This window comes from Bradyrhizobium sp. UNPF46 (genome assembly GCF_006658625.1).
In the GTDB taxonomy this organism is placed as follows: Bacteria; Pseudomonadota; Alphaproteobacteria; order Rhizobiales; family Xanthobacteraceae; genus Bradyrhizobium; species Bradyrhizobium nitroreducens.
Window position 1 is genome coordinate 55,669 of record NZ_LFJB01000020.1, and the last position, 51,716, is coordinate 107,384.

The following is a 51,716-nucleotide window of genomic DNA, read 5'->3' on the forward strand; positions in this document are numbered from 1 at the left end:
CGTCCTCGATGCGGGCCTGGTCGCCGGTGTGCAGCCAGCCGTCGGCGTCCTTGACGCGGCGCGTCTCGTCCGGCTTGTGCCAGTAGCCGATCATCACGCTGGGACCGCGCACCAGCAATTCGTCGTTGTCGCCCAGCCTGACCTCGACGCCGTCGAGGACGTGGCCGACCGAGTGCGGATCGTTGTCGTCGACGGTGTTGACCGAGACCACCGGCGAGGTCTCCGTCATCCCATAGCCCTGGAGGACGTCGAGCCCGAGCGCGAGGAACAGCCGGATGACCGGCTCGGCGATCGGCGCGCCGCCGGACACCGCAACACGCAGGCGGCCGCCGAGCTGCGCCAGCACCTTGTCCGCGACGAGGCGCTCGAGGATCGGCCAGACCAGCCGGTCGGGCAGCGACGGCGCGCCATGCCGCTGCCGCGCATCGAAACGGCGCCCGCCGACGGCGATCGTGAGGTCGAGCAGCGCGCGCTCGACAAATCCGGCCGATGCGCGGTGCTGCATGATCAGCGCGTAGATGCGCTCATAGATCCTGGGCACCGAGACCAGCACCGTCGGCCGCACATGCTTCAGGTCCTCCGAGAGCTGCGGCACCGAGCGGGCATAGGCGACGCAGGCCCCGGCCGCGATCGGATAGTAATAGCCGCCGGTGCGCTCGAAGGTGTGCGAGAGCGGCAGGAAGGACAGGAAGACGTCGTGCGGTGCGGCGGCGATGCGGTGCGCGATCGCCTTCACATTCGCGACGACGTTGCCGTGCGACAGCATCACGCCCTTCGGCCGTCCGGTGGTGCCCGAGGTGTAGACGATGGCGGCGAGATCGTCCGGCTCGATCGCGACATCAGGCAGCGGCGCGCTCGCGCCGGGGGCCTGCGCGAGCCAATGGTCGAGCCCGACGATGCGCGCATCCGGCGTGATGAGCCCGCCCGCATCCGCGCAGACGACACGCTTGAGATGGTCGAGCGGCTGGCCGGTCGCCACGATCGCCTGCCAGCGCTCCAGCGTGTCGACGAACAAGAGCAGCGCACCGGAATCGACGAGGACGTAGGCGATGCTGTCGGGGTTGTCGACGGCGTGCATCGGCACCGGGACGAGGCCGCGCGACAGCGCCGCCTGGTCCATCGCGATATGCGCGATGCCGTTCGGCATCAGGATTGCGACGCGCTCGCCGGGCGCGAAGTTCTCCGCGGCCAGCGCCCGCCGCCACAGCTCGAATTCGGCATCGATCTCCCGCCAGGACTGGCCGACCCAGCGCTCTGCACCCGCGTCGTAATGCCGGTAAGCCTCTGCCGCCGGCGTCGCGTTGACGCGCCAGCGCAGCAATTCCGGCAACGTCCTCACCTCGGCAAGCGGGTCCGGTTGACTGATCGGCTCCGGCATGGCGTCCTTTCGCAACTCGATCGATTCCCCACTCATGTGGGGCGTCGACACTAGGCCGGCCAGTTCCCGCCGCTTTGATCCTCAGCAAGGTGGCCATGCTTTGGAGCGACCCATGACGCGCGACCGCCTGTTTCTGCTGCGCCCGGGTTTCGAGGACCCGGCCTTTCCGGGGCGCCTGTTCTATTGCTGGCATTGCGCACTGATCGAGGGCGTGCTGGCCTCGTTTCCTCAGCTCGCCGCAAGGCTCGACGTCGAGCGCATCCCGTGGCCGCGCCCGCGGCAGCCGGTGATCCCGCTGGTCGGTGAACAGAACCAATCGCTGCCGCTGCTGGTGCTGGCGGAGGGAGCGACATCGCCGCACCAGACCGGCAGCCACGAGGGCCGCGCCTTCGTCGCCGACAAGGACGCGATCCTCGCCGCACTCTCCGAACGCCACGGCTTTCCCGATCCGCACCCGTGAGAGAGGCTCGGAGCCCGCATGAGCGCAGCGACATGCGGGGCAATCGTCCCGGATATCGCTCCGCTCATCCGGGCGACAGGTCGCAAAACGAGGGAAGATCGGCATTGCGCTTTGCCGACTGCTCCGCATAGTCGGCCCAACAGACCAAGCGAAAGCCCTCCATGACCACTCCTCTTCCCGCCCTCATCGTCATCGACGTCCAACGCGCGTTCGACGAATGGGAGGCGGCGGGAAAGCGGCGCAACAATCCCGATGCGGTGGCGCGGATCGCCGATCTGCTGCAGGCGTTCAGGACGCGCGGCGCGCCGATCTTTCATATTCGCCATGAAGGCACCAAGCCGAATTCATCGTTCCTGCCATCGCGTCCCGGCTATGCCGTCAAGGACGAGGCGCGTGAGCAGCCGGGCGAGACGGTGATCGTCAAGCGCGTCAACAGCGCCTTCATCGGCACCGACCTCGAGGAGCGCCTGCGCGCAGGCAACATCGGCACGGTCGTGATCTGCGGCGCCACCACCAATCATTGCGTGGAGACGACGACGCGGATGGCCGGCAATCTCGGCTTCGACGCGCGCCTCGTACGCGATGCGACATGGACGTTCGAGCGCATCGGCCCCGACGGCGACAAGCACTCGGCCGAGGAGATCCATGCGATGACGCTGTCGAATCTCAACGGCGAGTTCGCGCGCATCGTTACCGCCGGCGAGGTGATCGCGTCATTCGCGGCCAAGTGATGGCGGCAATGCAATCACACCGGTGATGCGACAATAGACCTCACGACGCGGCATCATTTGCCGCGAATCGTACGCCGCGCGCTGCGTCGTTTCGACGCCCGCACTGGCCGGAACGCTGCCGACGCCCATGTGTTGTCCCACGACATTCAACTGGAGTGATGACATGAAGTATCTCATTGTCGCGATGGCGGTCGGAGCCGCGGCGCTCGCCGGCGGATCGGCGGCAAACGCGGCCGGCAGTTCAAGCGCGAAGCAGAACGCGCCAGCGGGCCAATCGACCGACATCAGCGCGCAGCACCGGCACCATCATGGACACCGTCATCATCACTGGCGTCCTCGTCACCACCATCACGGCTACTACCGTCCGCACTACCGCAACTACGGCTATTACCCGCGGCATCACGGCTATTACGGCGGCGGCCCGTACGGATATTACGGCGGTGGCCCCGGCGTGACCTTCAGCTTCGGCGGCGGACGCTGGTGAGACATGAGGCCCGCAGAGATGCGGGCCTCTTTCATTCCCGGAGGGTCATCGCGGCCGTCTCCCGGCCGCTGGCCAATGCCGCTTCCACCGTGCCGATGTCGGGGCCGCGATAGAGCGCTTCGCCCGAGTACAGCACCATCCCATCGGCCCGCGCGAGAACCGCCTGCGCCGCACGCGTCCGCGGCGTCGCCCACGAATAGGCGCCGCGGGCAAAGGGATCGTGCGCCCAATTGATCGCCTCGGCCGCCACGAGCTGGCGCGCGACATCTCCATGCGACAGGCCGAAGACCGCGGCGAGCGAGCCGAGCCCGGCCTCGATCAATCCCTGCCGATCGAGGCTATTTAGCTCCACCGTACCAGGGCCACCGAACCAGCCTGTGAGCACGGCATGCTCGCGCGGATATTGCGTCCACCACACCGGGATCCTCTGATCGGACAGCAGGAAGGTCATGCCCGCGAGATCCTGTTGCCGCTCGCGCCACCATGGCTTCGCGAAGCGCAGCAGGATCTTGATGACATTGCCGAAGCCGATATCGTCGGCAGCGGCAAGCTTGGCGCGCGCGCTCGCCGGCAGAGCGATCTCGCGCAGCAGCGGCAGCGGCACGGTGAGGATCACGCGGTCGCAGCCATGCACGTCACCGCCGGTGCAGCGAACGGCCGGCATGTGGCCGTGCTCCTCGACCCCCGTCACCATGCAGCCGAGATGAATGGTCACGCCCCGCCGGCGGCAGTCGGCGGCCAGAAAATCGATCAGCGCGCCATAGCCGCCATCGATGCGCGCCTGCGGCGCGTGCCCGCCTTCCATCCATTCCTCGGCCAGCGCCAGCGTCGAGGCGCGCTCGGGGTCCGCCGCGTCATAGCCCTCGACCATGCGCTCGATCGAATGGCGCATCGGCGCATAGTCCTCACCGGCAAAATGCCGGCGCAGGAATTCGGCGACGGGGAGATCGTCCTTCAAATTCCGCAGCAAGGCTTGAAGCTTGGCCTCGTGGGGATCGTCGCGCTCTTCGCGCGAGAGCCCCGTCCCGTCGAAGCTCCACTGCTCGCCTTCGATCTCCTGAAGCGACAGTCCGGCCTCGCGCAGCAATCCGCGCGTGACCGGCGCCTCGCCATGGACGAATTCGGCGCCGCCCGCGGCGGGATAGCCGAACTCTTCAACCGGCAGCGGGTGGATACGGCCGCCACAGCGCGTGCGCGCCTCCAGGACCGTAACTCTCCGGCCAGCAAGTGCCAGCTCGCGCGCCGCCATCAGGCCGGCCGCGCCGGCACCGACGATGACGATATGCTCCGGGGAAACCGACATGCCGGCGCTTCACCGGCTCGCGGCTTGCGGATCGTTCCTGATGAGATAGCGCAGCAGCAGGACACCGCCGCCGAGCTCGCGCGTGCTCTCCAGCGTCATCGCCGCAATCGGCGCGCGCTTGTCGCTGTCCGCGTCGGTCGACGAGAACACGAAGGGCGCGCCCGTTGCGCCGTCGATCGCAGGGCTGAGAATCAGGTTGAACTCGTCGATGAGACCGGCGCGCAGGAACGCGCCATTGGCGACGCCGCCGCCCTCCACCAGGAGGCGCTTCACACCGAGCTCGCGGTTGAGGATGTCCACCGTCAGCGCGAGGTCGATCTCGGACTTGCCGGCAAAGATGTAGGACACGCCCTCGCCCCGGAGCCCTGCAAGATGCGCATCTGGCACGCTGTCAGTGAGCACGACGACGACGGGATCGCCGCCGATGTCCGAGCGGCCCCAGCCGATCTTGCCCTGCGCGTCGAGCACGACGCCATAGGTCTTCGCATCGCGCCGCGCGAACCAATTTTCACGCGGCAGCTTCACGTCCGTCGCGGGATAGGGCTGACCCTTGGCGAACTCCGAGCCGGTGACACGGCCGATCACCCAGGCATCGCCGCCGAGTTCGTCATGGATCTTCTCGAACCAGTCCGTCCCCGCCCCCTTGGGACGCCAGCGGCTGGGGTGGGTGCGGCCGTCGAGGCTGGAGTGCATCAGACAGATGACATGGGGCTTCATGCTAGTCTCCGAACGCCGCGCTTCACACTGCCGGCCCCTTGCTCATCTCGTCGCCCTTGGCGCGATCGGCGACGATCACCGCAAGCGGATTGGACGTCGGCGGCGCGACGAGCTGCAGCGTGTTGGTGTCGCGATGGTTGAACGGCGCGCCGCGCACGAACAACGCAGTCTGGATCAGATAGGTCCAGCTGCCGTCGTCGTTGAAGGTGATATCGCAGCGGTAGGAGTCGGTGCGGAAGGCCTGTTCCAGAAAATCGGTCGAGCAGATGCCGTAAGCGGTGTCGCCGCGCTTGGCGGTGACGGAGATCGTCTTGTCGTCGGATGCGGCCTTGCCCGAGGCCAGCAGCACCTGCCCGCGCGGTATCGCCAGCGTCTGCATGATCAGCCCGGTCGCAGGCTCCCATAGCCAATAGCCGACCTGATCGTGAAAGGTGATGTCTTCCTCGGGCGTGTTGATGTGGATGTGATAGCGCAGTCCGTAGAACAGCTGCGGCCCGTTGGCCTGCGGATCGATCGGGTCCATGCGGATGCGCTCGATGAAGGTCCGCCGTTCCGGCCCCTCCGCCTTCGGATTGATGTCGATGCCCTTGTCCGCCTGCCAACGGCCTGCGAGACGGCGCAGCGGACCGAGATTGGCAAGGCCATCGGGCGAGACGTCCTCGGGTTCGGTGAAGATGTCGGCGGGAATGGGCAGCATGGCGTCCTCGCAGCAAGTTGCGGGAACAGCCATAGCATGGAGCAGCGAATCTTGCGCGTGCTCAGGCCTCACAATTGCGAATGGACATCGGCGTCGTGCGCGGAGCGATTGTCGGGCTTTTAGGGAAGATCGTGCATTGCGTGTCGCGGTAACATCCGCAGGGGATAAGCGGGATCACCTGCCTCAGGCGAACCGGAGCCGAACCTGTTCGATTCGGCTCCGCCGCCGGCACGTTCAGTGGCGATGATCGCGCACCTCGGGTTGATTGCGGTGATCCCTGACGATGGTCTGGTTGCGATGGTCGCGCACGATGGGCGGATCGCGATGATCGCGCACGATTGTCAGCGCGCTCGCGGGCGCCACCGCGCTTGCCAGGGTGATCGCTGCGAGAGCCACGAGGATGGTATTGCGCATGAGTCTTGTCCTTTGCCTGGTGGATCACTGCGAACCACCGACGGCAAAGCTAGATCGACCAGCTGGAATGATATGTGTTGCCGATCACGCGCCGAAGCTCGCTGCGCCACGCCATCCTGCTTTGGTCAGGCTGGCGAAGTCGCTGACGCTTCCGGTGGTGCCGGAGACCGCTCTCAAGCCGCTTCCGACACCGATTTCGCGCGTTGCTCGAGCACGCCGATCGTGGAGACCAGATTGTCGCGTCGCGCGCGCAGGTTTTGCGCGAGCAGCGGATAGGTCGGCTGGTGCACGTCGAACACCCCCGACTTGGCTTCCTCTTCGAGAATGTCGGTATTCAAGAGCCGAACGCGCCACCACAAATCGGCGATCAGCGCATCGAGCCGATGTTCGCCGGCAGTACCAGAACGGGACACTTCTTGCATCGCTTGCCTCAACCTGAAACGGGCCTCTCCATCGAGGCCTGACTTTGGTCAAGACTGAGCAAGCAGGGTGCCAAGGCTAACCCGCGCCCGCGGCAGACGGTCGGGGAACACGGAACAAATGGACGTTCCGCAGTGATCCGGCGGCCGGCCTCGGTCGTTTTCACCCGGAGAGGTCGCTTGTCGAGGCGCTATGATCGCTGCTATCCGGGCTTTAGAGATGCCAATCCGGGCTGAGGCTGCTTTACCCCGGAGGGTGGCAGCGCGGCTGTCGATTGGTGCGAGCAAAGGGCCGAAGGCAAAGGTGGACTGGGCTGATTTGATCGGACGCGTCGCCTCCGACGGAGACCGGGAGGCTTTCAAGCGGCTATTTGAGCATTTCGCGCCCCGCATCAAGGGGCTGATGCTCAAGGCCGGGTGCAGCCCGGACGAGGCGGAAGAGATCGCCCAGAATACCATGATCGCCGTGTGGCGGAAGGCCCACCAGTTCGATCCTGGGACAGCGGGCGCGCCAGCCTGGATATTTACGATCGCGCGCAATCTGCGGATCGACTCGTTCCGCCGCAGGGCACGGGCAGACCGCCTGCAGGCCGGTTCCGAGCTGCCTGACGAGCCGGATCAAGCCGAGGCGGTCGACGTCCTGATCTCGCGCGGACAGGACGCGGCAAGGATCTCCTCGGCCATCAAGCAACTCTCGGCAGAGCAATCCATGGTGGTGAGGATGTCGTTCATCGAGGAAAGGGCGCATCCGGAGATCGCCAGCGCGCTCGGGATTCCGCTCGGCACGGTCAAGTCACGGATCAGGCTGGCGATGAACCGGTTGCGAGACATTTTGGACGAAGACGCATGACGATCAGCCATCATCCGCCGGAAGATCTTCTGGCCGATTTCGCGGCCGGCAAGCTGGAAGAGGCCCACCAACTGGTCGTAGGCGTGCACGTGGCCGGCTGCGCGCGGTGCGCCCGCTTCGTGCAGGCCGTCGAGCACCTCGCGGGAGCAGCGCTGGAGGATGTCGAGCCGGCGCCGATCGCACCCGATGCGTTCGACCGCGTGATGTCGGCAATCCACGAGTCTCCGCAAGAGACGGCGGCCCCTCCCCCTGCGTCCACCACGGACCCTGATCTTCCGCCTGCACTGCGAAGATATCGCATCGGCAAGCGCCGGCGTGTCGCGCCGGGTCTCAGCCTGCGACCGATCGAGCTTTCCGGTTCGGGCCAGGCGCGCGCTTTCCTGCTGCGGTCAGCACCGGGCTCGCGCATGCTCGAGCACACGCATACCGGCACCGAGCTGACGCTCGTGCTCGAGGGCAGCTTCAGCCATGAGGGCGGACGCTTCGGTCCAGGGGATTTCGATTACGGCGACGACGAGGTCGATCATCGCCCGATCGTTGGCGAGGAAGGCCCATGCGTCTGTCTGGTCGCCATGACCGGCGACCTGCGCATGAACGGTTTCCTCGGCCGACTGATCGGGCCGTTCGTCCGGCTCTGATTCTGCTTCGCCTTCCTCACGCCGGGTGATCCGCGCGCACGTCCGGAGCGTTTTCTGAGAAACGCAACGGAGACAGGACATGGCCTGTTCTAGCCCGCCAGGTCAGGCAGGAAGCGAGAGATTGCCGGAGCTTCTGGCACGCGTCTCCGCAGGCGAGACACGAGCCTTCGCCGAGCTCCATACGCTGACACGCGGCAGGCTGCGCCGGATCGCGCTGGCCGTCGGCGCCTCGCCGCACGATGTCGATGACATCCTCCAGGACAGCTTCTTGAAGATCTGGCGCAATGCGGCCCGGTTCGATTCCGCACGGGCCCCTGCGACGGCCTGGATGTCCGCGATCGTCCGGCGCACCGCGATCGATCATCTCAGGACCAGGCGCCGGCCCAGTGTCGAGCTCGACAAGGCGCTGCTGGTCCCGACGGCAGCAGGGCCGTCACCCGCCGAGGATTTCGATTACGCCAGCGCAGAACCCATTGCCCGCGGCGCGTTGGATCGCTTGCCGGAAGACCGCCGCAGGCTGGTCGCTCTGGCCTATCTCGAAGGCGAGAGCCGCGCGAGCCTGTCCCGGCGCTTCGGTGTGCCGGTCGGCACTATCAAGACCTGGCTGCACCGAACCATCGTGGCGATGCGCAAGGATTGCCTTGCCGCATCGGCCGCGGCCTGAAGCCGGCGAGAACGCGCGCATGGACGCAGAGATCATCGAATTTCCCGAGCGCGGGCGCGACCACCGGTTGGTCTCCTCGACCGCAAGGCTCGAAGCCATTGTGAGAGAGGTTGAACGCCTCGTCGCCGACGAGCCTCAAGCCGGCATCGACCGGCTGCTCTCCATCATGGAGCGCATGGGCGATCAACTGGTCGATCTCGCAAGCCTCATGCTCGACGAGGAGTCGAAGCTGCAGGCCCGGATTGCCTTCAAACGCTTGTCCGACCAGATCGCGGAGACGAGAGCAGCGTTCGATCGGCTCGGAGGCGGGACATCCACCTGACGTGATCGGCCCGCATGGTCGCGCCGGCTCAGTGCGCCAGCTTTTGGGCGACAAGAAATCCGATCCAGGCACTGATGCCGGCGAGGAACGATCCCCAGCAAACGTCCGCAAGGGTCAATCCGGTCGACCAGTTGCGCAGCGTCGCCTGATTGGTCAGATCATAGGTCGCATAGGTGAAGCAGCCCAGCATCAAGCCCGACGTGAACGCACGCATCGCGCCGCCGTCCTGCTGCGCAGGCAGCACGGCAAACCAGATCAAGCCGACGGGATACAACAGATAGAACGCCGCCGCGGCCGGCAAATTGGGCTGATCCCGCAACATATCGCCCAGCACCGGCCGATAGAGCTTGTCGACCATCATCGTCAGCCAGACCATGTCGACAGCGACGAAGGTCACGGCCACCGCGAGATAGATCAAGAAAAGGCTCATATTCGTGTTTCCCGTCGCGCTGTATCCGGCCGGCTTGTCGAAACGCCGCCAGATTAACGATCCGGAAGCCGTGGCGGATCACATCGGACACTCATCGCAGTGCCCGTCGCGGCGGCCATGGAAAGAATGCGCTGGTCCGGGCCTGATACTGGCGATACCGGTCACCACGCGACTGCAGCATCTGTTCCTCGAGCGGCGGTATTCCCGTCACGTGGACCAGGATCCAGTACATGATCGCCGGAGCCGCCAGGCTGGCCCAGCCCCACGCATAGCCCGACGACAACGCGATGACTGGGTAAGCCAGCCATCCCAGCCATTCGAAGAAATAGTTCGGATGACGCGACCAGCGCCAAAGGCCGGCATCGCAGACAAGGCCGGCGTTGGACGGATCGCGCTTGAAGTGCCGCAATTGCCGGTCCGCCAGCGCCTCGCCGGCGACGGCCGCCAAGACGATGACGATCCCGGCATAGTCCTGCAGTCGCAATCCGGGCTCCGGCGCGTGCGCGGCGAGGAAGACGGCGAACGGCAGCGGCACCGAGACCAGCGCCTGTGACTGCAGGAACAGGAACATCCGGCGCGCGGCGTCAGCTTCCCATTGGCGCGCATAGTTCGCATATCTGGGATCGTCGATCCCGGCCGCGGAGCGGCGCGCAATGTGCGACCCGAGCCGCACCGACCACAGCAGCACAAGCCCCGCGACGAGCACCCGGCGGGCCGGTGTCCCCTCGTCGAGCGGCCACAAGGCCGCCGCCGCGCCGACGAGGCCGGTCGCGTAGGACCAGATGGCATCGACCCAGCCGGAATTGCCCGTGCGCTGCTGAACGACCCAGGCCAGTGCCATCAGAAGGCAGAGGGTCAGTGCAATGCAGCCTATCGCCTGAAGGTACAGCAGGATCATGTCTCCACCCGAATTGACCTCTGTCGATACGTCACGGCCGGGCCATAGTTTCGCCCTCGGCAGCGGGTTTCCGACGACGACAGGTGATCCAGGCCATCTCGCCCGGCGTTTCCTCACGATTGCTTCAGGAACCGCCGCTGACGGTACCGCAATGGGGGCGAAAGAGGATGCGTTTGGCCGTGATCGGGACGGGAATTGCCGGCAATGCTGCCGCATGGCTCCTGTCGAAACGTTACGCCGTCACCGTTTACGAGCGTGAGCTGCAGCCGGGCGGTCATAGCCACACCGTTCGGATCGACTATGACGGCGACCCCATCGACGTCGATGTCGGCTTCATCGTGTTCAACGAGACGAACTATCCGCAACTGACGTCGTTGTTCACGCATCTGGGCGTGAAGACGGTCGAGACGTGCATGAGCTTCGCCTTGTCTGCCGATCACGGCCGGTTCGAATGGCGCGGTGGCGGCGAAACCGCCTTTCAGACCGCCTGCGGCCTGTTCGCGCAACCGCGCAATCTCGCATCGCCGTCCTACTTTCGCATGCTGGCGGAAGTCGCAAGGTTCAACAGGCAGGCCGTAGCCGATCTGCGTGCCGGCCGGCTGCGCGACCTGACGCTCGGCGAGTATCTGCGCCGAGAATCATTCGGGCCGCGGCTGTTCTCCGACTATCTCGGCCCGATGGGGGCAGCCATCTGGTCGTCCTCATCGGATGACATCCTGTCCTTTCCGGCGGAGAACTTCGTCGCTTTCTTCGACAACCACCGGCTCCTCCACCTCGATCGGCCGCGCTGGCGGACCGTGGAGGGTGGCAGCCGGCGCTATGTCGACAAGCTGACCGCTTCGTTCAAGCACAACATGCGGCTTGGCTGCGCGGTGACATCGATCGACCGCACCGGGCATGGCGTGACCGTCCGTGACAGTCAGGGCGGCGTGGAGACTTACGACGCCGTGGTGATGGCTTGTCACAGCGATCAGGCCCTGGCAGCGTTGTCGGATGCCGACGCGCAGGAGCGTTCCATTCTCGGGGCGATCAGATATGCCCCGAACACCATATATCTGCACCGCGATCGCAGTCTCATGCCCCGGCGGCGTCAGGCCTGGGCATCCTGGAACTTCCTGCGATGGCCGCGGCAAACGCCCGCCCAGAATGACGTCGCGGTGACCTATTGGATGAACCGGCTGCAAGGCATAGATGACCGCAAGCCGCTGTTCGTCAGCCTCAACCCTCCTTTCGAGCCGGCAGCCGACCTGACGTTTGGAAAATTCAGCTTCGCCCACCCGCAATACGACCTGGCGGCGTTCGCGGCGCAACGACGGCTCCCCGCAATCCAGGGACGTCGTCGAACCTGGTTCTGCGGCGCCTGGACCGGCTATGGCTTTCACGAGGATGGATTGCAGGCCGGCATTTCCGTTGCCGAGGCACTCGGCAGCGAGACTCCGTGGCGTCAGCCGGATCCGCTGCTGGCCGAGGCCGCCGAGTAGGGCGATGGTCCAAACCAAACCAGCCAGAGCGGAGGATGCGATGGCGCCCGCCGCGCTCTATTGGGGGAAGGTGATGCACGCGCGATGGCGGCCCGTGCAGCACAGGTTCACCTACCGCGTGATGAACCTGTTGATCGACCTCGACCGGCTCGATGAGGCGGATCGCCAATCCCGGTTGTTCGGCATCAATCGCGCCGCGCCCTTCAGCTTCCACGAGCGCGATCACGGTGACGGCAAGGGCGGCCTCAGCCAATACGCCCGACGCCTTGCCGCGGCACGCGGCATCGACCTCTCCGGAGGCCGCGTGCTCCTGCTCTGCTATCCCAGGATCCTCGGCTACGTGTTCAACCCGCTGTCGATCTATTTCTGCTACGGCGCGTCCGGCGATCCCGCCCTGTTGATCTACGAGGTCCGCAACACCTTCGGCGAGATGCATTCCTACGTCCTGCCGGTGCAGGGCGCCGCGGACGGCACCATCCGACAACGCCAGGCGAAGGCATTCTACGTCTCGCCCTTCATGGCGATGGAGACGCATTATCGCTTCAGCGTGTCTTCGCCCGAGCAGGATGTGAAAGTCAGAATTCTGCAGAGCGGCGCGCAAGGCCCGATGTTTGCGGCGGCCCTCTGCGGGCGACGCCGTGCCCTGACCGGCCGATCCCTGTCGGCTGCGCTCGTCGGCCTGCCCTTCCTGACATTCAAGGTGATCGCAGCCATTCACTGGCAAGCTATGCGGCTCTGGCTCAAAGGTGTTCCCTACGTGCCTCGTTTGAAACAACGTGAGATCTAGACCATGGACCTCGCAGCCACGCATCAAGCCGTTCGATTTGACGACGTCCCGTTCTTCGCCCGACTGGCGCTGCGCCTCGCATCGCAGCTTCGGCGCGGCACCGTTCACGTGCGCCTTCCCGACCAGCGAATGGTCACGTTGCGCGGCCAGCTCCCGGGTCCGTCCGCCACGATCGAGCTCAACAATTACAGGTTCGCGCGCAGCCTCGTCATCGGCGGCGATATCGGCATGGCCGAGGCCTACATTCGCGGCGACTGGACCACGCCCGATCTCGCCCAGCTTCTCTACGTCTTCTGTCTCAACGAAGATCTGGTCGACAGCGCCTTTGCCGGAAACATGCTGGTCCGCCTGTGCCGGCAGGCGCTGCATCGCCTGCGCCGCAACACCAGGCAGGGATCGCGGCATAACATCCACAAGCATTACGACCTAGGCAACGAGTTCTTCGCGGCGTGGCTCGATTCCAGCATGACCTACTCGTCGGCTCTGTTCTCGGCTGGCACGGCCGACCTTCCCGCCGCGCAACAGCACAAATACGAGCAGCTGGCCAAGGCCATCGAATTGCAGCCCGGCCAGAGCGTGCTCGAGATCGGCTGCGGCTGGGGCGGCTTCGCCGAATTCGCTGCCAAGACTCATGGCGCCAACGTCCTCGCGCTCACCATCAGCAAGGAGCAGCATGACTTCGCCCGGCGGCGGATCTTCGAGGCCGGGCTGGCCGAGAAGGTCGAGGTCCGCTTGCAGGATTATCGCGACCAGGATGGTCGCTTCGACCGCATCGCCTCCATCGAGATGATCGAGGCCGTCGGCGAGCAGTTCTGGCCAGCCTATTTCAACCAGCTGAATCAGCGGCTGAAGCCCGGCGGCCTCGCCGGCATCCAGGCCATCACGGTCCGCGACGAGCTCTTCGGCAGCTATCGGCAGCGTGTCGATTTCATCCAGAGATACATCTTTCCGGGCGGCATGCTGCCGTCAACGAACATCCTGCGCGCGCTCGGCGAGCGCTTCGAGATGCCCGTCATTCGCGAGCGCGTCTTCGGGCAGGACTACGCCAAGACGCTCTCACTCTGGCGCGACAATTTCAGCCGCGCCTGGACCGACCTGACCTCGCTCGGGTTCGACGAGGCCTTCCGCCGCCTGTGGGAATATTATCTGTGCTACTGCGAGGCCGGGTTCAGGGCCGGGAAGATCGACGTCGGGCAGTTGGTGTTTGCGCGGCGGGGGTAACCGGCCATGCAGCACCGCTGGCTGCAAGGCTGCGGGTCATCGTCATCTGCCGTGGGCTCAGGGAAATGGCGTCCCGGGCAATACCCGTCGTCATCGACGTGCTGGCCTCGGCAAATGGTGCGCGATCGATCTTTTCATATTCTGCAAAAGAGATGCTCGGACTGCGCCAATGGTTGCAAGAGACTCGAGTCTGTAGCCTTCGGTCAACATGGCCATGAACGGCCACGCTGCAACGAGGGGGGACTGCATCCATGGAATTCGGGCTCGTCGTCCCGTCGCGGCATCGCGGCCATCATCGATCCTCGCGGCAGGTGGTGGCCGGCGGTGCGCAAGGCCCGGCCGCGGGATTTGGCGCGCGCAACGACCTGAGCGGTCGCCCCCGATCGCCGTTGACGCCGACGCTCCTGTGTCTCGTCCTCGCGACGATGCTGACACTCCAGGCGGGCGCCGCGGGGGCCCAGACGGCCGCGGAATCCTGGCCGAACCGCGCGATCACCTGGGTGGTGCCGTTCGGGGCCGGCGGCGTCACCGACCTCGTCTCGCGCAAGATCGCGGAGCTGCTGCGGACGCGGCTTGGGCAGCCCGTGGTGGTGGAGAACCGACCCGGCGCCGGCGGGACCATCGGGACGGAGTTCGTGGCCCGGGCGCAAGCGGACGGCTACACCGTGCTCTACGCCTCCGGCGGACCGATGACGATCCAGCCGAATCTGGGAATGACGAAGCTCAACTACGACCCGCTCAAGAGCTACGTCCATATCCGCGGCGTGAGCTCGGCCAACCAGATCCTCGTCGCGACCGCAGCAGCGCCCTACAGCACGCTGGCCGAGTTCGTCGCCTACGCGAAGGCTCACCCGGGCAAGGTCAATTTCGGCTCTCCCGGCCCGGGCACCGCCCAGCACCTTGCCGGCGAGATGTTCCAGGCGGCCGCCGGCATCAAGCTGACCCACGTACCCTACAAGTCGGGCTCGAGCCAGATGACCGACATGATGTCGGGCATCCTGGACGTCTCCTTCGACTACCTCGCCGTGCTCAGGCCGCTGATCGACACCGGCAAGGTCAAGGTGCTCGGCACCACCGGCACGGCGCGGCTGGCCGCGCTGCCCGACGCGCCGACGGTGCTCGAGGCCGGTTATCCCGACGCCGTCAGCGTCGGCTCGACCTGGGTCTCGGTCCCCGCCGGGACCGACCCGAAAATCGTGGGCAGACTCTCGGAGGCGCTAGTGGCCGTGCTCGCCGACCCCGGCATCGTCGCGGACCTCGCCAGCAACGGCCAGGTGTCGATCGCCGACAAGGGGCCGGCCGAGATGGGCCCGTTCATCGTCGCGGAGACCGCACGCTACAAGCGGGTGATCGAGAGCGCCGGCATCGCCGCGCATTAGCGCCGGCGCGAGGTTGCAGACATCGCGCACGCGAAGGAGCCGTCGTCGGCGTGACGCCGGCCGATCGCGAAGCCGCGCAAGGTTTGTTCGCTATTTCGTATTGAAAGGCCAAAAATCTGGTGCCCAGGGAGGGAATCATACGCGATCACCGGTAAGACGAACCGCTGTTTATCCTTCGCATGGTGGCGTGAGCGATCCACGGAAAGGAGGCCTGCGCACGGGGCCTTCGTCATTGGCCTCTCTCGTGGCGCCTTGCCCGATCCGACGTCGAGGCACGGGGCGGTTCGACGACGATAATGAACTCGGCCGGCGTTTTGCCATCACGATTGTCAAAACCGTGCGGCAAGTCGGCATAGCACGAGCAGCTATCGCCTGCCTCGAGGTCTGCGACATCGTTGCCGAGGGTTATGCGAATCGCACCAGCCACCAGATAAACGTGCTCTATCGTGCCCGGCGCGTGAGCAGGAAATGGTCCCGCCAGAGTTTTTGGCGGCACCACATAACGCAAGAACTCGACTTCGCTGCCGGCGACAGTAGGCACAAAGCGGTCGCGCTTTGCGCCGGTGCCCGACTCGACGAGCCACTGGCGCTCTGCGGCTTTGACGACGCGGAGTCGGGCCGGCTCCTGGCTCTCAACCAGCGTCGAAAGCGGTATCTCGAGTGCCTCGGAAAGCGCAGCAAGCGTCGAGATCGTCGGTGATTTGGCGGCGCGCTCCACATCCGAGATCATCGATGAGGAAACGCCGCTTCTGCTCGCGAGCGCGCGCACCGTTAGGCTCAACTCCCCCCGCCGTCTGCGAATGGCCTGAGCGATCCGAGTCAAGATCTTGTCATCTATAGAGGACGAATTTCTCATTATTACCTTTATAGTGGACAATTCAGCTGTGCACGATAGAGTACTTGCATTCGTTTTCGTGGACAAAACTGGAATCCACCATGGCTATCCAAGATTGGCGACATGACGGGGTGAAGGTCGTACGCGCAGCGGCGATTTCGGGAAGCGGCCGAGCGACAGCATTTGATTTTGCGGGTACGGGAGGTGCAAAGACTTGGTTTGGAACCGTGACCCTGCCGCCAAATGGGCGAACCGGCGCTCATCACCACGGGGCACATGAAGTTGCGGTCTATATCAGCAAAGGCCGGAGCCAAATCCGGTGGGGCGAACGGTTGGAGTTCACGACGGAAGTCGGATCTGGCGACTTTGTCTATTTTGCTCCGAACGTGCCCCATCAAGAAATCAATCTCGACCCCGATCAGCCCGTGCACTTCGTCGTCGTGCGCAGCGACAACTCGGGAATTCGCATCGACCTCGATATCGAGCCTTCGGTGAAGCCGGAAACGGTTTATTGACGGCCTTCATTCAGGGGGCTTGTATTATCACCGAGCCGGGGTGTCCGCGACGGTCGGACTGAGATCAAACCCGTAGAACCTGCCTGGGTCATGCCAGCGGAGGGAGCGAGGCGTGAGTTCGCCGCGTGAAGTCTCCGCCAATTTGCAAAGCGCTGCTTGGCAGACCCGGCGCGCTCATCGGATGCGCACGTTCCTACAACGCTGACGAGGATTGATCGAGACCGGGAATCGAACCGCCGACATTTGGTGGGTCGAAGTCATGGTGCCCAGGGGCGGAATCGAACCACCGACACTGCGATTTTCAGTCGCATGCTCTACCAACTGAGCTACCTGGGCGTGCTCCAAGAGAGGGGCCAAAGCCCATCGAGCGGGCGGTTTATAGTGGGCTCGGGGCGGCCTGTCCACCCGGCTTCGCCAAGAGGCTTCGCCGGGCGCGGCCCGGCTGTGCACAAGCTGCGGCCGCGTTGCCGCGGCCGGCGCGCGGCCGCTCGATCGATAGATCAAGCCATTGATATTATTTACTATTCGACATCATCCACGTCGTCGTCGCGGCCGGGGATGACGTAGGAGCCTTTCAGCCAGCGGTTCAGATCGACGTCGCGGCAGCGCGAGGAGCAGAACGGACGGGTCGCCTCCGACTGCGGCTTGCCGCAGATCGGGCAGGTTTTGAGCGGGCTTACGGGCTTTTTGACCTGGTCGTCCATGATGTCGGCGGCGTGCACGGGGTGAAGGGGTTCAAGAGCCTGGCGGCAAACGGGTTCCTCGGGAGGAGGCGCATGCGCGCCGTCAGGCCATTCTACTGTGCATGGGGTTGTTTTCGCGATTTTGTCGAGCCGAGGCGTTCGGCTCAGACGGTGGTGGCGTTGAGCCAGCCGAAGCGAATCGGAAAGCCCTCGCCGCCAAGCAGGGTCGTTGTCTCGTAGAGCGGCAGGCCGACGACGTTGGTGTAGGACCCCACCATCTTCACCACGAAGGAGCCGGCGATGCCCTGCACCGCATAGCCGCCGGCTTTGCCGCGCCATTCGCCGGAGCCGATATAGGCCTGGATGTCGTCCTCCGAGAGGCGCTTGAAGCGGACGCGGGTCTCGATCAGGCGCTGGCGAAACGCCTCGCGCGGCGTGACCAGGCAGATCGCGGTGTAGACGCGGTGGTTGCGACCCGACAGCAGCCGCAGGCACTGCGCCGCCTCGTCCACCAGATTGGCCTTGGGCAGGATGCGGCGGCCGACCGCGACTACCGTGTCGGCCGCGAGGATGAAGGCCCCGCGCAGCTCGTCGTCGAGCTGCACTGATTTGAGCGCCGCATCGGCCTTGGCCCGCGCGAGCCGATTGGCGCAGGCACGCGGCAGCTCGCCCCGCCTCGGCGTCTCGTCGACGTCGGCCGGCCGGAGCGCGTCCGGCTCGATGCCGGCCTGGTTGAGCAGCGACAGGCGCCGCGGCGAACCGGAGGCAAGTACGAATTTGGGGCGGCCGAGCATCAGGTGATTTGGGGGATGAAGCGGGGGTGAATTGCGCGCGGAACCTATCGGAAGGGGGCTGATTTCACAACCCGGGAACCCGAGGTTTGGTGATTCGAGGAGATGCCGAGATTCGTGTGCCTGCGGTCTGTGACGCCGGTGTTACGCCTTCTTCGCCTCTCCCCGCACGCGGGGCGAGGGAGAAGAGGCTCTGCGTCCGGGGCACGAGACTAACCGCTCGCCGCACCGACCTTGGCAAACCGCCGGCGGATGCGCATCATCAGCTGGTCGCAGACCTCGCGATAGGCGGCGAGCTTCTGGTCACGGCTGCCTTCGATGGTGGTGGGATCCTGCGTCGGCCAGTATTCGACGTCGGCGGCGAGCGTCCGCGTCAGCTCCAGCGCCTTGTGATGCGCCTCGGGCGAGAGCGTGATGATGAGGTCGAAATTCAGCCCCTCCCAATCCTCCAGCTCCTCGAAGGTCTGCGGCTTGTGGGCGGAGATGTCCTGGCCGAGCTCGGCCATCACGGCAACGGCAAACGGATCGAGCTCGCCCTTCCTGGCGCCGGCCGATTTCACGTAGAGGCCCTGCGGAAACATGTGCTGCAGCAGGCTCTCGGCCATCGGCGAGCGCACGCTGTTCATCGCACAGGCGAACAGCACGGACTGCGGATTGCTTGCGCGTGGCGGCGCAGCCATCGCTCACGCTCTTTTGGTCTTGCGCATGATCCGATCCGAAAACCGGTTCCCACTTTTCGGGATCATGCGCGTTTAACCCTTCCAATGAAGGACAGTGATGAGCGTGAACAGCCGGCGCGAGGTCTCGAAGTCGACCCGCACCTTGCCCTTCAGCCGCTCCTGCAGCGTGCGCGATCCCTCGTCATGGATGCCGCGCCGGCCCATGTCGATGGCCTCGATCTTGTCGGGGGTCGCGGTGCGGATCGCCTGGTAGTAGCTGTCGCAGATCATGAAATAGTCCTTCACGATCCGCCGGAACGGCGTCAGCGACAACAGATGCGCGACGACGGGCGTGCCGTCCTCGCGGCGGATGTCGAACATCAGACGGTTGCCGGTGATGCCGAGATGCAGCGTGAACGGGCCCTTCCCTTCGGCGCCGTCGGGCGCGAACAGGTTCTGCTCGATCAGATCGTAGATCGCGATCGCACGCTCGTGCTCGATGTCGGGGCCGGAACGGCCGATCGAGTCTTCGTCGAGCGTGACCGCGACGATGCGATTGTTGGAGTCGTCCTGTTCGGGCGGCTTTGTCATGACAGATTGAGGCGCAATCCAATCGAGCGCGAATGGGCGTCCAGCCCCTCCGCCTTGCCGAGCGTCATCGCGGCCGGGCCCAGCGCACGCAGCTGATCCGGGCCGCATTTCAGGATCGAGGTGCGCTTCATGAAGTCGTGCACCGACAGGCCCGAGGAGAATCGCGCCGAGCGCGCCGTCGGCAGCACGTGGTTGGAGCCGCCGACATAATCGCCGATCGCCTCGGGCGTATGCGGTCCGAGGAACACCGCGCCGGCGTTGCGGATTTTTGCGGCGAGCGCATCGGGATCCACAGTCATGATCTCGAGATGCTCGGCGGCGATCGCATCCGCAAGCGGAATGCTGTCGGCCAGGTTCTTCACCAAGATGATGGCGCCGAAATCGGCCCAGGAGGGGCCGGCGATCGCGGCGCGCGGCAGCGTCTTCAACTGCGCTTCGACGGCCTTTTCGACGTCGGCGGCGAGGCGCGCGGAGTCGGTGATCAGGATCGACTGCGCGCTGGCATCGTGCTCGGCCTGCGCCAGCAGGTCGGCGGCAATCCAGTCGGCATTGCCGGTGTCGTCGGCGATGACGAGCACCTCGGAGGGACCCGCGATCATGTCGATGCCGACCTTGCCGAACACCAGCCGCTTGGCGGCGGCGACATAGGCGTTGCCGGGGCCGACGATTTTTGCGACCGGCGCGATCGTCGCGGTGCCGTGCGCCAGCGCGGCAACGGCCTGCGCGCCGCCAACGCGGTAAATCTCGGTGACGCCGCCGAGATGCGCCGCCGCCAGCACCAGCGGATTGAGCTTGCCGTCGGGCGAGGGCACCACCATCACGAGGCGCGAGACGCCGGCGACCCTGGCGGGCACCGCGTTCATCAGCACCGAGGACGGATAGGCCGCGGTGCCGCCGGGCACGTAGAGGCCGGCGGATTCGATCGCGGTATAGCGCCAGCCGAGCTCGACGCCGAGCGGGTCGGTGAAGCGCTCGTCCTGCGGCAGCTGCCGGCGGTGATAGGTCTCGATGCGGTCCCGCGCGAGCTTGAGCGCATCCAGCGTCGCAGGCTCGCAGGCCCTGGTCGCGGCCTCGATCTCATCAGCGGTCACGCGCAGGCCGGATGCGTCGAGCTTCAGGCGATCGAACTTGGCGGTGGCCTCCAGCAGCGCGGCATCGCCCCGCTTGGCCACGTCGTCGACGATCGCGCGCGCGGCGGCCTCGACGTCGGCCGAGACCTCGCGCTTGGCGGCGAGGAAGGCCGCGAATCGCTGGTCAAAATCGGCGCTGCTGCGGTCGAGACGAACGGGCATGTCTGGCTTGGCTTCTGGATGGTCTTTGGGGCGGATTGGCGCACCGGGCCCCTGCTCAATGGCGCGGCGGGGAAGCGGCGTCAACCCTCGGAAGGCGCCGTCCTGGCGCAGGCCCCGGGACGGTGCGGCTGGTATACAGGCAAACTCACAGCTTCCCCTCGATCTCCACGCCCGCTCCCAGCGCGTCCGCCCCGAGGTCGGTGAGCTCGCATTCCAGGCATTCGACGTCGAGCCGGACGGCGCCGCCTTGCGCGAACAAGAGCAGGGCGCTGCCGCCAGGCTCCGCTTCGCGCCCGTCCCGCGGGTGAAACTCGATGCCGACGAGGTCCAGGACCTTGTCGGGAGCGCCCAAGTCGATGTTGCGCGATTTGCAGGCGAGCACGCGGTCGAAGCGGAGCGCGGCAACCAGCCGGCGCGGCTCGGCCTGCCCTTCCAGCGTCTGCTCCCAGTCCAGCCGGCTCATCCCGACCACAAGCCGCTTCTCGGCCTGCCGCCAGATGATGTCGGAGATCTGGACACGGGCGTCCTGGACATGGGTCGAGATCACGGCGAGATCGTCGGCGTCGAGGGCGATCAGTTTGAGCTGGGGCGACATCGCCGACGCTTCTCCTTCGGAGTGGACAGGCCTCAACGCGCGCAGGCCGCGATATTTCCGCACAAACTAACGGACCGGCCGGCTAGAGGCTATTGATATCCGCCATCTCCAGCACCTTCCGTGGATACCCTTCCCGGACGACGCGGCTCATGCCGCGGCCGCGATTTCGTCGAAGGATATACCGGTCAACGTCGCCGAGACGTCCCACAGCATGGCGGCGACCGCCAAGTCCTTCGCATGCGGCATGATCTTCGCCGCCGCCGGCGCCCCCTTCATCTCGTAGAACCCGTTCGGACCGTAATAGCCGCCGGGCTCCGCCGCGGGGGAGGTTGCAGCGAACAGCGTCGGCAGTGCGCCTTCGGCGGCGGACTGGCTGAACAGCGGCTGGAGCAGCCGGCCGACCCGCCACTGGAAGGTGTTGGCGCCCGGGCCGTTCGCGATGAGATCGGTGCGCGCAAAGCCGGGATGGGCGGCGATGCTCCTCACGCCCCAGCCTGCCGCATCGCTGCGACGCTGCAATTCGAGCGAAAACATCAGCATCGCCAGCTTGGACTGGCTGTAGGCGCGCCACGGACGATAGGAATGCTTGCCTTGCAGATCGTCGAAATCGACCGCGCCGGAGCGGTGCGCAAGGCTGGAGAGATTGACGACGCGAGACGCTGTCGCCCTGCGAAGCTGCGGCAGCAGGCGTGCCGTCAGGACGTAGTGGCCGAGATAGTTGGTACCGAGCTGCATCTCGAAACCATCCTCGGTCTCTCGCCGCTTCGGCAGCGCCATCACGCCGGCATTGTTGACGAGGAGATCGAGCTGCTCGTTGCCGGCGGCAAAGCGGCGGGCGAAGTCGGCGACCGAGGCAAGGCTGGCGAGGTCGAGAGGCTCGTAGGCAATCAGCGCGCCCGGATGCCGCGCGCAGATGCCTTCGATCGCGCGCAGCCCCTTTGCGTCGCTGCGTCCGGTGAGTATGACAATGGCACCGGCGCCGGCCAGCGCCATCGCCGTCTCGTAACCGAGGCCGCCCGTCGCCCCGGTCACGACGGCCGTCATGCCTCTGAGGGATGGGATGTCTGCCGTGGTCCAGTCGGTCATGCCATTCTCCGTTCGGGGCTGGAACGCGGCCCGCGCCGGGTCTAAATGTGCACTGAGTGCAACTTTACAAGAGGTGACATGATTTGAAGGCGTCGAAGGTTGCCCGGAAATTGCCCGCGAAGGGAAAAGCCCCTGATACGACCGGCCTGCGCCAGCGCAAGCAGCAGGAGACCCGCGCGCGGCTGACAAGGGCGGCGATGACGCTGTTCCTGGAGCGCGGCTTCGAAGCCACGACCATCGACGACATCGCGGCGGCGGCGGAGGTGTCGCGCCGCAGCTTCTTCCATTATTTCGCGTCCAAGGAGGACGTGGTCACCGCCTGGCAGGAGAACGCCGCCGACGCGCTGGTCGAGGAAATCGTGGCGCGGCCAGCGGACGAATCCATGCTGACGGCCGCGGAGAATGCGATCGCGGCAGTGGTCAAGCGGCTCGATCCCGCGGAAGCCGCCGCGATGTCGCGGCTCAAGCGCGACAATCCCGCGCTGCAGGCGCGCGACCAGCTCAAATACGAGACGATCGAGCGCGCGCTGGCCGAGGGCCTTGCCCAGCGCGGCCGAACCAGGTCCGACCGGCAGAAGGCGCGGCTCGTCGCCATGATCGCCACCGGCGCGATGCGCGTCGGCGGCGACAGCTGGATCGGCGACGGAGCGCGCGAGAAGCCGGAGGCCTTCGTCAAGCGCACCTTCGATGCGATCCGGGCGATCTTGACGTGAGGTGCCTCACTCCCTGAAGAACGCCAACAGGTCCGCGTTGATGGTTTCGGCGTGCGTGGTCGGCATGCCGTGGGGGAAGCCCTTGTAGGTCTTCAGGATGCCCTTCTTGAGCAGCTTGGCCGACAGCGGCGCGGAATCGGCGTAGGGCACGATCTGGTCGTCGTCGCCGTGCATCACCAGCACGGGCACGGTGATCTTCTTCAGATCCTCGGTGAAGTCGGTCTGCGAGAACGCGACGATGCCGTCGTAATGCGCCTTCGCGCCGCCCATCATGCCCTGGCGCCACCAGTTCTGGATCACCGCTTCCGACGGCTTTGCGCCGGGGCGGTTGTAGCCGTAGAACGGGCCGGCAGGGAGATCGCGGTAGAATTGCGTGCGGCTGGCGGCGAGCTGTTTCTGCAGATCGTCGAATACGCTCTTCGGCAGGCCGCCGGGATTGGCCGCCGTCTGCACCATCAGCGGCGGCACCGCGGAGAGGATCGCCGCTTTCGCGACCCGGCTCTCGCCGTGGCGCGCGATGTAGTGCACGACCTCGCCGCCGCCGGTGGAATGGCCGACATGAATGGCGTTCTTGAGGTCGAGATGCGACGCGACGGCCGCGAGATCGTCGGCGTAATGATCCATATCGTGGCCGTCGGAAACCTGCGACGAGCGGCCATGGCCGCGGCGGTCATGGGCGATGACGCGGTAGCCGTTGTTGGCGAAGAATATCATCTGCGCGTCCCAGTCGTCGGCCGACAATGGCCAGCCGTGGCTGAACACGATCGGCTGACCACTGCCCCAGTCCTTGTAGAAAATCTCGACGCCGTCCTTGGTGGTGATGATGGGCATGATCGTTCTCTTTCAGTGAAACTGGGTTTGTGTTGCGCGTGAACAAACACGCACCGACGTTGCGCAGATAGTTGCGCGAGATCTCGAATGCGACGCCTCGCATCGACCGGGATGTTGAGAATCGTGTGATCAGGCAAACGCCATCGGCTTGAAGCGGCGCCAGGCGCCGACGGTGAGCACGACGAAGAACACCAGCACGATGCCCTGCACCGCGGCGAACACCGGGCCCGACGGCGGCGCCGGCGCCACCGCCGGCGCGAGCGCGGCCAAAGCCGGCACCTTGAGGAACGACTGGATCACCAGCACGAAGACGTTGAAATAGAGCGAGATCATCGCCGTCACGATGTAGACCGGACGCCAGACGCCCGCGAGCTTCATGCCGTACAGCGCGAGGCAGGCGATCGCGAGCAGCACCAGCGAGATGATGCCGATGATGTGCGAGGGCAACAGCTCCTTGAACGGAAACAGGAAGCCGGTGGCGCTGGTCAGGATCGTGAACGACAGGAAGATCGCGGTGAGGCCCGGCATCGACTTCGAGCCGAGCAGGCCGAACATCACGACGAGGCCGGCGGCGATGGCGATCAGGCTGATGACGACATGGACCATCGTGAAGGCGGGCAGGCTCAAGCCAAGGACCATGGCATCTCTCCTAACTCTCCGTTGAGATTCGGCAGAGTCGTATTACGGTCCTCATGCGATTACCATCTGCGTTGTCGTCACATGCATGTGCGCAGCCATGCGTCATCGTGCGAATCGACAAACGCATGGCTGAATTTTTTGCACCGCTGTCACAAACGGCGGCAGTTCTCGACGAAAGTCGAATCGAAGTCTCACACTTCCTTGGTGTCGAAGATCAGGAGATCGGCACCGCCGCTCGCAAATTTCGGCACGTCGCCTGCGGCCGCCTTGCCCGCTTCGCTGCCGAAGGCCTTCTGGATGTCGCCCACGCTGTCGAAGGTGAGGATGGCGACGAGATGAATCCCTGACGGCCCGGCGGGGGACCCGACCGCGCCCGTGCTGACAGCGTACTTCTTCAAGCCGGGAAGTTTCTTGGCGAGCGGAATGTGGGTCTCGGCATAATGCTTGTCGAAGGCGGCAGCATCCTTGGGCGTTTTGTAGAGCACGACGAGTTCGGCCATTTAGTCCTCCCTTGGGAATCTTTGTTCTTCCGCGCGCGATTGGCCTCGCGACGAGGCGATAGTCTGTGGGGCGCGGCAAGATGGCAAGTCCCATTCGTCTTGCCAACTGCTTGTCTTCTGCTCGACTAAAGCGCCGGTTTTGCGGCGTCGCCGAGATAGCCGTGCAGGGAGGCCACGACCTGGGCGCCTTCGCCGATGGCGCCGCCGACGCGCTTGACCGAGCCGGAGCGGACGTCGCCGACGGCATAGACGCCGGGCACCGAGGTCTCCAGCGGCGCCACGAGGCGGCCCTGGTTCTGCTCGGACTGCGCGCCCGTGACGACGAAGCCGCCGCGATCGAGCGTCACGCCGCAGCCGTCGAGCCAGGCGGTGGCGGGATCGGCGCCGACGAACAGGAACAGATTGCGGATCTCGGCAGAATCCTCGTCGTCGGACAGCCGGCTCTTCCAGCGGATGCGCCGCAGCAGCGCGGCCTCGTCGCCCTCGAGCGCGGTGATCTCGGTGTTGAACATCAATTCGATGTTCGGCGTCGCTTCGATGCGCTCGATGAGATAGCGCGACATGCTGGCGCCCAGGCCGCCGCCGCGGATGATCATCAGCACTTTCCTGGCGTGACCCGACAGGAACACGGCCGCCTGACCTGCCGAATTGCCGGCACCGACCAGCGCGACCTCTTCGCCGGCGCAGAGCTTCGCCTCGACGGGCGAGGCCCAATACCACACGCCGCGCCCCTCGAATTTGTCGAGGTTTGCAATGTCAGGCCGGCGATAGCGCGCGCCGCTCGCGACCACGACCGAACGCGAGCGCAAGGCATCGCTGCCGTCGAGCGCCACCGAGAACGCGCCGTCCCTGCGGGTGCAGTCGAGCGACTTCACGGTGACGGGGATCATGATGTCGGCGCCGAATTTCTGCGCCTGGGTGAAGGCACGCGCGGTCAGGGCCTGGCCGGAAATGCCGGTCGGAAAACCCAGATAATTCTCGATGCGCGCGCTGGCGCCGGCCTGGCCGCCGAAGGCGCGGATGTCGAGCACGGCCACGGACAATCCTTCGGAGGCCGCATACACGGCGGTGGCGAGCCCGGCCGGTCCGCAGCCGACGACGGCGACGTCGTAGATGCGGCCATCCGTGGCGCCGCCGATCATGCCGATGGCGCGGGCAAGCTCGGTCTCGCTGGGATTGCGCAGTACGGTGCCGTTGGCGGCGACGACCAGCGGCCAGTCTTCGGGCTTGGGCGAATAGCGCGCGATGACCTCGGCGGCGTCGCGATCGCGCGCGGGATCGAGCAGATGATGCGGCTGGCCGTTGCGGGTGAGGAAGCCCTGCAGCCGCACCACGCCGGCGGAGTTCGACGGGCCGATCAGCACGGGGCCGCCGATGCCGCCCTGGATCAGATTGACCCGGCGCAGGATCAGCGCGCGCATGATGCGTTCGCCGAGCTCGGCCTCGGCGACCAGCAGCGCGCGCAGCCGGTCCGGCGGCAGCAGCAGCGTCTCGACATCGCCCTCGGCGCGGCCGTCGACCAGCGCCGGCTGGCCCGAGAGCTGGCTGAGCTCTGCCAGGAACTGCCCCGGCCCCTGGTCGATCACCGGCGTGACGTGACCGAGCCCGTCGCGCTGGGTGATGGCGACATGGCCCTTCAGCACGACGAACATGCCCGGCCCCGGCTTGCCGGTTTCGAACAGGAACTCGCCGTCCTGATAGAGGCGGACCTCGCCAAAGTGCCTGATCCGCTCGATCTCGGCCGGCGTCAGCACTGGAAAGGTCTGTTCGGGGCGCGTGAACCGCGACATCATCGCGTCATCACCGCTTGGTTGCTGTCCGTCCTGCCCCATCGTCATTCTCGCTCATTCCAATTTGCTAAGTGCCGGCTTTGCCGGCGGCCCCCTCATCTAGGGAACCCTCGGCGTTTGGCGAGGGCTCGCCGCTGGCGGCGCGTTCGCGCGCCTGCAGCTTCCGCCGCTTCAGGTTTTCGCGCAGCGCAGATTTCAACCGCTCGTCACGGGACGTCTTCGCCTGGGTTGCGCTCTTGTCGTTCTCGTCAGTCATTGCGGGTCCGATACTGCCATCGGCGATAACATGCCCGGAGAATGCGGCAGCTCAAGAGGCCTCTCGCGATCCGATCGTGCGAAACTCGAAATGGACCGAATCCGCACCCTTGGCCACCTGGCCAGTTGGCGGGGACGCGGAGGCCTCGAATCGGCGGGAAGTCGGCCGTTTCGAGCCAAAACGAGCATTTTGGCCTCGATATCGGCCCGATTTTCTCGTTTTGACCGGCCGAGCAAGCTTGCGCAGGAGGGGGGCTTGTGGCAGATATCGGCCCGCTTGGCAGGGCCCCTCGGGCGCCCGATTCTTCACCAGCACATGCTGCCGTAGCTCAGTGGTAGAGCACTCCATTGGTAATGGAGAGGTCGACAGTTCAATCCTGTCTGGCAGCACCATTCTTCCCCTCACTGCAAGCTTTCTGCCGGCCCGCGAGCCCGCAATATCCACGGATGCCATCGTGATCACACGTTCCCTGCCCTACGAAGGACTGCTCCACGAGATCGTCGAGCATAACGGCGTGCTTTATCTCGGCGGCATCGTTCCTGAGGATGCGGCGCTCGACATGGCGGGCCAGGCCGACGATGTGCTGCGCCAGCTGAAGACGCTGCTCGATGGCGCCGGCTCCGATCTCTCCTGCGTTCTGCAGGTGACGATCTTCATGGCCGAGCTCGCCGACAAGGCCGCGTTCAACGAGGTGTGGAAGCGCTATTTCACCGCGAACCATCTGCCGGCGCGTGCGGCCGTTGGCGTTGCGGATCTCGGCCCGGGCGTCAAGCTGGAGCTGACGGCAATCGCCGCCCGTCGCTGAGCAGGCGACACCGGCGGAGCGGGAGCGCGCGGTCGATTTGTGTTCGCGCAAGAGCGCGCGATCATTCGGTGATCCAAACATGAAGCGGCGTTCTCGCGGCATGAATCGCCCGAGTTTTGCTCTTCTCTTTCGCCCTCTCTTGTGAAGAGGGCGCAGGGAAGACCGGGTGCCGGCTGGCACCCATGACCCGCTGCGCGAAAAACTGGCACACGCAAATGCGCAGGCGGACAACAGGTGGGCCGGAAAACACCCGGCCTTCCCTGCGCGATGGTTTGACGGCCTATGCCTGCTCTCCCCGGAGCCGAATTCCTTCTGGCCTCCGTCACGTCCGCGAAAGGCGATGCACCGCATCCGGTTGGCCGCTGCATCTTCGCGAAGGCTTGGCTGTAGCAACGACAGCCAGGACCACATGGTTTAGCCGTACGCGACGGCGCCGTTCGTCACACGGAGAAGGACCTCACGGGGTTCACCCGCCCTGGTCCCGCCTTGCCGTGCCCGACGCAGCCGCGTCCCACCGCCACCCAGCCCACGTTCGTTGCGACGTACGATCGCCCCTCTCCTCGGGCCGGGATGACGGGAATATGCCGCGAATCCGAATTTCGGTAAAGTGGAATATTTTTCCGAGAAGGGGTTGACGGGATTTGCGGTGTTTTGCCCGACGGGCCCACGCGGGTAAGGTTAATGCTTCCTTTCGATTGTCGGTAAAATTTTATCCATTATCGTGCTCGTCATTGATGACGAACCAGGGGCTTCGATCGTGTTTGCGCTTTTCTTGATCGTGACTGGGACTGCGCTGCTTCTCTCCGGCATCGTTGCCTTCGGCCTTCATCGAAACTCGCTGCACTCGATGGCGCTGCTGTAGCCGGGCCAAATTCGTAGGATGGGTAGAGCGGAGCAAAGCCCATCGCGGGTTTATCTGGTGCCGAAGCATGATGGGTTTCGCTCCGCTCTACCCATCCTCCGCACTACGCATCATCAATTGTCGTTAACCGCCGCGCGTCGCGCGAACCGATCGTCCGCCCGGCGCAGCCGCCGGCACAGCTCGCGGTTGATGTTCTGCAGGACGATCACATAGGCGTGGATGTCGGCCTTGTAGCAGGCGTAGAGATTCTTGGCGGTCAGCTCGTACAGCACCGTCGGCGCCTCCGCGACCACCGTGGCGGAGCGGTTCTGCATCTCGATCAGCGTCATCTCGCCGAAGAAGTCGCCGGGCTGCAGAACGGAGATCGGGATGACGCTGCCTGCGCTCGTCCGTTTGCTCACCGCGAGCCGGCCGGACTTGACGATGAACATCGAACGTCCCGGCTCGTCCTCCTCCACGACGGTCGCGCCTGCCTCGAAGCGGCGCTCGGCCAGCATCGACATCAGGAGGTCGAGGCTTCCGTCCGAAAGCCCGCCAAAGAACGGCGTCGCGAGCAGGAACGCTTTCAGATCGGGGGCGGTGACAACCATTGCGTGAAGTTACGCCGCGTCGCCGAATGCGGCAAGCAGAGCGGCTACGGGCTTTCCCCGCGCAGCGTTCGTCGCTTTCGCCAGACCTGCAGGTCGATCATGACCTTGATGGTCGCCGCGAGAACCGCGGCGCACAGCACGGCCTTGGAGACCGTCTCCATCGTTCCCTCGATCAGGAGGCAATGGACCACGCTGCCGAGGACGATGACGATGGCGAGCGGCATGTGAATGAAGCGCCAGGTTCGCGGGCGCAACTCCAGCCGGCGGCGCAGGGACGCCAGCAGCGCGACAACGAAGATCGCCCACATCGCGGTCACGCCGAAGGGCGAGAACGGCGTCGGCGAGGTGTAGGTCAGCGCGTCGATCATATCGGGCGGGCTGGTGATCCAGAGGCCGGCGACGTGAAACACCACGGCCAGCACCAGCGCGCCGCCGATCCAGTGATGGGCGCGCCGGCCGCGATAGGCCGACAGGGGTGCCAGATAGCCGCCGATCAGCAAGGGCTGCACGAGCACGAGACCGAGCGCGACGATGCCGGCGAAGCCGGCGAGGATGTAGACCGGACCGCGCCAGGCGAGCTGCTCGCTGGTTGCCGCGAACGCGATCGGCACGCCGATGGCCACGGCAAGCGCGACCCAGATCAGGATCACCCGTGCCGATCTCCTCCCCGTCATGCGCCGGCCCGGTCAGGCCGGCTGCAGCACGAAGTGCGCCTCTAAGCTGGTTTCCTTGGCGCTGCGCATCACCGGCCGCAGGAACACTGTCTTGAACTCGCCGCTGTCATAGGCGAGGTGGCCGTGGGGCTGGCCGAAGATCGGGATGATCTGCGGCATCTCGAGCCGGAACTTGCCGTCCTTGTCGGTGAGCGTGGCGCCATGGCTCTGCGGCTCGTGCTCCTGGCCTTCGACCGTGTGCGCCCAGATCTGGATGCGCTGGCCTGCGAGCGGCGCCCCATCGCCGGCGCGGCGCACGGTGCCGCTCATCCAGAAGCCGCCCTTGCCGATCCGCTCCACGATCGCCGCGCCCTTGCGGTAGTTGTTCGCCCCGCCCGACATCGACTCGGTGGGCGCGAGCCCGTCGGCGCGGGCCGGCAGCAGGAGCCCGGGAATGCCGGTCGCCAAAATTCCGGTTGCGAGGACGGACCCGCCGGCAGCGAGGAGACCCCGGCGGTTGAGCAGGACGGTAGTCATGTCGGTTCCTCCCGGCGACGGGGCAGTTGCTTTCGCAAGCTACAACAACAGGCGTGAAACGCACAGTTGCGACGACAGGCGCCTAGGGTCGCAATAACAGTGTTGTGAACGATGGCGTCGCCGCCCAAACTGTAGGACAACAGTGTCCTCCCGACACTACATGTGATGCCGCAGACGCGCATTCTCGCGCGGCCCCTCCCCTTCAGGTGCCTCCCCATGATCCCCTTCTCCGTGCTGGACCTCGCGCCGATCTGCCAGGGCGGCGACGCCGCGCAGGCGTTCCGCAACTCGCTCGATCTCGCCCGGCATGCGGAAGGCTGGGGCTACAAGCGATTCTGGCTGGCCGAGCATCACAACATGACGGGCATCGCCAGCGCCGCGACGTCGGTGGTGATCGGGCACATCGCGGGCGGGACGACAACGATCCGCGTCGGCTCCGGCGGGATCATGCTGCCGAACCATTCGCCGCTGGTCATCGCCGAGCAGTTCGGCACACTGGCCTCGCTCTATCCCGGACGGATCGACCTCGGGCTCGGGCGGGCGCCGGGCACCGACCAGTTTACGGCACGGGCGCTGCGGCGCGACCTCGCCACCAGTTCCGAGAATTTCCCGCAGGATGTGCTGGAGTTGCAGGCTTTGCTCGGCGACGTGCAGCCGAACCAGACGATCCGCGCCGTGCCCGGCATGGGAACGAAGGTGCCGCTGTGGATATTGGGATCGAGCACCTTTGGCGCGCAGCTTGCCGCCATGCTCGGGCTGCCGTTCGCGTTCGCCTCGCATTTCGCGCCGCAGATGATGATGCCGGCGCTGCGCGAATATCGCGCGCGCTTCGAGCCGTCGGCGCAGCTCGACAAGCCCTATGCGATGGTCGGCGTCAACGTGTTCGCGGCCGACAGCGACGCCGAGGCACAGCGGATATTCTCCTCGCTGCAGCAGGCGTTCATCAATCTGCGCCGCGGCACGCCGGGCCCGCTGCCGCCGCCGGTCGACGACATGGACGCGCTGTGGTCGCCGGCCGAGAAGGCCATGGTGGGGCAGTCGCTGTCGTGCTCTGCGGTCGGCTCGCCGGGTGTGGTCGAGGCGAAGCTGAGGGCGTTGATCGCAGAGACCGGCGCGGACGAGTTGATGACCACGGGCCAGATCTACGACCACGCGGCGCGGCTGCGCTCGTTCGAGATCGCGGCGGGGGTAAGGGAGAGGCTGACGGCGTGACGCTCTCGGTCTCGCCTCAGTGCTAGGTGTGTTCCCTCCCCCCTTGTGGGGGAGGGAACGGCCAGAGCGCCACTTGTCGCCGAAGTCGACCTTCGTTCAGTTCGCCCTTCCTAATCCGGAAAGCCGAAAAGCTTGGCCGGATTGTGCACCAGGATCTTCTCCAGCTCCGTCTGGTCGGCGGCGTAGCGGTACATCAGCTCGAGCAGATCGGCGTCGTTCGGCGGCTGCTTCACCGAGACCGGATGCGGCCAGTCGCTGGCCCAGACGCAGCGGTCGATGGCGGCCTCGATATAGGCGCGCGCGATCGGGATCACGTCGTCGTAAGGAGCTCCGGTCTTCGAGGTTTTTTCGCCGAGCGACAGCATGACCCAGAAATTGCCCTTAGCCAGCAGCTCCAGCATCTTGCGCAAATTCGGATCGTTCCTGCCTGCCTCGGGGTCCGGGCGCGCCATGTGGTCGATCAGCACGGGCACATCGAGACTCTCGTATTTGGCGACGCTCGACATGATGCCGTCCTTCTCCGGCTGGATTTTTGCGTACCAGCCGAGCTCGCGGATGCGGGCGATGGCGCGGGCGAAATCGGCGTCCGACAGCACCGCGCCCAGCTCCTGGCGGAAGCTGAAGCGCGCGCCGCGCACGCCGGCGTCGTGCAGCTTGGCGAGATAGGCGTCGTTCGCCTCCGCGAACACCAGCGCGTTGGCGCAGCCGCGATAGTTCGGGCCCATCGCGGCGAGGCCGTCGAGCACGACGGCATGATCGGCGCCGTAGGTCGTGGTCTGCACGATGATGCCGCGCTCGATGCCGAGCGCCCTGTGCATGCGCAGCGCCGCTTCCCAGGTCGCGGTCGGCATCCGGTAGGCGGCGCCGGGACGCTCAGGATATTTCTCGATCGGACCCAGCACGTGGAACTGGCTGTCGACGGTCTTCGGCGGCGGCGCCTTGCTCGGGCGGCGCGGATTGGGATCGAACGGCAGATAGGTCGGCATGTGCAAAACTCCTTCAGTCGATCACGGCGGTGAAGTCGCACTGCACCAGCGCGCCGCCGTCCATATTGTCCATCGGCAGCGCGTGACGCGCCGGGCGCGAATGCTCGTCCGGAAACATCTTGAGCCACTCGACATTGATGGGCCCGCGGTTGCCGCGGTCCTTCAGCCACACCGTCATCTTGATGATGTCGGAGGTCGAGCCGCCGGCGGCCTCCACCGTCGCCTTCATATGCGCGAACATGTTGGCGCATTGGGCATCCAGGCTCTCCGGCATCGCGCCGGCGGCATCGCGGCCGAGGATGACGCCGGACATCACGAGGCTGCCGATGCGGCAGGCGTTCGGAATCGGGTTGGCGTGCTTGAAGCCGCCGATATGGATGCTCTTGCGCCGTGTCATGGTGCGCTCCCTCTCGATACCTGGTTCAGACGAACTGGCACGACACCGAGCCGAACGCGCCGTAATCGGCGTGGAAGGTGTCGCCGCGGCGGATGTCGACGGGCCGCGTGAACGAGCCCGCCAGCACGACCTCGCCGGCCTTGAGATGCTCGTCATGTGGCGCGAGGCGGTTGGCCAGCCAGGCGATGCCGTTGGCGGGGTGGTTGAGCACGCCGGCCGCAAGCCCGGTCTCCTCGACCTCGCCATTGCGGAACAGCAGCGCGCCGATCCAGCGCAGATCCGCATCCATGGGGCGGATCGGCCGGCCGCCAAGCACCAGCGCGGCGTTGGCCGCGTTGTCCGAGATGGTGTCCATGACCTTGCGCGTCTTGCCGGTCTCGGGATCGACGCGATGCATGCGCGTCTCCAGGATTTCCAGCGCGGGCGTGACGTAATCGGTGGCGTTGAGCACGTCGAAGATGGTGCAGTCGGGTCCACGCAGCGGCGCCTTCAGCACGAATGCGAGCTCGACCTCGATGCGCGGCGCGTGGAAGCGATCGAACGGAACAGGCGTGGCGTCGGCATAGAACATGTCGGCGAACAGCACGCCGTAATCGGGCTCGTTGATGCCGACCGCGTTCTGCATCGCCTTCGAGGTCAGGCCGATCTTGTGGCCCTTGATGACACGGCCGCGGCCGAGCTGCAGCTTGGTCCAGGCGCGCTGGACGGCATAGGCGTCCTCGATGCTGAAATCGGGATATTCCTTGGTGAACATCGGGATCAGCGTCTTGGTGCGCTCGGCCTCATCAAGGCGCGCGGCAAGGCGTTCGATCGTCGCATTGTCCAGCATCGTCTATTGCTCCGCGACGACGGTGTTGCGGAGCACGCCGATGCGGCTCGACTCGACCTCGACGACGTCGCCGACCTTCAGCCAGCGCGGCGGATTAAAGCGCGCGCCCGCCCCGGTCGGCGTGCCCGTCACGATCATGTCGCCGGGCTTGAGCGTGGCGAAGGTCGAGAGATAGGAGATGATGAAATCGAACGGGAACATGAGCCGTTCGGTGGTGTCCTGCTGCCGCACCTCGCCGTTGACGCGGGTGACGATGTCATGCGGCCCGCGCGGGTCGAGCTCGTCCGACGTGACGATCCACGGACCGATGCTGCCGGAGCGATCGAAGTTCTTGCCCTGCGTGACGTTGAACTTGCCGTGGCGCAGCCAGTCGCGGATGGTGCCCTCGTTGCACAAGGTCATGCCGAAGATGTGCGACCACGCCTTCTCGCGCGGGATGTGACGTCCGCCCTGCCCGATCACGATGACGAGCTCGCCCTCGTAGTCGAGCTGCTCGGAGACCTTGGGCTTCTCGAGCGGCTGACCGGAGCCTGTCATCGACGACATGCTGCGCACGAACAGGCTGGGATATTTGGGCAGGTCGGAATTGTCTTTATATTCGGCGTTGCGCTCGGCGTAGTTGACGCCGATGCACCAGAGCTTTTCCGGCGCCAGCACCGGCGGCAGCAGGACGAGCTTGTCCAGCGCGTAATCGGGCTTTTGTCCGGCGACGGCCTCCTGCGCGTCCGCGAGCGCGTTGGCGGCGATCAGCGCCTTTACGTCGGAGAAGTCCCGGCCGATCCGCCTGGTCAGATCGATGACGCCATCAGCGACGGCCGCGCCGTAGCGCGGCTCTCCATCCAAGAGATAGCTTACGAGGCGCATGGTCGTTCTCCAATGGTGTTCGGGCAGCGCGGCGGGCGCGCTCAGTCTTTCGATTTGGGAGTCTGGAAGACCGTGTTCAGCGTCACGATCTCGCCGAGCCGGGCGTAGCGCGGGCCGCCGATGCGCGCGATCGGGTCGAGCGCTTTGGTCTCGACCTTGCCGTCGTTCACGAGGCCCTCGCGCAGATGGAACATCACGACCTCGCCGACGATGAGCCGGCTCTTGGCGTCGCCGAACTCCAGGCACTGGCGGAAGCGGCATTCCATCGCGACCGGCGCGGCGGCCAGCCGCGGCACCTTGATGCGCTCGCTTGCGATCGTCTCGAGACCCAGCTTTTCGACCTCGCTCACGTCAGACGGATGCTCGATCGATGAGTCGTGCACCGCGTTCATCAGCGGCGTATCGGCGATGTGGATGACGTATTCCCCGGTGTCGAGGATGTTGTGCGCGGTGTCCTTGTAGTCAGCACCCTTGCGGCCGACGCTGATGGCGAGCATCGGCGGCTTCTGCGAGACGAAGGTGAAGGCGCTGAAAGGCGCGAGGTTGAGCACGCCCGTGGCTGACAGGCTCGTGACCCACGCGATCGGGCGCGGCACCACGATGCCGGTCATCAGGCGATAGATGCGCTCCGCGCCGAGCTCAGTCGGATCAATCCGCATCGATCATTCAGCCCTGATGTTGGCCTTGCGCACCACCGGAATCCACTTGGCGTCCTCGCGCTCGAGATAGGCCTTGAACTCGTCCGGCGTCATCGGCGTGGCTTCGCCGCCGAGCTTCTCGAACTTGTCGACCACGGCGGGGTCCTTCAGGATCGCAGACAGCGCCTCGTGCAGCTTGTCGATGACGGGCGCCGGCGTGCCCGCGGGCGCAAACAAGCCGGTAAAGGTCTGGCCGTCAAAGTCCTTGTAGCCGAGCTCGGCGAAGGTCGGCACGTCGGGCAGCGATTTCAGGCGGTGCGGGCTGGTGACGGCGAGCGCGCGGAACAGGCCGGCCTTGATGTGCTGGAGGCTGACCGTGAGCTGGTCGAACGCGAACTGCACCTGGCCGCCGAGCAGGTCGTTGATGGCAGGCGCATTGCCGCGATAATGCGCGGTGACCCATTGCAGGCCGAGGTTCTCCTGCATCAGCTCGCTGAGCAGATGGTTGGTGGTGCCGGGGCCGGGCGAGGCCATGGTCAGCTTGCCGGGCTCGCGCTTGGCGAGATCGATGAATTCCTTGAAAGTGTTGGCCTGCACCGACGGATGCACCTCGAGCACCAGCGGTGTCATCGAGATCGTCGAGATCGGCATGAAGTCCTTCTTCCAATTATAGGCATCACGCTTGTTGATCTCGGTCGCGAACAGCACCGGGCCGTTGGCGCCGACGAACAGGGTGTAGCCGTCGGGCGCCGACTTCGCGAACGCCTCGCCCGCGATCATGCCGCCGGCGCCGGCCTTGTTCTCGATGATGAAGGGCTGGCCGAGCTTTTCCTGCAGCTTGTCGGCGACGATGCGCGCGGCGCTGTCGACGTTGCCGCCGGCCGGATAAGGCACGATCAGCTTCACGTTCCGCGCCGGCCATTGCTGGCCAGAGGCAGGCCCCGCCAGCATCGCGGCTGCAGCGGCTATGGCAATCCAGATTAATCTCATGTTAACCTCCCGGCAGCGCTTCCAATTTCATGTCGAATGCCCGACGTGGCGCAAGGCAACTCGATCGGCCCGCAATCTCCAGATGCGCGCTTTACCTGTCGAGTGAATTGTGGCGTTCTTGTCCATATTATGGACAAGACCAAATTCGCCCGTCACGCGACATCACCGCGGCAGGGCGCGCAGGCGATCCGGCGCGCACTCGCCGTGCTGCGCATTCTTGCCGCAGGCGGCGAGGCCGGTGTGCCATTGGCCGAGGTCGTGCAGGCCACCGGCCTCACCCGCCCCACCGTGCATCGCATCGTGCACGTGCTGATCGAGGAAGGCATCGTCGAGCGGAACGAGCGCAGCGGCCACTACGCGATCGGCAACCAGGTGCCCGAGCTGGCGCTGGCGCGTCCCCGCCCGTCGCGGCTCTTGATCGCTGCCAATCCGTCGCTGCAACGCGCCTCCGCCGAGATCGGCGACACGCTGTTCCTCACCGTGCGCACCGGCAACGACACGCTGTGCGTCGATCGCCGGATCGGCATCTATCCGATCCAGGTGCTGTCGATCGAGGTCGGCGCGCGCCGGCCGCTCGGCGTCTCGAGTGCCGGTGTTGCGATCCTTGCGGCGATGCCGGCGCAGGATGCGCGAAAGATCGTCGCAGCCAACGAGAAGAGGTTCGAGACGTACAAGACCGACATGGCGACGGTCCTTGGCGAGATCACCGCCGCGCGGCGGCTCGGATACGGCATGAGGGAGATCGGCCTGATCCAGGGCACGAAATCGATCTCGACCTGGATCAAGACGCCGGACGGACAACCGGCCGCGGCGATGACGGTCTCCGCCGTTCGCACGAGGCTCGGGCCGAGGCGGGAGCAGGAGGTCGCGGACATCCTGCTGCGGGAGGCCAAGGTCATCGAGCAGGCGATCGGGGGGTGAGCGTTGACGTGCTGACGGTGCTCCTTCGCCTCTCCCCGCTTCCGGGTGAGGGGGACTCTCCGCGAGTCCTACTGCCACCGTCCCCGCGGAAACTCCCCCTCACCCCAACCCTCTCCCCGCAAGCGGGGAGAGGGGGCGCACCGCCGCTGTCAATGGGCTGACGTCGCACTCCGTTTTATGGCACAACGCCCCCACCGCCGACCGACCAAACGAGGCCACGCATGCCCGCGCCAAAGCCGCCTGCCTTCGAGACCCTGAGCCTGCATGCGGGCCAGCACCCGGATCCCGTGTCCGGCGCCCGGGCGGTGCCGATCTACCAGACCACGTCCTACGTGTTCCAGGATTCCGACCACGCCGCCGCGCTGTTCAACCTGGAGCGCGCCGGCCACATCTATACGCGCATCTCCAACCCGACCACGGGCGTGCTGGAGGAGCGGCTCGCCGCACTCGAAGGCGGCGTCGGCGCGATCTGCACCGCGAGCGGCATGGCGGCGCTGCATCTCGCCATCGCGACGCTCTTGAATGCCGGCGATCACATCGTGGCGTCGAGCTCGCTCTATGGCGGCACCATCAATCTGCTGGCGCACACGCTGCCGCGCTTCGGCATCACCACCAGCTTCGTCAAGCCGCGTGATCTCGACGCGTTCCGCGCAGCGATCAAGCCGAACACGAAGCTCGTGATCGGCGAGACCATCGGCAATCCCGGGCTCGAGGTGCTCGACATCCCTGAGGTCGCGGCCATCGCGCATGCGGCAAAAATTCCGCTGCTGATCGACAACACTTTTGCCACGCCCTATCTCAGCCGCCCCATCGAGCTCGGCGCCGACATCGTCATGCATTCGGCGACCAAATGGATCGGCGGCCACGGCATCGCGATCGGCGGCGCCATCATTGACGGCGGCCGCTTCGACTGGCGCGGCTCCGGCAAATTCGCCGTGCTGACCGAGCCCTATGGCGGCTATCACGGCATCGTCTTCGACGAGCAGTTCGGCACCGCGGCTTTCATCATGCGCGCGCGGACCGAAGGCCTGCGCGATTTCGGCGCCTGCCTGTCGCCGACCAACGCGTTCCAGCTGCTGCAGGGCGTCGAGACGCTGGGCGTGCGCATGGACCGGCACATGCAGAACACGCATCTCGTGCTCGAGGCACTGAAATCCAGCAAGGCCGTGGACTGGGTGCTGCATCCCTCGCTGGAGACGCACACGGATTATCAGCTGGCCAAGCAGCTGCTGCCGCGCGGCGCCGGCTCGATCATCTCCTTCGGCATCAAGGGCGGCCGTCCTGCGGGGCGCAAGTTCATCGAGAGCTTGCGCATGATCAGCCATCTCGCCAATGTCGGCGATGCCAAGACGCTGGTGATCCACCCGGCTTCGACCACGCATCAGCAGATGGATGCCGGGCAGCTCAAGGCGGCCGGCATCGGCGAAGAGCTGGTGCGGCTGTCGGTCGGCATCGAGACGGCAAGCGACATCATCGACGATCTCGCGCAGGCGCTGCGCATCTCGCAGAAGGTCTGACACCATGAAGCTTTCCGTCAACGGCCTCGAGGTGTTCGCCGCAACCGGCGGCCGCGACTTCGACAAGTCGCTGCCCACGGTCGTCTTCCTCCACGGCGCCGGCTTCGACCACTCGACCTGGGCGCTGCACACCCGCTGGTTCGCCCATCACGGCTTTGGCGTGCTGGCGCCAGATCTTCCCGGTCACGGCCGCTCGACCGGGCCTTCGCTCGGCAGCATCGCCGAGATGGCCGACTGGACCGCGGCGCTGCTCGATGCTGCAGGAGCCACGAAGGCGCATCTGATCGGCCACTCCATGGGATCGCTGATCTCGCTGGAGACCGCCGCGCGGCATCCCGAAAAAGTCTCCGCGCTGAGCCTGATCGGCACCGCCGCGACCATGACGGTCGGCCCGGATCTCTTGAAAGCGGCGGAGGCGAATTCGCAGGATGCCAACGACATGGTCTCGATCTGGGGTCTCGGCTTCAACGCCGAGCTCGGCGGCAGCCTCGCGCCGGGCCTTTGGATGCATGGCGGCGCGCAAGCCGTGCTGAAGGCGTGCGAGCCGGGCGTGCTGTTCAGGGATTTGTCGGCCTGCAACGCCTACGCCAATGCGCTTGCCGCCGCCGCAAGCGTGAAGGTGCCGACGACGCTCGTCCTCGGCGAGCGGGACATGATGACCCCGGCGAAGGCGGGCAAGGCGCTTGCCGCCGCGATCCCGCATGCGAAGACGGTCGTGGTGGCGGGCGCCGGCCACATGATCATGGCCGAGCGGCCGGACGAATTGCTGGCGGCGCTGCGGAACTAAGCGGATCGATCTTCCGCCTCGCGCGTTGCGGTCAGACATCCCTCACGCTCAAGAAGGGGAACTCGACCATGCCGAGACAGGAAGTCATTCGCAAAGCGAGACAAAGCAAGCGCGCGGGCAAATCGGCCAGTACGCAGGCCGGCGAATTCGTCAAGGACGAGATCGACAGGATCCGGAAAGGCAAGCACGGCGCGCGCTCGACGAAGCAGGCCATTGCCATCGGCCTGTCGGAGGCACGCCGCGCCGGCGTCGACCTGCCGCCACCGCGCAAGGGACGCACGAAGAGATCGACGCGCCGCAGCGCCGAATACGCGTACGAGGTCGGCCAGGGTAAACGCACGCCGAAGCGCCGGCCCAAAGTGTCGCGCGCCGCCACGAACGTGCTGAAGAAGGAGTCGCGCTCGACCGCCTCGCGCCGCGCGCTGTCGAAGCAGGGCAAGCGCGCCGCGAGCCGACGAACCGCCGCATCCCGTTCGGCCGCGGCGCGGAAGGCCAGCCGGACCAAGGGTGCCAAGGCCCGCTCCACGCTCCACTGCCGCAAAGAAGGCGGCACGCACCAGGGCGCGCCGTCGGAGGTAGGTCGGAGCGCCGCGTGGGGCGAAGCTACTCGGCGGCCTCGCCGAGATCGACCCGGGCTCGCGGTGCCTCTCCGGTCACCACCGAGACGCGCTCGCCCCAGCGTTCTTCGGGGTAGTAATCCCAGATCGCGTGGTGCTGGCTCGCCCAATTGTCCCATACCAGCAGCGAATTCGGCTGCCAGTTGACGCGCGTCTGCAACGCAAGCTGGCTTTCGACATGCCGGAACAGGAACTGCAGAATGGCGTCGCTTTCCCGCCGCGTCAGTTGCACGATATGCGAGGTGAAGGACGCATTCACATAGAGGAACTTTCGTCCCGTGCGCGGATGGATCGGCACCACCGGGTGCTCGGTCTGCGGATAGGTCTTGCCGGGATCAGGCTTCGCACCATAGCCGGCGGTCCAGGCCAGCGACCCATCGTGGATGGCGGTCAGGCCGTCGAGCAATTGCTTGATCGGATCCGACAGGAATTCGTAGGCGAGATACATGTTGGCGAAGGCGGTATCGCCGCCGAGCGGTGGGGTCTTCGTTACCCGCAGCAGCGAATAGGCGATCGGGCTGGGATCGCAGGACACGTCGGGATGCCAACCGTCGCCGGCAGTGAAGCGCGAGTCCCGGCCTGTCTTCCATGACAGGAATTCCGGATCGAACGGACCATCGCCCTTGAAACGCGTGGCCGCCAGCTCATGCCGGTGCAGCGACTTGCCGAAGCGGCGCGCGAAGCGCTTATGATCCTCCGGCGACAGTTTCTGGTCGCGGAAGATCACGGCAAGATTCTCGTCGATCGCCCGCCTGATTTCGGCGAATTGCGTCTCGCTCACCTCCTTGGAGAGATCGATACCGGAGATCTCCGCGCCGACGGTCGGCGAGAGCTGCCTGACCTTGATCGTCTCGAACGGTTCGCGCCGGCGCGTGTTCCACCGTTCGATCGCGAGCTTGTCGTTGAAGTCTCTGTAGAAACTCATACTGCTACTCCTTCAAAAGATGCCCCGCTCAGGAGCCCGGATTCCATTTCCAGACGATGTCGGAGACGTTGACCGGCTTCGGGATCAGGCCGAGCCTCACAAAGCGATCGGCGACCGCCTGCTGGCTCCTGATCACCTCGGCATCGATCGGCACCACGCTGAAGTTGGAGCGATCGACGAAGCGCCTGACAGCCTTGATGTCGACGCCAGTGGCCTCGGCCTGCGCCTTGGCGACTTCCTCGTGATGGCCGTTGGCCCAACCGCCTTCGGCGGCGAAGGCGGCATTGAGCTTCGCGAGCAGCGACGGGTACTTGTCCACGAAGTCGGAGCCCGCGATGTAGAAGGCATTCGGCTTGTGCACGTCCTTGTCGAAAGCGATGACGCGCGCGCTTTCCTTCAGCTCGGCGAGCGCGAGATATGGGTCCCAGATCGACCAGGCGTCGACCGAGCCCTTGATGAAGGCGGCCGTCGCATCGGCAGGCGCAAGCGGCGCCGGCGTGATATCTGACCAGGACAGGCCGGCCTTTTCGAGCGCAGCGACCAGCAGATTATGCGCGCTCGATCCCTTGCCGAAGGCAACCCGCTTGCCCTTGAGATCGGCGAGCGTCTTGATGGCCGAATCCTTCGGCACGACGATCGCCTGGGTGTTGCCGTCGGATTTCACCGCAGCGACGTAGCGGATCCTAGCGCCGCCGGCCTGCGCGAAGATCGGCGGGGAGTCGCCGACGAAACCGAAATCGACGCTGCCGACATTGATGGCCTCCAGCAGCGGCGGACCGAACTGGAAGTCGATCCACTTGATCTCGATGCCGAGCGGCTTAAAGGCATTCTCGACGGTGTGGCGCTGGCGCACGGCGGGGAAGAAGCCGCCTTTCTGCGTGCCGATGCGGATCTCGGCCGGCTTGTCCTCGGCGTGCGCGGGGGAACCGGCCGCGCTAGCCAGCAATAGAGCGCCGGCGATGATGTGTCGTCGCGTGATCATTTGCAAAGTCCTTTCGGTCTGCTGGTGCTCAGATTGAGACAAGGTGCCGGCGCTCCGCGAACACGGCGCGTGCGGCGCGTTCGGCGTCCCGGGCCGAGCGGAACTGGCGACCTTCGAGGCTGTCGAACAGGCGCTCGGAGGAGAAGAAGCGGAAGCCGCGCTCGTCGCTGGCGATGATGCCGGCGATGCGGTCGTGAACTTCGATGATATAGGCTTTGGGCATGGCTGCTCGTTCGCCGAACGGGTCGGCGTTCCTGTCAAGAGATTGCGATCGGGATTTGGCTCGGCGATCAGCAGCGACAACAGGCGCCGGTCGCGGCCGAGACGCAGCGACGCATCATGCGCTTGCGCATGTCGCTTCTCACTCGCTGGTCATTCGATCTCATGCGGCGGCTTTCGGCTCGACGATGCAGTTTCGATATTTCGAATATCGAGGGATTGACCCGATCGGTCAATGAAATGGCTATCCATATTTGCCGCGGTCGCGTGCACGCACTTCTCTGCGCGCAAGCCGCCGCAGCCGAAATCATCTCGCGATGATGTCAACACGCAGGGTCCATAGCGTGGTACCGTTGCCTTGAGAGGCGCAAGAGACGTGCGGGAGGACGACATGACGGATACCATGAAGGGGCGCATCGCGCTCGTCACCGGCGGATCGCGCGGAATTGGCGCTGCCGTCTGTCGTGCGCTCGCTGATGCCGGTGCGGCGGTGGCGATCAACTGCCGCGAGCAGATCGGGCAAGCCGAGAAGCTGGCGGGCGAGATCGGCGAGCAGGGCGGACGCGCCATCGTCGTAGCTGCCGACGTCTCGCAAGCCGGGGCCGTGGCTGCGATGGTCGAGCGCGTCACGGCCGGGCTCGGGCCGATCGATATCCTCGTCAACAATGCCGGCATTGCGATCACGCGCGGCGTCGACGATCTCACCGAGGACGATTTCGACCGCACCATCCTGGTCAATCTGAAATCCGCCTTCCTCTGCACGCAAGCTGTGTTGCCGTCGATGCGGTCGCGAAAATGGGGTCGGATCGTCAACATCTCCTCGGGCGCGGCGCGCGGCGCCGGTTCGATCGGCCCGCATTACAACGCGTCCAAGGCCGGCATGGAGGGCCTCACGCGAGGCTATGCGGCACGGCTGGTCAAGGAAGGCATCACCGTCAACGCCGTGGCGCCGTCGCTGATCGAGACCGACATGATGAGCGGCCAGCCCCAGCTCGTCAGCCGCATCCCACTCGGCCGCTTCGGCACTGCGGATGAGGTGGCGAAGGCAGTGATGCTGCTGGTCGACAACGCCTATATGACCGGACAGACGATCGCGCTGAGCGGCGGGATGGCGTTCAATTGAGGGGACGGCGGCGAGGCGTACGCCGCCGTCAGGCTCGGGAGGTGCCGTAGGTAGGCAAAGCGACTTGTCCGCCGTAGCTCGGAGAGCGAAGGCGGAAGCGTGCCCACGATTTGCGTGTAGTTGGAGAGAATTCGTGGGCACGGCGCAAGTGCGCCTTTACCCATCCTACGATTCCGGGCTCGCGGAGAGTACGAGGTTCACCACATCGTCGCGGCAGCGCGCTCCGGCCAGATGCGGTCGTACTCCGCGCCGCCGACCTTGTTGTCGCTCATCTCGGCGAGAATCTGGCCGGGTGTCGGCAGCGTCTTCGGGTCGATGCGCTTGTCGGGATTCCAGAGGTCGGAGCGGACGATGGCGCGGGCGCACTGGAAGTAGATCTCCTCCACCTTCATCACCATGACGCTGCGCGGCGCCTTGCCTTCGACCTTGAATGAGGCCAGCAGCTCGGAATCGATCGAGAGATGGGCGCGGCCATTGGCACGGACCGCGTTGCCGGAGCCGGGGATCAGGAACATCAGCGACACCCTGGGATCGCGCACGATGTTGCGAAGTGAATCGACGCGGTTGTTGCCTCGGCGGTCCGGCAGCATCAACGTCCTGGGATCGTGGACGCGGACGAAACCGGGGAGGTCTCCGCGCGGCGAGCAGTCGATGCCTTCGGGCCCGATGGTGGCAAGGGCCGCAAACGGCGCCTTCTCGATGAAGATCCGGTAGAGCGGGGTGACGTGGTCGGCGACTTTCACGGTCGAGGCATCACCAACGGCACCGTAGATGGCCTCCAACTGCTCGACCGTTTCGATCACCGTCATTCCACTCTCTCCTTTGTTGCACCGACCGTCAGTCGTGCCAGCCTTCGTTCCTGATCACGCGCACGAGCTGGCGGCTGTGATAATCCGGGCTGCCCGCATTGAGGATGGTGACGTCGGCGTGCGCCGACTTGTCGTCGACGCTGCGGGTGAGCCGCTCGGCGATGTCGCCGTCGCTCTGCCGCGCACGCGCGGCAAGCCGCGCCGCCAGTACGTCCGGCGGCGCCGTGACCGCGACGACGATGACGTTGGCATAGGCCCGGCGCAGCGCGCCGATCACCGTGCGCGAGACATTGGCGACGACCGTGCGGCCCGCCCGAATATCGTCATTGATGTCGCTCGGCAGCGCATAGGAATGCCCGTGTGCCTCCCAATGCACGGCGAAATCGCCGTGCTCGCGGGCGCGGCGGAATTCGTCGGGACCGAGCGCGACATTGTCTTCGTCGGCGGAAGATTCGCGCGTCACGACCCGGCGCGGGAAGACGATGCCGCGATCATCGGCGCAGGCGGCCTGCGCAAGCCGCAGCAGCGTGTCCTTGCCGGCGCCGCTCGGACCGACCACGAGCACGAGCCGGCCGGGGCCGATCGCGCCCGCATCGTCCTGCGCCCTGGCCGGGATCTCGCTCATGCGACGCGGCTTCCTTCGCGCCAGACGCTGCGGACGACGGGAACACTGCCGGCGACATGCACGCGGATCAGATCGGCGCGCTTGCCGGTCGCGACCTCGCCGCGGTCGGCGAGGCCGACCGCCTCGGCGGGCGCCTTGGTCACGGTGCGGATCGCCGCCGGAAGGCTGATGGCGGGCACATGCTCGGGCAATTGCAGCGCGCCCATCAAGAGGCTCGACGGGATGTAGTCCGACGACAGGATGTCGAGCAGGCCTTCGCGGGCGAGATCGACCGCGGCGATGTTGCCGGAGTGCGAGCCGCCGCGCACGACGTTGGGCGCGCCCATCAGGATGTCGATGCCGGCCTGGTGCAGGCCGCGCGCGGCTTCCAGCGTGGTCGGGAATTCCGCGACCGAGACGCGGTCGCGCACGGCATCCGCGACATTCTCCTCGGTGGTGTCGTCGTGGCTCGCCAGCGGGATCTTGTACTGATGTGCGAGCGACACGATCTCGCGCATGTTGGTCGCGGCATAGAGCTTCTGATACTCGAAGCGCTTGGCGAACAGCTCGTCGAGCTCGGCATCGGTCTTGCCGCCGCCCTTGCCGCGGTAATAGTCGCGCAGCTTGACCTCGTCGCGGAACTGACGCTGGCCGGGCGTGTGGTCCATCAGCGACATCAGCTTGACGTCGGGACGGTCGATCAGCTCCCTGGCCTCCTCGACCACGCTCGGCATCGGGATCTCGCAGCGCAGGTGCAGAAAGTGATCGGCGCGCAGCAGGCTGGCCTCGCGCGCGGTGGTGATGGCGGCAGCGAGCACGCCGGCGCGGCCGTCGACCTCCTCGGCGCCGTCCTCGCGCCAGACCCGGAGCGAGTCGAACACGGTGGTGATGCCTGAGGTCGCGAGCTGGCCGTCATAGGAGATCACGGCGGCGACCGGATTCCAGAACACTTTTGGCCGCGGCACGTAGTGCGCTTCCAAATGATCGGTGTGCAGCTCGATCAGGCCGGGCATGATGAGGTCGCCGCCGGCATCCTCGGCACCCGCGGGCGCCCTCCCCTCGCCGATCTCCGCAATGCGTCCGTCGGCAAGCGCGAGCCAACCCTGCTCGATCACCCGGTCGGCCAGCACGATCCTGGCATTGGCGATCACGGATTCCTTCTTCATTTCCCAATTCCCTCAGGCCGCGGCGGCAAAGCTGGTGACATCGACGATGCGGTCGGCAATCAAATGACGGATTTCGTCGTCATGGACAATGGCGACCATGGCAACGCCCTGGCGTTTCTTCTCGGCGACCAGCTCGACCACCACGCTGCGGTTGGCGGCATCGAGCGAGGCGGTCGGCTCGTCCAGGAGCAGGATCGGCAGATCCGAGATGAAGCCGCGCGCGATGTTGACGCGCTGCTGCTCGCCGCCGGAGAAGGTCGCGGGCGGCAGCCGCCAGAGCCGCTCGGGGATGTTGAGGCGATGCAGCAACTCGCCGGCGCGGGCCTGTGCGTCGGCCCGGCTCATGCCGTTCACGATCAGCGGCTCGGCGACGACGTCGATGGTGGCGACGCGCGGCACCGCGCGGAGGAACTGGCTGACATAGCCGATGGTGGAGCGGCGGACGTTGAGGACCTGGCGCGGTTCGGCAGTGGCGAGATCGATCACCGCGCCGCGGTGGCGGATGCCGATCCGGCCGCTATCGCAGCGGTAATTGCCGAAGATCATCTTCAGGATCGACGACTTGCCGGCACCCGACGGACCCGACAGCACGACGCATTCGCCGGGGTCGACGTGGAAGGTCACGCCGCTGACGACAGGCAGTTCGATGCCGCCCTGCAGGTGCATCGTGAAGGTCTTCTTGGCGCCGGCGATATCGATCATGGCGGTCATCGGAAAGCTCATCTTGTAAAGTTCATGGCGGCAGAATCGAGGAGACGAGGAGTTGCGTGTAGGGCTCGCGCGGATCGTCGAGAACCTGGTCGGTCAGACCGGTCTCGATGACGCGGCCGCCTTTCATCACCATCACCCGGTGCGACAACAGGCGCGCCACCGCGAGGTCGTGGGTGACGATGATGACGGCGAGGTGCAGCTCGGCGACGAGGCCGCGCAGCAGATCGAGCAGGCGCGCCTGCACGGAGACATCGAGGCCGCCGGTCGGCTCGTCCATGAACACCAGCCGCGGCTCGGTGACGAGGTTGCGGGCGATCTGGAGCCGCTGGCGCATGCCGCCGGAATAGGTGCGTGGCGCATCGTCGATGCGCGCGGTGTCGATCTCGACGCGGGTGAGCCAGTCGGACGCGGTGTCGCGGATGCGGCCATAGTGATTCCACCCCACCGCCATCAGGCGCTCGCCGACATTGGCGCCGGCCGAGACCGCCATGCGCAGGCCCTGGGCGGGGTCCTGATGCACAAACCCCCAATCGGTGCGGAACAGGAAACGCCGCTCGGCCTCGCCCAGGGTGGCGAGATCGCGCGCGACACCGTCACGCATGCGGTAGGACACGTGGCCCGCACTGGCGGCGAGCTGACCCGACAGCAGCTGGAGCAGCGTCGACTTGCCCGAACCGGACTCGCCGACGATCGCCAGCACTTCACCGGGATAGAGCGAGAATGACACGTCGCGGCACGCGGCGATGCGGCCGAAGGATTTGCTGAGCGATTTTGCGACCAGCAGCGGTTCGTCGTTGTCGAGCAGGACTTGGTCAGCCATTCGACGCCTCCTGCGCCTTCTCCTTGTAGGGCGCAGCACTGAGGCTGCCGTGGTGGCCGGCGGCCTGACGTCCCTCGCAATAGTCGGTGTCGGAACAGACGAACATGCGACCGCCCTTGTCGTCGGTGACGATCTCGTCGAGATAGGAATTTTCCGCCGCGCACAGCGCGCAGGGCGCGTTGAAGCGATAGGGCTCGAACGGGTGATCCTCGAAATCGAGCGACACCACCTGCGTGTAGGGCGGGATCGCGTAGATGCGCTTCTCGCGCCCGGCGCCGAACAGCTGCAGCGCAGGGCAATTGTCCATCTTGGGATTGTCGAATTTCGGCGTCGGCGACGGGTCCATCACATAGCGTGCGTTCACCTTCACCGGATAGGCGTAGGCGGTCGCGATGTGACCGAAGCGGGCGATGTCCTCGTAGAGCTTGACGTGCATCAGGCCGTATTCGGCGAGCGCATGCATGCGCCGCGTCTCGGTCTCCCGCGGCTCGAGAAAGCGCAGCGGCTCCGGGATCGGCACCTGATAGACCAGCACCTGGCTTTCGTTGAGCGCCGCCTCAGGGATGCGATGGCGGGTCTGGATCACCGTCGCTTCCTCCGTCGCGGTCGTGGTGGCAACGCCCGCGGTCTTGGCGAAGAACTTTCGGATCGAGATCGCGTTGGTGGTGTCGTCGGAGCCCTGGTCGATCACCTTCAGCACGTCCTGCGGCCCAAGGATCGCCGCGGTCACCTGCACGCCGCCGGTGCCCCAGCCATAGGGCATCGGCATTTCGCGGCTGGCGAACGGCACCTGATAGCCGGGGATCGCGATCGCCTTCAGGATCGCGCGGCGGATCATCCGCTTGGTCTGCTCGTCGAGATAGGCAAAGTTGTAGGCGGGCGCGTTCATTCCGCGGCTTCCTTCATGGCGTCAGGCGCATTGGCCTCGGCAAATTCCTTGCGCAGCTTGCGCAGCAGGCCGAGCTCGGACTGGAAGTCGACATAGTGCGGCAGCTTGAGATGCTCGACGAAGCCGGTCGCCTGGACGTTGTCCGAATGCGACATCACGAATTCTTCATCTTGCGCGGGGGCGAGTGCCTCTTCGCCGAGCTCGCGGGCGCGGAGCGCGCGGTCGACCAGCGCCATCGACATGGTCTTGCGCTCGCTCTGGCCGAAGGCGAGGCCATAGCCGCGGGTGAAGCACGGCGCTTCGGTCGCCGAGCCCTTGAACTGGTTGACCATCTGGCACTCGGTCAGCTCGATGGCGCCGAGCGGCACCGCGAAGCCGACGTCCTCGGCGAAAAACTCCACCTCGACCTCACCAAAGCGGATCTCGCCGGCGAAGGGATGATTGCGGCCATAGCCGCGCTGGGTGGAATAGCCCATCGCCAGCAGAAAACCTTCGTCGCCGCGCGCAAGGTTTTGCAGGCGCAGATCGCGGTCGGCGGGGAAATTCAGCGGCTCGCGGGTGAGGTCGCCGACGCTGGCGCCGTCCTCGGCCTGTGGCGAGGATTCGATCAATCCGTCGCGGCCGAGAATGTCCGTCACGCGCGGTGTCGGTGCGGTGGATGAATCAGCCGTTGCCGGCATCTCCGGCACAAAACCTTGCGCCAGCGCGGGATCGAGCAGGCGATGGGTATAGTCGAAGGTGGGGCCGAGGATCTGGCCGCCCGGAATGTCCTTGAAGGTCGAGGACACCCGCCGCCGCACCCGCATCGCGCCAGTGTCGACCGGCTCGCTGGCGCCGAAGCGCGGCAGCGTGGCGCGGAAGGCTCGCACCAGGAAGATCGCCTCGATCAGGTCGCCGCGCGCCTGCTTGATCGCGAGCGCCGCGAGCTCTCGATCATAGAGCGATCCCTCACTCATGACGCGATCGACGGCAAGACCGAGCTGCTCCGAGATCTGGTCGAGCGTGACTTCCGGAACGTTCTGGTCGCCGCGCCGCTTGTGGGCGAGCAGGCGATGGGCGTTCTCGATGGCGCGTTCGCCGCCCTTGACTGCGACATACATGCTTCAGCTTCCCTTGCTCACGACGCGCGTGGTGCGGGGGATCGCGACCACGGCGTCATCGGCGACCAGCACCACGTCGATGCCGCGCGGAAACAGCGCCTCGTTGAGATGCAGGCGCTCGAACAGATCGAACGGCTTGATCGACGCCTGGAGCATCGCGGAGCCGTCGATGCCCGGGCCGCGCAGCTCGAAGGGGCGGCCCGATTCGAGACTCTCGACCTGGAGGATCAACGTGGTCGAACGGTCCGGATATTCGCTGGTGCCGAGCGCGAAGCGCTCCAGCGCCGGCAGCGCGACGCCGTCACCGATCAGCGCAAAGCTCGCGATGGACGAATCCTGCACCACCGGCGCGCCGGTGTGGAACTTGAGCCATTTCAACACGTCCGGCCCTTCCGCCATCCGCGCATCGAGCCAGAGCGGCGTGTCGTGGTCGAACAGCGTCAGCGCGATCGCGGCGGTACCGCGCATCATCGCCCCGGGTGCCCCCGCTCCCGGCACGATGCGCTGGACCGAGCCGGGCCGCGCCATCGCGTCCATCACCGAGCGAAAGGTCGACTGCGCCGACAGCACCTTGTCGGCGAAACCCGGCGGCAGTTCCGCAATCGTGGTCATGACCTCACCCCTCACCACGCACCATGGTGTAGAAATCAACCTTCGTGGCAGCGGTCTCGGCCGCCGCCTGCTCGCGGCGAATCATAAGCTGCTCGCGCAACGGCGCGATTACGTCCCGCTCCACCGCTCCACCGAAATCCCGGGACTGCACCAGCGCATCGCACAGCGCGATCAGCCGCGCCTTCTCGCCGTCGCGCCCGAGCGTGTAGCCGAAGCCGACCTCGCCGCTGGCCAGCCGCACCGCCGCGCGCGACACCGTGGCTTCGCCGAGGTTGAACGGCGCGCCGTCGCCGCCGACCCGGCCGCGCAGCATGACGAGGCCGTTTTCCGGCGCGCGCAGATCCTGATGGGCCGGAAGAGAGAAGTCGCGGAGGCGGGCGGCGATCTCGCCCGCCTCCGCGTGCGCCAGCACGGCCATCGCGGCCTTGCGCTGGGCTTGCTGGTTGTTGTGCTGGGTCACCCGATCCACCGAACCTCTGACAGAACTTGCCGCATCGAAGTTGTCTATGATAATAGACAACTTCATACGGAAGCGCCATGACTGTTTCGTGACAAAGGCGTGATTTCTGGGCTAGGCTGACCGGCGATATGAGCATGCAAGACACTGCCTCGTCGGGCGTCGCGCTATGGCGCCTCGTTGCCGACGGCATCGAGCGCGGCATCGCCGACGGGCGCTTTGCGGCCGGCGACAAATTGCCGGGCGAGATGGAGATCGCCGAAACCTATCGCGTCAACCGCCACACCGTGCGGCGCGCGCTGGCGGCGCTTGCCGAACGCGGCCTGGTGCGGGCCGAGCGCGGCAGCGGCACCTATGTCGAGGCGCAGAAGCTCGCCTATCCCCTGCGCTCGCGCACGCGTTTCTCCGAGATCGTCGGCGCCGGCGGGCGCGAGCCGCGCGGCCAGCTGATCGAGGCCTCCGAGGACGTCGCCACGCGTGAGCTGGCGCGGGAGCTGGGATTGAAGGCCGGTGCGCCCCTGGTGCGGATCGAGGCGATCCGCCTCGCCGACCGCACGCCGATCTGCGTCTCGACCACCTGGCTGTCGGCCGAGCTGTTTCCGAATGCGGGCGCAGTGTTCGCAGCGACGCGCTCGATGACGAAACTGCTGGCACATTATGGCGTGCGCGACTATCGCCGGGGCGCGACCCGGATCACCGCCGGGATCGTCGACGCCACCGACGCGGCCCGGCTCGATCTGGCGCTGGGCCGGCCGATCCTGGTGGTCGATGCCACCGACCACGATCTCGAGGGCAAGCCGCTGATGACCAAGCACTCGCGGTTTGCCGCGGAGCGGGTGGAGTTTCTGGTGGAGAACGGGTGAGGTCCCTGTTCTCCCTCTCCCCGTTCTTACGGGGAGAGGGTTGGGGTGAGGGGCTGCATCCGCAATCACGGTGAGAGATGGACTCGCGGAGAGTCCCCCTCACCCGCCGCGCTGCGCGCGTCGGCCTCTCCCCGCAAGCGGGGCGAGGCGAAGAACCTACGCGACTGCCCTGCGCCCGATGA

At 65.9% G+C, this 51,716-nt stretch carries 64 protein-coding genes, 2 tRNA genes, 1 pseudogene and 1 riboswitch (2 of these 68 only partly in view); of the genes and pseudogenes, 22 read left to right on the forward strand and 45 right to left on the reverse strand.

Translation table 11 applies throughout. The annotated features are described in order from the left end of the window. Positions 1-1,378: the 5' portion of an AMP-dependent synthetase/ligase gene (locus tag UNPF46_RS09175; RefSeq protein ID WP_181769870.1), read on the reverse strand. The gene continues 449 nt to the left of window position 1, outside the view; the window shows 1,378 of its 1,827 coding nt (coding positions 1-1,378); it begins with the start codon at positions 1,376-1,378; the stop codon falls past the left edge of the window. Positions 1,379-1,490: 112 nt separating this feature from the next. Between UNPF46_RS09175 and UNPF46_RS09180 the strand changes: the two genes are divergently transcribed. Then, positions 1,491-1,838 (forward strand): DUF3088 domain-containing protein, encoded by a 348-nt coding sequence (locus UNPF46_RS09180; protein ID WP_100175062.1) that lies wholly within the window; start codon positions 1,491-1,493, stop codon positions 1,836-1,838. A 161-nt stretch (positions 1,839-1,999) separates the two neighbouring features. After that, a complete protein-coding gene (locus UNPF46_RS09185; protein ID WP_142249791.1) occupies positions 2,000-2,569 on the forward strand; it encodes a cysteine hydrolase family protein in 570 nt (189 codons plus the stop codon). Here UNPF46_RS09185 and UNPF46_RS37365 read toward each other — a convergent pair. Further along, positions 2,552-2,734, reverse strand: coding sequence for a hypothetical protein (locus UNPF46_RS37365; RefSeq protein ID WP_181769862.1), 183 nt, complete (start codon positions 2,732-2,734; stop codon positions 2,552-2,554). The two genes, UNPF46_RS09185 and UNPF46_RS37365, sit on opposite strands and share 18 nt — an antisense overlap. Between UNPF46_RS37365 and UNPF46_RS09190 the strand changes: the two genes are divergently transcribed. Beyond that, positions 2,733-3,053 (forward strand): hypothetical protein, encoded by a 321-nt coding sequence (locus tag UNPF46_RS09190; RefSeq protein WP_174718725.1) that lies wholly within the window; start codon positions 2,733-2,735, stop codon positions 3,051-3,053. The genes UNPF46_RS37365 and UNPF46_RS09190 overlap by 2 nt on opposite strands. 31 nt (positions 3,054-3,084) lie before the next feature. On the opposite strand, the gene UNPF46_RS09195 is transcribed toward UNPF46_RS09190, so the two are convergent. The 5 genes from UNPF46_RS09195 to UNPF46_RS09215 all read right to left on the reverse strand — a co-directional run bounded on the left by UNPF46_RS09195 (position 3,085) and on the right by UNPF46_RS09215 (position 6,606). Further along, positions 3,085-4,356 (reverse strand): flavin monoamine oxidase family protein, encoded by a 1,272-nt coding sequence (locus UNPF46_RS09195; RefSeq protein ID WP_142249792.1) that lies wholly within the window; start codon positions 4,354-4,356, stop codon positions 3,085-3,087. A 9-nt stretch (positions 4,357-4,365) separates the two neighbouring features. Beyond that, the gene (locus UNPF46_RS09200; protein ID WP_142249793.1) at positions 4,366-5,073 is read right to left on the reverse strand and encodes a RibD family protein; all 708 of its coding nucleotides are present in this window, start codon (positions 5,071-5,073) and stop codon (positions 4,366-4,368) included. A 22-nt stretch (positions 5,074-5,095) separates the two neighbouring features. Then, on the reverse strand, positions 5,096-5,770 hold the full coding sequence (locus UNPF46_RS09205; RefSeq protein ID WP_142249794.1) for an FABP family protein: 675 nt from the start codon (positions 5,768-5,770) through the stop codon (positions 5,096-5,098). Positions 5,771-6,004: 234 nt separating this feature from the next. Further along, complete coding sequence (locus UNPF46_RS09210) at positions 6,005-6,184, reverse strand: hypothetical protein (RefSeq protein ID WP_142249795.1); 180 nt, start codon at positions 6,182-6,184, stop codon at positions 6,005-6,007. A gap of 173 nt (positions 6,185-6,357) precedes the next feature. Then, the gene (locus tag UNPF46_RS09215) at positions 6,358-6,606 is read right to left on the reverse strand and encodes a hypothetical protein (RefSeq protein ID WP_100175054.1); all 249 of its coding nucleotides are present in this window, start codon (positions 6,604-6,606) and stop codon (positions 6,358-6,360) included. A 301-nt stretch (positions 6,607-6,907) separates the two neighbouring features. On the opposite strand from UNPF46_RS09215, the gene UNPF46_RS09220 reads away from it, so the two are divergent. From UNPF46_RS09220 to UNPF46_RS09235, 4 genes are all read left to right on the forward strand, one after another. Further along, positions 6,908-7,453: a sigma-70 family RNA polymerase sigma factor gene (locus UNPF46_RS09220; RefSeq protein ID WP_100180941.1), complete on the forward strand. Its 546-nt coding sequence runs from the start codon at positions 6,908-6,910 to the stop codon at positions 7,451-7,453. Continuing rightward, positions 7,450-8,091 (forward strand): ChrR family anti-sigma-E factor, encoded by a 642-nt coding sequence (locus UNPF46_RS09225; RefSeq protein ID WP_142249796.1) that lies wholly within the window; start codon positions 7,450-7,452, stop codon positions 8,089-8,091. The genes UNPF46_RS09220 and UNPF46_RS09225 overlap by 4 nt, the downstream gene beginning before the upstream one ends. Before the next feature lie 79 nt (positions 8,092-8,170). Continuing rightward, the gene (locus UNPF46_RS09230; RefSeq protein ID WP_142249797.1) at positions 8,171-8,755 is read left to right on the forward strand and encodes an RNA polymerase sigma factor; all 585 of its coding nucleotides are present in this window, start codon (positions 8,171-8,173) and stop codon (positions 8,753-8,755) included. A gap of 19 nt (positions 8,756-8,774) precedes the next feature. Then, on the forward strand, positions 8,775-9,077 hold the full coding sequence (locus UNPF46_RS09235; protein WP_142249798.1) for a hypothetical protein: 303 nt from the start codon (positions 8,775-8,777) through the stop codon (positions 9,075-9,077). 28 nt (positions 9,078-9,105) lie between these two features. Here UNPF46_RS09235 and UNPF46_RS09240 read toward each other — a convergent pair whose 3' ends face one another. Together UNPF46_RS09240 and UNPF46_RS09245 are read right to left on the reverse strand one after the other, a co-directional pair. Continuing rightward, positions 9,106-9,507 (reverse strand): DUF2177 family protein, encoded by a 402-nt coding sequence (locus UNPF46_RS09240; RefSeq protein ID WP_142249799.1) that lies wholly within the window; start codon positions 9,505-9,507, stop codon positions 9,106-9,108. A 91-nt stretch (positions 9,508-9,598) separates the two neighbouring features. Then, positions 9,599-10,405: a DUF1295 domain-containing protein gene (locus UNPF46_RS09245; RefSeq protein WP_142249800.1), complete on the reverse strand. Its 807-nt coding sequence runs from the start codon at positions 10,403-10,405 to the stop codon at positions 9,599-9,601. Positions 10,406-10,572: 167 nt separating this feature from the next. Between UNPF46_RS09245 and UNPF46_RS09250 the strand changes: the two genes are divergently transcribed. From UNPF46_RS09250 to UNPF46_RS09265, 4 genes are all read left to right on the forward strand, one after another. Further along, positions 10,573-11,886, forward strand: coding sequence for an NAD(P)/FAD-dependent oxidoreductase (locus UNPF46_RS09250; RefSeq protein WP_142249801.1), 1,314 nt, complete (start codon positions 10,573-10,575; stop codon positions 11,884-11,886). Positions 11,887-11,926: 40 nt separating this feature from the next. Beyond that, positions 11,927-12,673 (forward strand): DUF1365 domain-containing protein, encoded by a 747-nt coding sequence (locus UNPF46_RS09255; RefSeq protein ID WP_246668620.1) that lies wholly within the window; start codon positions 11,927-11,929, stop codon positions 12,671-12,673. Positions 12,674-12,676: 3 nt separating this feature from the next. Then, the gene (locus tag UNPF46_RS09260) at positions 12,677-13,894 is read left to right on the forward strand and encodes an SAM-dependent methyltransferase (RefSeq protein ID WP_142249803.1); all 1,218 of its coding nucleotides are present in this window, start codon (positions 12,677-12,679) and stop codon (positions 13,892-13,894) included. 251 nt (positions 13,895-14,145) lie between these two features. Further along, positions 14,146-15,273, forward strand: coding sequence for a Bug family tripartite tricarboxylate transporter substrate binding protein (locus UNPF46_RS09265; protein WP_142249804.1), 1,128 nt, complete (start codon positions 14,146-14,148; stop codon positions 15,271-15,273). 229 nt (positions 15,274-15,502) lie between these two features. Here the strand turns inward: UNPF46_RS09265 and UNPF46_RS09275 are convergent, their stop codons facing one another. Continuing rightward, positions 15,503-16,129: a helix-turn-helix domain-containing protein gene (locus UNPF46_RS09275; protein WP_142249806.1), complete on the reverse strand. Its 627-nt coding sequence runs from the start codon at positions 16,127-16,129 to the stop codon at positions 15,503-15,505. Positions 16,130-16,209: 80 nt separating this feature from the next. Here UNPF46_RS09275 and UNPF46_RS09280 point away from each other — a divergent pair, with 80 nt between their 5' ends. After that, positions 16,210-16,623 (forward strand): cupin domain-containing protein, encoded by a 414-nt coding sequence (locus UNPF46_RS09280; protein WP_142249807.1) that lies wholly within the window; start codon positions 16,210-16,212, stop codon positions 16,621-16,623. 26 nt (positions 16,624-16,649) lie between these two features. Beyond that, positions 16,650-16,745, forward strand: a riboswitch (TPP riboswitch). Positions 16,746-16,883: 138 nt separating this feature from the next. On the opposite strand, the gene UNPF46_RS09285 is transcribed toward UNPF46_RS09280, so the two are convergent. The 8 genes from UNPF46_RS09285 to UNPF46_RS09325 all read right to left on the reverse strand — a co-directional run bounded on the left by UNPF46_RS09285 (position 16,884) and on the right by UNPF46_RS09325 (position 22,320). Then, a tRNA-Phe gene (locus UNPF46_RS09285) sits at positions 16,884-16,959 on the reverse strand. A gap of 185 nt (positions 16,960-17,144) precedes the next feature. Further along, a complete protein-coding gene (gene yacG, locus UNPF46_RS09290; RefSeq protein ID WP_100180940.1) occupies positions 17,145-17,327 on the reverse strand; it encodes a DNA gyrase inhibitor YacG in 183 nt (60 codons plus the stop codon). 143 nt (positions 17,328-17,470) lie between these two features. Then, complete coding sequence (locus UNPF46_RS09295) at positions 17,471-18,100, reverse strand: Maf-like protein (RefSeq protein ID WP_100175044.1); 630 nt, start codon at positions 18,098-18,100, stop codon at positions 17,471-17,473. A 209-nt stretch (positions 18,101-18,309) separates the two neighbouring features. Further along, positions 18,310-18,777 (reverse strand): arsenate-mycothiol transferase ArsC, encoded by a 468-nt coding sequence (locus UNPF46_RS09300; RefSeq protein ID WP_100175043.1) that lies wholly within the window; start codon positions 18,775-18,777, stop codon positions 18,310-18,312. Positions 18,778-18,849: 72 nt separating this feature from the next. After that, positions 18,850-19,347, reverse strand: coding sequence for a UPF0262 family protein (locus tag UNPF46_RS09305; protein ID WP_100175042.1), 498 nt, complete (start codon positions 19,345-19,347; stop codon positions 18,850-18,852). Further along, positions 19,344-20,639, reverse strand: a complete 1,296-nt coding sequence (gene hisD, locus UNPF46_RS09310; protein WP_142249808.1) for a histidinol dehydrogenase — start codon at positions 20,637-20,639, stop codon at positions 19,344-19,346. The genes UNPF46_RS09305 and hisD overlap by 4 nt, the downstream gene beginning before the upstream one ends. Positions 20,640-20,784: 145 nt before the next feature. Further along, complete coding sequence (locus UNPF46_RS09315) at positions 20,785-21,234, reverse strand: DUF2948 family protein (protein ID WP_142249809.1); 450 nt, start codon at positions 21,232-21,234, stop codon at positions 20,785-20,787. A 147-nt stretch (positions 21,235-21,381) separates the two neighbouring features. Further along, positions 21,382-22,320: an SDR family oxidoreductase gene (locus UNPF46_RS09325; RefSeq protein WP_142249810.1), complete on the reverse strand. Its 939-nt coding sequence runs from the start codon at positions 22,318-22,320 to the stop codon at positions 21,382-21,384. 83 nt (positions 22,321-22,403) lie between these two features. On the opposite strand from UNPF46_RS09325, the gene UNPF46_RS09330 reads away from it, so the two are divergent. Continuing rightward, positions 22,404-23,033 carry a TetR/AcrR family transcriptional regulator gene (locus UNPF46_RS09330; RefSeq protein ID WP_142249811.1) on the forward strand — a complete coding sequence of 210 codons (630 nt, stop codon included), beginning with the start codon at positions 22,404-22,406 and terminating at the stop codon, positions 23,031-23,033. 6 nt (positions 23,034-23,039) lie between these two features. Here the strand turns inward: UNPF46_RS09330 and UNPF46_RS09335 are convergent, their stop codons facing one another. From UNPF46_RS09335 to UNPF46_RS09355, 5 genes are all read right to left on the reverse strand, one after another. Next, the gene (locus UNPF46_RS09335) at positions 23,040-23,864 is read right to left on the reverse strand and encodes an alpha/beta fold hydrolase (RefSeq protein WP_142249812.1); all 825 of its coding nucleotides are present in this window, start codon (positions 23,862-23,864) and stop codon (positions 23,040-23,042) included. Between the two features lie 129 nt (positions 23,865-23,993). Beyond that, entirely contained in the window at positions 23,994-24,503 is a 510-nt protein-coding gene (locus tag UNPF46_RS09340; RefSeq protein ID WP_100175036.1) for a hypothetical protein, read from the reverse strand. Between the two features lie 191 nt (positions 24,504-24,694). Then, positions 24,695-25,003, reverse strand: a complete 309-nt coding sequence (locus tag UNPF46_RS09345) for an EthD family reductase (protein WP_100175035.1) — start codon at positions 25,001-25,003, stop codon at positions 24,695-24,697. A gap of 125 nt (positions 25,004-25,128) precedes the next feature. Then, a complete protein-coding gene (locus tag UNPF46_RS09350) occupies positions 25,129-26,835 on the reverse strand; it encodes an FAD-dependent oxidoreductase (RefSeq protein ID WP_502705483.1) in 1,707 nt (568 codons plus the stop codon). A 25-nt stretch (positions 26,836-26,860) separates the two neighbouring features. Further along, positions 26,861-27,049 (reverse strand): hypothetical protein, encoded by a 189-nt coding sequence (locus UNPF46_RS09355; RefSeq protein ID WP_142249814.1) that lies wholly within the window; start codon positions 27,047-27,049, stop codon positions 26,861-26,863. A 317-nt stretch (positions 27,050-27,366) separates the two neighbouring features. Here UNPF46_RS09355 and UNPF46_RS09360 point away from each other — a divergent pair. Continuing rightward, positions 27,367-27,441 (forward strand) — tRNA-Thr (locus UNPF46_RS09360). A gap of 62 nt (positions 27,442-27,503) precedes the next feature. After that, the gene (locus UNPF46_RS09365; protein ID WP_142249815.1) at positions 27,504-27,854 is read left to right on the forward strand and encodes a RidA family protein; all 351 of its coding nucleotides are present in this window, start codon (positions 27,504-27,506) and stop codon (positions 27,852-27,854) included. A gap of 975 nt (positions 27,855-28,829) precedes the next feature. On the opposite strand, the gene UNPF46_RS09380 is transcribed toward UNPF46_RS09365, so the two are convergent. The 3 genes from UNPF46_RS09380 to UNPF46_RS09390 are packed head-to-tail and all read right to left on the reverse strand — an operon-like array spanning position 28,830 to position 30,496. After that, entirely contained in the window at positions 28,830-29,306 is a 477-nt protein-coding gene (locus UNPF46_RS09380) for a cyclic nucleotide-binding domain-containing protein (RefSeq protein WP_142249816.1), read from the reverse strand. A gap of 44 nt (positions 29,307-29,350) precedes the next feature. Continuing rightward, positions 29,351-29,980: a ferric reductase-like transmembrane domain-containing protein gene (locus UNPF46_RS09385; RefSeq protein ID WP_142249817.1), complete on the reverse strand. Its 630-nt coding sequence runs from the start codon at positions 29,978-29,980 to the stop codon at positions 29,351-29,353. A gap of 12 nt (positions 29,981-29,992) precedes the next feature. Next, positions 29,993-30,496, reverse strand: a complete 504-nt coding sequence (locus tag UNPF46_RS09390; RefSeq protein ID WP_100175029.1) for a peptidase associated/transthyretin-like domain-containing protein — start codon at positions 30,494-30,496, stop codon at positions 29,993-29,995. A gap of 216 nt (positions 30,497-30,712) precedes the next feature. On the opposite strand from UNPF46_RS09390, the gene UNPF46_RS09395 reads away from it, so the two are divergent. Beyond that, positions 30,713-31,708 (forward strand): LLM class flavin-dependent oxidoreductase, encoded by a 996-nt coding sequence (locus UNPF46_RS09395; RefSeq protein ID WP_142249818.1) that lies wholly within the window; start codon positions 30,713-30,715, stop codon positions 31,706-31,708. A 110-nt stretch (positions 31,709-31,818) separates the two neighbouring features. Here UNPF46_RS09395 and UNPF46_RS09400 read toward each other — a convergent pair whose 3' ends face one another. Genes UNPF46_RS09400 through UNPF46_RS09425 form a run of 6 tightly spaced genes read right to left on the reverse strand, consistent with a single transcriptional unit; the run spans position 31,819 to position 36,412 of the window. Beyond that, the gene (locus UNPF46_RS09400; RefSeq protein ID WP_142249819.1) at positions 31,819-32,694 is read right to left on the reverse strand and encodes an amidohydrolase family protein; all 876 of its coding nucleotides are present in this window, start codon (positions 32,692-32,694) and stop codon (positions 31,819-31,821) included. Between the two features lie 13 nt (positions 32,695-32,707). Then, positions 32,708-33,091, reverse strand: coding sequence for a RidA family protein (locus tag UNPF46_RS09405; RefSeq protein ID WP_142249820.1), 384 nt, complete (start codon positions 33,089-33,091; stop codon positions 32,708-32,710). 25 nt (positions 33,092-33,116) lie between these two features. Beyond that, positions 33,117-33,920 carry a 2-oxo-hept-4-ene-1,7-dioate hydratase gene (gene hpaH / locus UNPF46_RS09410; RefSeq protein ID WP_142249821.1) on the reverse strand — a complete coding sequence of 268 codons (804 nt, stop codon included), beginning with the start codon at positions 33,918-33,920 and terminating at the stop codon, positions 33,117-33,119. Positions 33,921-33,923: 3 nt separating this feature from the next. Next, the gene (locus UNPF46_RS09415) at positions 33,924-34,784 is read right to left on the reverse strand and encodes a fumarylacetoacetate hydrolase family protein (RefSeq protein WP_142249822.1); all 861 of its coding nucleotides are present in this window, start codon (positions 34,782-34,784) and stop codon (positions 33,924-33,926) included. Positions 34,785-34,825: 41 nt separating this feature from the next. Beyond that, on the reverse strand, positions 34,826-35,443 hold the full coding sequence (locus UNPF46_RS09420) for a flavin reductase family protein (protein ID WP_142249823.1): 618 nt from the start codon (positions 35,441-35,443) through the stop codon (positions 34,826-34,828). Between the two features lie 3 nt (positions 35,444-35,446). Further along, positions 35,447-36,412, reverse strand: coding sequence for a Bug family tripartite tricarboxylate transporter substrate binding protein (locus UNPF46_RS09425; protein WP_100175022.1), 966 nt, complete (start codon positions 36,410-36,412; stop codon positions 35,447-35,449). A gap of 129 nt (positions 36,413-36,541) precedes the next feature. Here UNPF46_RS09425 and UNPF46_RS09430 point away from each other — a divergent pair, with 129 nt between their 5' ends. From UNPF46_RS09430 to UNPF46_RS38210, 4 genes and pseudogenes are all read left to right on the forward strand, one after another. Next, positions 36,542-37,333 (forward strand): IclR family transcriptional regulator, encoded by a 792-nt coding sequence (locus tag UNPF46_RS09430; protein ID WP_174718722.1) that lies wholly within the window; start codon positions 36,542-36,544, stop codon positions 37,331-37,333. Positions 37,334-37,554: 221 nt separating this feature from the next. Then, entirely contained in the window at positions 37,555-38,850 is a 1,296-nt protein-coding gene (locus tag UNPF46_RS09440; RefSeq protein WP_142249825.1) for an O-acetylhomoserine aminocarboxypropyltransferase, read from the forward strand. 4 nt (positions 38,851-38,854) lie between these two features. Beyond that, positions 38,855-39,637 carry an alpha/beta fold hydrolase gene (locus UNPF46_RS09445; protein ID WP_142249826.1) on the forward strand — a complete coding sequence of 261 codons (783 nt, stop codon included), beginning with the start codon at positions 38,855-38,857 and terminating at the stop codon, positions 39,635-39,637. A 68-nt stretch (positions 39,638-39,705) separates the two neighbouring features. Continuing rightward, positions 39,706-39,840, forward strand: a pseudogene (locus UNPF46_RS38210) (DNA-binding protein); the annotation flags it as partial. A 400-nt stretch (positions 39,841-40,240) separates the two neighbouring features. Here the strand turns inward: UNPF46_RS38210 and UNPF46_RS09455 are convergent. The 3 genes from UNPF46_RS09455 to UNPF46_RS09465 are packed head-to-tail and all read right to left on the reverse strand — an operon-like array spanning position 40,241 to position 42,384. Continuing rightward, positions 40,241-41,179: a TauD/TfdA dioxygenase family protein gene (locus UNPF46_RS09455; protein WP_100175017.1), complete on the reverse strand. Its 939-nt coding sequence runs from the start codon at positions 41,177-41,179 to the stop codon at positions 40,241-40,243. Positions 41,180-41,207: 28 nt separating this feature from the next. Then, entirely contained in the window at positions 41,208-42,161 is a 954-nt protein-coding gene (locus UNPF46_RS09460) for an aliphatic sulfonate ABC transporter substrate-binding protein (RefSeq protein ID WP_100175016.1), read from the reverse strand. A gap of 28 nt (positions 42,162-42,189) precedes the next feature. After that, a complete protein-coding gene (locus tag UNPF46_RS09465) occupies positions 42,190-42,384 on the reverse strand; it encodes a hypothetical protein (protein WP_142249827.1) in 195 nt (64 codons plus the stop codon). A gap of 387 nt (positions 42,385-42,771) precedes the next feature. On the opposite strand from UNPF46_RS09465, the gene UNPF46_RS09470 reads away from it, so the two are divergent. Next, complete coding sequence (locus tag UNPF46_RS09470; protein ID WP_142249828.1) at positions 42,772-43,503, forward strand: SDR family NAD(P)-dependent oxidoreductase; 732 nt, start codon at positions 42,772-42,774, stop codon at positions 43,501-43,503. Between the two features lie 197 nt (positions 43,504-43,700). On the opposite strand, the gene UNPF46_RS09475 is transcribed toward UNPF46_RS09470, so the two are convergent. The 9 genes from UNPF46_RS09475 to phnG are packed head-to-tail and all read right to left on the reverse strand — an operon-like array spanning position 43,701 to position 50,683. After that, the gene (locus UNPF46_RS09475; RefSeq protein WP_100175013.1) at positions 43,701-44,312 is read right to left on the reverse strand and encodes a pyridoxamine 5'-phosphate oxidase family protein; all 612 of its coding nucleotides are present in this window, start codon (positions 44,310-44,312) and stop codon (positions 43,701-43,703) included. Positions 44,313-44,340: 28 nt separating this feature from the next. Next, positions 44,341-44,937, reverse strand: coding sequence for a phosphonate metabolism protein/1,5-bisphosphokinase (PRPP-forming) PhnN (gene phnN / locus UNPF46_RS09480; RefSeq protein WP_142249829.1), 597 nt, complete (start codon positions 44,935-44,937; stop codon positions 44,341-44,343). Then, on the reverse strand, positions 44,934-46,082 hold the full coding sequence (locus tag UNPF46_RS09485; RefSeq protein ID WP_142249830.1) for an alpha-D-ribose 1-methylphosphonate 5-triphosphate diphosphatase: 1,149 nt from the start codon (positions 46,080-46,082) through the stop codon (positions 44,934-44,936). The genes phnN and UNPF46_RS09485 overlap by 4 nt, the downstream gene beginning before the upstream one ends. A gap of 12 nt (positions 46,083-46,094) precedes the next feature. After that, positions 46,095-46,793, reverse strand: coding sequence for a phosphonate C-P lyase system protein PhnL (phnL, locus tag UNPF46_RS09490; protein ID WP_181769865.1), 699 nt, complete (start codon positions 46,791-46,793; stop codon positions 46,095-46,097). A gap of 22 nt (positions 46,794-46,815) precedes the next feature. Further along, positions 46,816-47,613 carry a phosphonate C-P lyase system protein PhnK gene (phnK, locus tag UNPF46_RS09495; protein WP_142249832.1) on the reverse strand — a complete coding sequence of 266 codons (798 nt, stop codon included), beginning with the start codon at positions 47,611-47,613 and terminating at the stop codon, positions 46,816-46,818. Beyond that, complete coding sequence (locus tag UNPF46_RS09500; RefSeq protein WP_100175008.1) at positions 47,606-48,502, reverse strand: alpha-D-ribose 1-methylphosphonate 5-phosphate C-P-lyase PhnJ; 897 nt, start codon at positions 48,500-48,502, stop codon at positions 47,606-47,608. Before UNPF46_RS09500 ends, phnK begins: the two co-directional genes overlap by 8 nt. Next, the gene (locus UNPF46_RS09505; RefSeq protein WP_142249833.1) at positions 48,499-49,602 is read right to left on the reverse strand and encodes a carbon-phosphorus lyase complex subunit; all 1,104 of its coding nucleotides are present in this window, start codon (positions 49,600-49,602) and stop codon (positions 48,499-48,501) included. Before UNPF46_RS09505 ends, UNPF46_RS09500 begins: the two co-directional genes overlap by 4 nt. Before the next feature lie 3 nt (positions 49,603-49,605). After that, positions 49,606-50,214 (reverse strand): phosphonate C-P lyase system protein PhnH, encoded by a 609-nt coding sequence (phnH, locus tag UNPF46_RS09510; RefSeq protein WP_181769866.1) that lies wholly within the window; start codon positions 50,212-50,214, stop codon positions 49,606-49,608. Between the two features lie 4 nt (positions 50,215-50,218). Then, positions 50,219-50,683, reverse strand: coding sequence for a phosphonate C-P lyase system protein PhnG (gene phnG, locus UNPF46_RS09515; RefSeq protein WP_174718718.1), 465 nt, complete (start codon positions 50,681-50,683; stop codon positions 50,219-50,221). A gap of 119 nt (positions 50,684-50,802) precedes the next feature. Between phnG and phnF the strand changes: the two genes are divergently transcribed. Continuing rightward, complete coding sequence (gene phnF, locus UNPF46_RS09520) at positions 50,803-51,534, forward strand: phosphonate metabolism transcriptional regulator PhnF (protein WP_142249835.1); 732 nt, start codon at positions 50,803-50,805, stop codon at positions 51,532-51,534. Positions 51,535-51,690: 156 nt separating this feature from the next. Here phnF and phnE read toward each other — a convergent pair whose 3' ends face one another. Continuing rightward, positions 51,691-51,716: the 3' portion of a phosphonate ABC transporter, permease protein PhnE gene (gene phnE, locus UNPF46_RS09525; RefSeq protein ID WP_100175004.1), read on the reverse strand. 820 nt of this gene lie beyond the right edge of the window; only the last 26 of its 846 coding nucleotides appear in the window; its start codon lies beyond the right edge, outside the window; the stop codon is at positions 51,691-51,693.

What these genes read in the sequence shown, in the direction of transcription:
- UNPF46_RS09425 (WP_100175022.1), bottom strand. Translation starts at nt 36,412, where the DNA reads ATGAGATTAATCTGGATTGCCATAGCCGCTGCAGCCGCGATGCTGGCG.
- UNPF46_RS09405 (WP_142249820.1), bottom strand. Translation starts at nt 33,091, where the DNA reads ATGACACGGCGCAAGAGCATCCATATCGGCGGCTTCAAGCACGCCAAC.
- UNPF46_RS09380 (WP_142249816.1), bottom strand. Translation starts at nt 29,306, where the DNA reads ATGGTTGTCACCGCCCCCGATCTGAAAGCGTTCCTGCTCGCGACGCCG.
- UNPF46_RS09390 (WP_100175029.1), bottom strand. Translation starts at nt 30,496, where the DNA reads ATGACTACCGTCCTGCTCAACCGCCGGGGTCTCCTCGCTGCCGGCGGG.
- UNPF46_RS09250 (WP_142249801.1), top strand. Translation starts at nt 10,573, where the DNA reads ATGCGTTTGGCCGTGATCGGGACGGGAATTGCCGGCAATGCTGCCGCA.
- phnL (WP_181769865.1), bottom strand. Translation starts at nt 46,793, where the DNA reads ATGACCGCCATGATCGATATCGCCGGCGCCAAGAAGACCTTCACGATG.
- UNPF46_RS09315 (WP_142249809.1), bottom strand. Translation starts at nt 21,234, where the DNA reads ATGTCGCCCCAGCTCAAACTGATCGCCCTCGACGCCGACGATCTCGCC.
- UNPF46_RS09445 (WP_142249826.1), top strand. Translation starts at nt 38,855, where the DNA reads ATGAAGCTTTCCGTCAACGGCCTCGAGGTGTTCGCCGCAACCGGCGGC.
- UNPF46_RS09460 (WP_100175016.1), bottom strand. Translation starts at nt 42,161, where the DNA reads ATGATCACGCGACGACACATCATCGCCGGCGCTCTATTGCTGGCTAGC.
- UNPF46_RS09305 (WP_100175042.1), bottom strand. Translation starts at nt 19,347, where the DNA reads ATGACAAAGCCGCCCGAACAGGACGACTCCAACAATCGCATCGTCGCG.
- UNPF46_RS09240 (WP_142249799.1), bottom strand. Translation starts at nt 9,507, where the DNA reads ATGAGCCTTTTCTTGATCTATCTCGCGGTGGCCGTGACCTTCGTCGCT.
- UNPF46_RS09200 (WP_142249793.1), bottom strand. Translation starts at nt 5,073, where the DNA reads ATGAAGCCCCATGTCATCTGTCTGATGCACTCCAGCCTCGACGGCCGC.
- UNPF46_RS09350 (WP_502705483.1), bottom strand. Translation starts at nt 26,835, where the DNA reads ATGGGGCAGGACGGACAGCAACCAAGCGGTGATGACGCGATGATGTCG.
- UNPF46_RS09400 (WP_142249819.1), bottom strand. Translation starts at nt 32,694, where the DNA reads ATGCCGACCTATCTGCCGTTCGATCCCAATCCGCGCCGCCCGAGCAAG.
- UNPF46_RS09245 (WP_142249800.1), bottom strand. Translation starts at nt 10,405, where the DNA reads ATGATCCTGCTGTACCTTCAGGCGATAGGCTGCATTGCACTGACCCTC.
- phnN (WP_142249829.1), bottom strand. Translation starts at nt 44,937, where the DNA reads ATGAGCGAGATCCCGGCCAGGGCGCAGGACGATGCGGGCGCGATCGGC.
- UNPF46_RS09215 (WP_100175054.1), bottom strand. Translation starts at nt 6,606, where the DNA reads ATGCAAGAAGTGTCCCGTTCTGGTACTGCCGGCGAACATCGGCTCGAT.
- UNPF46_RS09325 (WP_142249810.1), bottom strand. Translation starts at nt 22,320, where the DNA reads ATGACCGACTGGACCACGGCAGACATCCCATCCCTCAGAGGCATGACG.
- UNPF46_RS09275 (WP_142249806.1), bottom strand. Translation starts at nt 16,129, where the DNA reads ATGAGAAATTCGTCCTCTATAGATGACAAGATCTTGACTCGGATCGCT.
- hisD (WP_142249808.1), bottom strand. Translation starts at nt 20,639, where the DNA reads ATGCCCGTTCGTCTCGACCGCAGCAGCGCCGATTTTGACCAGCGATTC.
- UNPF46_RS09355 (WP_142249814.1), bottom strand. Translation starts at nt 27,049, where the DNA reads ATGACTGACGAGAACGACAAGAGCGCAACCCAGGCGAAGACGTCCCGT.
- UNPF46_RS09185 (WP_142249791.1), top strand. Translation starts at nt 2,000, where the DNA reads ATGACCACTCCTCTTCCCGCCCTCATCGTCATCGACGTCCAACGCGCG.
- UNPF46_RS09395 (WP_142249818.1), top strand. Translation starts at nt 30,713, where the DNA reads ATGATCCCCTTCTCCGTGCTGGACCTCGCGCCGATCTGCCAGGGCGGC.
- UNPF46_RS09335 (WP_142249812.1), bottom strand. Translation starts at nt 23,864, where the DNA reads ATGCCCATCATCACCACCAAGGACGGCGTCGAGATTTTCTACAAGGAC.
- UNPF46_RS09385 (WP_142249817.1), bottom strand. Translation starts at nt 29,980, where the DNA reads ATGACGGGGAGGAGATCGGCACGGGTGATCCTGATCTGGGTCGCGCTT.
- UNPF46_RS09260 (WP_142249803.1), top strand. Translation starts at nt 12,677, where the DNA reads ATGGACCTCGCAGCCACGCATCAAGCCGTTCGATTTGACGACGTCCCG.
- UNPF46_RS09190 (WP_174718725.1), top strand. Translation starts at nt 2,733, where the DNA reads ATGAAGTATCTCATTGTCGCGATGGCGGTCGGAGCCGCGGCGCTCGCC.
- UNPF46_RS09230 (WP_142249797.1), top strand. Translation starts at nt 8,171, where the DNA reads ATGGCCTGTTCTAGCCCGCCAGGTCAGGCAGGAAGCGAGAGATTGCCG.
- UNPF46_RS09505 (WP_142249833.1), bottom strand. Translation starts at nt 49,602, where the DNA reads ATGTATGTCGCAGTCAAGGGCGGCGAACGCGCCATCGAGAACGCCCAT.
- UNPF46_RS09225 (WP_142249796.1), top strand. Translation starts at nt 7,450, where the DNA reads ATGACGATCAGCCATCATCCGCCGGAAGATCTTCTGGCCGATTTCGCG.
- UNPF46_RS09415 (WP_142249822.1), bottom strand. Translation starts at nt 34,784, where the DNA reads ATGCGCCTCGTAAGCTATCTCTTGGATGGAGAGCCGCGCTACGGCGCG.
- UNPF46_RS09430 (WP_174718722.1), top strand. Translation starts at nt 36,542, where the DNA reads ATGGACAAGACCAAATTCGCCCGTCACGCGACATCACCGCGGCAGGGC.
- UNPF46_RS09255 (WP_246668620.1), top strand. Translation starts at nt 11,927, where the DNA reads ATGGCGCCCGCCGCGCTCTATTGGGGGAAGGTGATGCACGCGCGATGG.
- UNPF46_RS09500 (WP_100175008.1), bottom strand. Translation starts at nt 48,502, where the DNA reads ATGAACGCGCCCGCCTACAACTTTGCCTATCTCGACGAGCAGACCAAG.
- UNPF46_RS09280 (WP_142249807.1), top strand. Translation starts at nt 16,210, where the DNA reads ATGGCTATCCAAGATTGGCGACATGACGGGGTGAAGGTCGTACGCGCA.
- UNPF46_RS09340 (WP_100175036.1), bottom strand. Translation starts at nt 24,503, where the DNA reads ATGGTCCTTGGCTTGAGCCTGCCCGCCTTCACGATGGTCCATGTCGTC.
- UNPF46_RS09195 (WP_142249792.1), bottom strand. Translation starts at nt 4,356, where the DNA reads ATGTCGGTTTCCCCGGAGCATATCGTCATCGTCGGTGCCGGCGCGGCC.
- phnF (WP_142249835.1), top strand. Translation starts at nt 50,803, where the DNA reads ATGAGCATGCAAGACACTGCCTCGTCGGGCGTCGCGCTATGGCGCCTC.
- UNPF46_RS09205 (WP_142249794.1), bottom strand. Translation starts at nt 5,770, where the DNA reads ATGCTGCCCATTCCCGCCGACATCTTCACCGAACCCGAGGACGTCTCG.
- yacG (WP_100180940.1), bottom strand. Translation starts at nt 17,327, where the DNA reads ATGGACGACCAGGTCAAAAAGCCCGTAAGCCCGCTCAAAACCTGCCCG.
- UNPF46_RS09180 (WP_100175062.1), top strand. Translation starts at nt 1,491, where the DNA reads ATGACGCGCGACCGCCTGTTTCTGCTGCGCCCGGGTTTCGAGGACCCG.
- UNPF46_RS09295 (WP_100175044.1), bottom strand. Translation starts at nt 18,100, where the DNA reads ATGCTCGGCCGCCCCAAATTCGTACTTGCCTCCGGTTCGCCGCGGCGC.
- UNPF46_RS09475 (WP_100175013.1), bottom strand. Translation starts at nt 44,312, where the DNA reads ATGACGGTGATCGAAACGGTCGAGCAGTTGGAGGCCATCTACGGTGCC.
- UNPF46_RS09300 (WP_100175043.1), bottom strand. Translation starts at nt 18,777, where the DNA reads ATGGCTGCGCCGCCACGCGCAAGCAATCCGCAGTCCGTGCTGTTCGCC.
- hpaH (WP_142249821.1), bottom strand. Translation starts at nt 33,920, where the DNA reads ATGCTGGACAATGCGACGATCGAACGCCTTGCCGCGCGCCTTGATGAG.
- phnK (WP_142249832.1), bottom strand. Translation starts at nt 47,613, where the DNA reads ATGGCTGACCAAGTCCTGCTCGACAACGACGAACCGCTGCTGGTCGCA.
- UNPF46_RS09470 (WP_142249828.1), top strand. Translation starts at nt 42,772, where the DNA reads ATGACGGATACCATGAAGGGGCGCATCGCGCTCGTCACCGGCGGATCG.
- UNPF46_RS37365 (WP_181769862.1), bottom strand. Translation starts at nt 2,734, where the DNA reads ATGTCATCACTCCAGTTGAATGTCGTGGGACAACACATGGGCGTCGGC.
- UNPF46_RS09265 (WP_142249804.1), top strand. Translation starts at nt 14,146, where the DNA reads ATGGAATTCGGGCTCGTCGTCCCGTCGCGGCATCGCGGCCATCATCGA.
- UNPF46_RS09440 (WP_142249825.1), top strand. Translation starts at nt 37,555, where the DNA reads ATGCCCGCGCCAAAGCCGCCTGCCTTCGAGACCCTGAGCCTGCATGCG.
- UNPF46_RS09485 (WP_142249830.1), bottom strand. Translation starts at nt 46,082, where the DNA reads ATGAAGAAGGAATCCGTGATCGCCAATGCCAGGATCGTGCTGGCCGAC.
- phnH (WP_181769866.1), bottom strand. Translation starts at nt 50,214, where the DNA reads ATGACCACGATTGCGGAACTGCCGCCGGGTTTCGCCGACAAGGTGCTG.
- UNPF46_RS09210 (WP_142249795.1), bottom strand. Translation starts at nt 6,184, where the DNA reads ATGCGCAATACCATCCTCGTGGCTCTCGCAGCGATCACCCTGGCAAGC.
- UNPF46_RS09455 (WP_100175017.1), bottom strand. Translation starts at nt 41,179, where the DNA reads ATGAGTTTCTACAGAGACTTCAACGACAAGCTCGCGATCGAACGGTGG.
- UNPF46_RS09345 (WP_100175035.1), bottom strand. Translation starts at nt 25,003, where the DNA reads ATGGCCGAACTCGTCGTGCTCTACAAAACGCCCAAGGATGCTGCCGCC.
- UNPF46_RS09465 (WP_142249827.1), bottom strand. Translation starts at nt 42,384, where the DNA reads ATGCCCAAAGCCTATATCATCGAAGTTCACGACCGCATCGCCGGCATC.
- UNPF46_RS09420 (WP_142249823.1), bottom strand. Translation starts at nt 35,443, where the DNA reads ATGCGGATTGATCCGACTGAGCTCGGCGCGGAGCGCATCTATCGCCTG.
- UNPF46_RS09235 (WP_142249798.1), top strand. Translation starts at nt 8,775, where the DNA reads ATGGACGCAGAGATCATCGAATTTCCCGAGCGCGGGCGCGACCACCGG.